We start from the raw sequence: 55,398 nt of genomic DNA, 5'->3' as shown, positions 1-55,398 counted from the left end.
CAGGCAGGATATTGCCCGGACCAGCAGCGCCATCACCTCGTTCCCCGTCAGGTTCTGAGTCTTCCGGCCTTCCGGAGAATGATCGATACGCTTGGCCATGAACGAATCGGGATTCACGACTTCCGCCGCAACGGCCAATTGTTGCCCGGGTCCGAACACGCGGCGCTGCGCGCAGGGTTGCCACTCCATCGCGGCCCGCACCGTGCCTATAACGAGCTGGTAATCGAGCGAATCGGTCAGATCGAAGCGGATTGGTCTCTTGCACGACGCAAGGGTTCGGCAACGGCCGATTTCACCGCCCTGATGCGCTTTGACTTGCTGCAGCGCGCGTTGCGCAGGCGCTTCCTCGATCCACGCAATTGGTCGCGCATGCCATTGAACACGCGCGACCCGTCGCTCGATTTCAGCCATCTCGACGACATGGCCCAGCTGTTCTGGACAGATACGGCCGTCGTGGCGCGAGCGAACTAGACCTGAATCAACGCAGGAACGCGGCAGAATTCTCCGTCAGTCTTGCTGCTGCCTCGCGATATTCCCGGTCGAGCCGGTCCACGCGGCTTGCGACCGGTTCGACAGCGGTGACGGCACCGATGCCCTGGCCGGAACCCCAGATATCCTTCCAGGCCTTGGCGTCGGTATTGCCGCCCGATCCGAAATTCATCTTGCTCGGGTCACTCTCGGGTAGGTTATCGGGATCGAGCCCTGCGTTGACGATCGAGGAGCGCAGATAGTTGCCGTGAACGCCGGTGAAGAGGTTCGAGTAGACAATATCGTCGGCCCGGCTGTCCACGATGGCCTGCTTGTAGGCCGCATTGGCATTGGCTTCCACGGTCGCGATCCAGGCAGAGCCGATATAGGCAAAGTCAGCACCAAGCGCCTGTGCGGCAAGCACCGAACGCCCATGGGCAATCGCGCCCGAAAGTGCGACGAGTCCATCGAACCATTCGCGGATTTCCTGCATCAGTGCAAAAGGCGATTGCGCCCCCGCATGGCCACCAGCGCCTGCGGCAACCGGGATGAGGCCATCGGCACCTTTCTCGATTGCCTTGCGGGCGAAGCGATCATTGATGACGTCGTGCAGGACAATGCCGCCCCAGCCATGGGCAGCGTTGTAGACATCCTCGCGCGCGCCCAGCGAGGTGATGAGCATCGGCACCTGCCACTTTGCACAGAGCGCCATGTCTTCGTCGAGGCGGTTGTTGGTCTTGTGGACAATCTGGTTCACGGCAAACGGGGCAGCCGGGCGGTCAGGGTTGGCGCGGTTATGGGCGGCCAGTTCTTCGGTAATCTGATGCAGCCATTCGTCGAGCTGGCTGATCGGACGCGCGTTGAGCGACGGGAACGATCCGACAATACCTGCCTTGCACTGGGCGATGACCAGTTCCGGGCAGGAGATGATGAACAGGGGCGACGCGATAACCGGCAGACGCAGGTTTGCGAACAGCGGGGGCAGGGGCATTCAGCGCGTGTCCTTCACAAGGTTCTTAATCGAGCAGTTAAAGTGCTAGGTGATGACACGTCGCCTGTCTAGGGGAGCATGTCCTCAATGCCGTAGAAGCGGGCGGCAGTGCCGGCAAAAAGCGCGCGTTTGTCACTCTCGGACGCGCCATGGGCCAGTCGCTTCAAGGCATTCCACAGCACGGTGTAGCTGGCGCCCCACTTGTCGACGGGGTAATTGCTTTCGAACATCGCGCGCTCCGGCCCGAAGGCTTCGATGCAGGTTTCGATATAGGGGCGCCACATGGCTGCCAGTGTCTCCGAGGACAGCCCCGCCATCGGGCCTTGCTCGGGAAGTCCGCAGAACGACATGGCAAGACCGCCAAGCTTGATCGTGACATTAGGGCATTCGGCAATCTGCCGGATCATGCTCCGCCAGCCATCGAAGCGCTCGTGCAGCCTGCCGTGATAGCTTGCGGTGCCGAGCGGGGTGCCGCAGTGATCGAGGCAGATCGGCTGGTCCGGAAACGCGCGGGCAAGGCTGAGCACATCACCCAGTTGCGGCTCCAGCAGCCAGGCATCGAATGTGAGGCCAAGCTCGCCGAGGTGGCGGAAGCCTTCACGGAACCTCTCCGATAGATAAAGCTCAGGCAGCGCATGGAACGGCGGCCCGAGTACGTCAGGATTGGCATCCCAGGCGCCCTGGTGGCGAATGCCGCGAAATCGCCCGTTACCTGCCTGCGCGAGCGCTTCGAGGACAGGACGTGCTGCATCGCCCAATTGCAAGTCGGCATGGCCGATGATCGCGGCACAAGGGCGGAAGTTTCCGTAAAGGCCGCTCGCACCTTGTGCGGCGATGCCGTTCACAAACTCGACTTCGCCCACCGGCTTCATCGCGGGTTCCGCATTGGCGCGGTAGAAGGCGCCGCATTCCATGTAGACCGTGGCTACCACGTTATGGCCACCACGCGCATCGGCCAGCAGCTGGTCGAACGTGTAATAGGCCGAGTGCGTCAGCGTCTCGATGAAAGGATGGCGGGGCTGCGGGAAAGCCGCGATCAGCGGGCGCAAGTCCCACAGATGGTGATGCGGATCAATGATCGGCAGGTCGGGTTCGAGAATCGCTTCGTCGGCCATAAAGTCCTGTCCCGTTGCGCGCCTCTTGCGGGCACGGGCAGACTATGGCGCAAGGATCTGCGCGGGCAAGCGGGTATTTAAGCGATCGGTTGAACGGGCGGCCGCGGAGGCCGCCCATTTAGCGCTCATGCAGCAGCGTTTGCTGCGCTGAGAACCGCGCGAACCGAAGCGGTCGCCACGTCCTCATCGATACCGACGCCCCAGATCGTGCGGCCATCGGCGGTCTTGCATTCGACGTAGGCTGCGGCGCGGGCATTGCTGCCGGCACCCATCGCATGCTCGGAATAGTCGGTGATGTCGATCTCGACTCCGAAGCCGTCCTTGAGCGTGGCGACGACCGAGGAGATCAGGCCGTTGCCGCGTCCGGATACCGACTGGACCTTGCCATCGACTTCGATCTTGCCGGCGAAGATGCGTGTGCCATCAGGGCCCCGCGCCTCCTCATAGTCGACCAGCTGGAAGTGCTGCGGCGCATCGAGTCGATAGGCCTTGCGGAACACGCCCCAGATGTCTGCCGCCTGCAGTTCGCGGCCCAGTTCGTCGGCCAGCTCCTGGACATGGCGCGAGAAGTGCGCCTGCATTTTCTTGGGCAGCTTGAGGCCTTGGTCCTGTTCGAGCACCCAGGCAAAGCCGCCCTTGCCGGACTGCGAATTCACGCGGATCACCGCTTCATAGCTGCGGCCGAGATCCGCCGGATCGATTGGCAGGTAGGGGATTGCCCAAAGCTCGTCGTTGCGCTGCTCCTGCGCTGCGAAGCCCTTCTTGATCGCGTCCTGGTGGCTGCCGGAAAACGCGGTGAAGACCAATTCGCCGCCATAGGGATGGCGGGGATGGACAGGCAGCTGGTTGCAGTATTCGACCGTCTGGATCACCTCGTCGATGTCCGAGAAGTCCAGTTCAGGGTCGATCCCCTGCGTGTACATGTTGAGGCCGACGGTGACGAGGCAGCAGTTGCCGGTGCGCTCGCCATTGCCGAAAAGACACCCCTCGACGCGATCGGCCCCAGCCATGAGACCGAGCTCGGCCGCAGCGACACCAGTGCCCCGATCGTTGTGGGTGTGCAGACTGATCACTGCACGATCGCGGTTCGGCAGGTTGCGGCAAAAGTACTCGATCTGATCGGCGTAGATGTTGGGCGTCGCCGCCTCGACCGTCGCCGGCAGGTTCAGGATGATCGGCTTGTCCGTCGTCGGCTGGAGAATCTCCATCACGGCCTCGCAGCACTCGATGCTGAAATCGAGTTCGGCGGTGGAGAAAGTCTCCGGGCTGTACTCGAAGTGCCAGTCGGTCTGCGGGAAACGAGCGGCCTGATCACGCAAGTGCTTGGCCCCGGCAATGGCGATCTCGCGCACGTCCTTTTGGTCCATGCCGAACACCACGTTCCGCCACAGCGGCGAAACCGCGTTGTAGACGTGGACGATCGCCTGCTTGGCTCCGGCCAGGCTTTCGAACGAGGTCTTGATCAGGTCTTCGCGCGACTGGGTGAGGACCTGCACGAAGACGTCATCGGGGATGCGGCCGGAATCGACCAGGCCCCGGATGAAATCATACTCGGTGGCCCCGGCCGACGGGAAGCCGACTTCGATTTCCTTCAGCCCAACCTTGAGCAGAAGGTCAAAGAACCGGCTCTTCTTTTCCGCGTCCATGGGATCGATCAGCGACTGGTTGCCGTCGCGCATGTCGGTTGAAAGCCAACGCGGCGCCTTGGTGATCGTACGGCCGGGCCATTGGCGGTTGGGCAGGTCGATCTGCGGGAACGGACGGTACTTGGCCGAAGGGTTCTTGAGCATGGTCATGAGAGTGCACTCGAATTTTCTGGATTTTGGCGGTTGAGCTTCTGATCCCCTGGGCGCCGTGCGCGCCGGGAGTCCCCGCGCGTCAGCTCACGCCCAAGGGCGGATAAGTCGCAGGGTAAGGTCCAGTCGAGCGGTCATGCCACAAGCCTATGGTGAATCGCAGGCCACTTGTCCAGAATGAATGCAAGCAGACCGGGAGAGAAGAGCCATGAATATTGCGCCGTTCACCGTCGAGATACCGCAAGCCGCGATCGAAGACCTGAACCGGCGCATCGACATGACGCGGTGGCCGGAGAGGGAAACGGTTGACGATTGGTCGCAAGGCGTGCCGCTCGCCGCACTGCAGGATTTTGTCGCCTACTGGCGTCATGAATATGATTGGTACGCTTGCCAGCAGAAGCTCAACGACTGGGGCATGTTCGAAACCGAGATCGATGGCGTAATCATCCGGTTCCTGCACGTACGCTCGCCCCACGCAGGCGCGCGGCCTTTGCTCCTGACCCACGGCTGGCCTGGCTCGATCCTCGAGTTTCGCCGTTGCATCGCCCCGTTGTCCCAGCCGGAGGAGCATGGCGGCGCGGCGCGGGATGCCTTTCATCTCGTGATCCCGTGCCTGCCAGGCTACGGGTTCTCTGGCAAACCCACGGTCAAGGGCTGGAGCGTTCAGAAAATCGCGCAAAGCTGGGGCGAATTGATGCGGCGGCTCGGCTATGACAGGTGGCTGGCGCAAGGTGGCGATTGGGGCTCGGCAGTGACGACTGCGCTCGGCGCGCTGAAGGTCGAAGGATGCGCCGGCATCCATCTCAACATGCCGATCGCAAGACCGCTGCCCGAGGATATGGCCGCGCCCGGCCCCGACGAGATGAAGGCGCTCGAGCGTTTGCAACATTATCAGGAGTGGGATTCAGGCTACTCCAAGCAGCAATCCACCCGCCCTCAGACAGTCGGCTACGGATTGGTGGATTCGCCTGTGGGCCTCGCGGGCTGGATTTACGAGAAGATGTGGGCCTGGACCGACAATGCTGGGCGTGCCGAGGATGCTCTGAGCCGCGACGACATTCTCGATAATCTCATGTTGTACTGGTTGACTGCTACGGGCGCATCGTCGGCCCGTCTATATTGGGAGAGTTTCGGCAGTTTCAGCCCTGTGCAGATCGACATCCCTGTTGCCGTCAGCGCGTTCCCCAAGGAGATCATCCCGGCCCCGCGCAAGTGGTTCGAGAGGACATGCTCTAAGCTGGTTTATTGGGGCGAACAGGAGAAGGGTGGGCACTTCGCCGCGTGGGAGCAGCCCGAAGCTTTCGTGAAAGAGCTTCGGGCCGCGTTTTCGCTGATGCCTTGAACGCTTACTTCTTTTCGAAGGCGACAGTGATGTCGAGCTTCACTTCGTCGGATACGAAGGGAACGCCGTACTTCACGTTGAAGTCCGAACGCTTGAGCGTGGCCTTCCCGTGGAAGCCGAGCGTGGCAGCCTTGTTGAAGGGGTTGGTGCCGGCACCGGCAAAGGTCGCGTCAATGGTCACCGGCTTGGTCACGCCATTCAGGGTAAGGTCGCCAGTGATCTTCGCGCTCATGCCATCGGCGCCTGGCGCCACGCTGGTCGAAACGAACGTCGCGTCGGCCGGAGCCGCACCGAAAAAGTCGGCGGGCTTGCCGTCAGCTGCCGGCTTGAGGAGGTGGGCAGTGAGTCCGCTGCTGGCCGTCATGACCTTGCTGACCGGAATCTTGACCGAAACCTTGGCAGCGGCGGGATTGGCCGGGTCGATGTCGAGCGTTCCCGAAACGTCTCCGAACAGGCCGAAGTAATCGTTGAAGCCGAAATGGTTCACGCGCCACCCGACCAGTGAGTGGCCGGTATCGGCAGTGTAGGAGCCCGCCACGACACGCGCCTTGTCGGCCTTGCCAGGGGCCTCCGGCATCTGCGCTACCATCGGCGCGGCCGCAGCGGCGAGAGCGAGGGGAAGGGCGAGCAAAAGGGGGCGTGGCATACGCGAGAGCTTCGGCATCGGGATCTCCTTGGGGAGGATAAGGAGCGCCTTGGTTGCCAAAGTGCTGTGATCGACGCAAGTAAAAGTCCCGGCGTCGTAGCGTAAGCCCGCGCGGCTATCCGCAGCGCGCCGCCATCAGGCGTCCGGCATCATCAACGATCAGGTTGAGGCGATTTTCGCGGCGATCCTGCGTGATAATTGCTCCCGGCCGGATCACGCGGATGCGGTCGTGTCCGATGGTCTTGATCAGGGCTGCCTGTGACTGGGGCGAAAACATCGCGCCAACCAGCTTTTGCGCAGAACGCTGGCCGCAAGTGTCGACCAATCCGGCCTCGGTCCTGACAACGGGGGGTATCGGCCGCTGCGCCATATCCTTGGCCGCGGCAAGAACTGGCGCGGCATCAAGGCAAAACGCGGCGGCACAAAGCGTCAGCCGGGGTACAAGGCGGAATCGTGTGATCATTTTCTCCAGATCGGAGTGATATAGATCACATTTCTGTCGTCCACTGCATTCGTCGATGCCTGTCGTTCGCTAAAAGAAAGGGCGACCGAAGCCGCCCTTTCCAAAAGTTCCGAATTGATTGGGAAGATCAGTTCTTCGACTGATCGACCAGCTTGTTCGCTCCGATCCACGGCATCATCGCACGCAGCTTTGCACCGGTTTCCTCGATCTGGTGGCGCTTGGCGAGACCGCGGGCGGCCTTCAGCTCGGGCTGGCCGGCGCGGTTGTCGAGCACGAAGTCCTTCACGAAGCGGCCCGACTGAATGTCGGCGAGAACCCGCTTCATTTCCTTCTTGGTCTCTTCAGTGATGATGCGCGGACCGGTCTTGATGTCGCCGTATTCGGCGGTGTTCGAGATCGAGTAGCGCATGTTCGCGATGCCGCCTTCATAAAGCAGGTCGACGATCAGCTTCAGTTCGTGGAGGCATTCGAAGTAGGCCATTTCCGGTGCATAGCCGGCTTCGACCAGTGTTTCGAAACCGGCCTGGATCAGCGCGGTGGTGCCACCGCACAGGACGGCCTGCTCGCCGAAGAGGTCGGTCTCGCATTCTTCGCGGAAGTTGGTTTCGATGATGCCGCTGCGGCCACCGCCGACGCCCGAGGCATAGGCGAGTGCAACGTCATGGGCGTTGCCGGTCACGTTCTGATGCACCGCGATCAGGCAGGGCACGCCGCCGCCACGCTGGTATTCGCTGCGCACGGTGTGGCCAGGGCCCTTCGGCGCAATCATGATCACATCGATGTCGGCGCGCGCTTCGATCAGGCCGAAGTGGATGTTGAGGCCGTGCGCAAATGCCAGTGCCGCACCAGGCTTCATGTTGGCATGAAGGTCATCGGCATAGATCGCGGCCTGATGCTCGTCCGGTGCCAGGATCATCAGAATGTCGGCCCATGCAGCAGCATCGGCATTTGCCAGAACCTTGAAGCCGGCAGCTTCGGCTTTCTTGGCGCTGGCCGAACCCGGGCGCAGCGCGATCGCCACGTCCTTGACGCCCGAGTCGCGCAGGTTCTGCGCGTGGGCATGGCCCTGCGAGCCATAGCCGAGGATCGCGATCTTCTTGTCGGTGATGAGGTTCAGATCGCAGTCTGCGTCGTAATAGACCTTCATGTCGTTCCCAATCTTTGATGAATTCGTGAAAGGATAAGCGGTGAAATTCAGGCGGCGGTGGCGCCGCGGATCATGCCGACGATGCCGGTGCGTCCAACTTCGACGAGGCCGAGTTCCTTCATCAGGCTGACGAAGCTGTCGATCTTGTCGGGCGCCCCGGTGAGTTCGAAAATGAAGCTCGAGGTCGTGGTATCGACCACCTTGGCGCGGAATACGTCAGCCAGGCGCAGCGCCTCGACGCGGTTCTCGCCCTTGCCGGACACCTTGACCAGCGCCAGTTCACGCTCGACGAAGGGGCCCACTTCGGTGAGGTCGGTGACCTTGTGCACCGGTACCAGTCGTTCAAGCTGCGCGCGGATCTGGTCGATGACCGGCGGGGGGCCGTGCGTCACGATGGTGATGCGGCTGACGTCGTGGCCATCGGTGATGTCGGCCACGGTCAGGCTGTCGATATTGTAGCCGCGCGCGGTGAACAGGCCGGCGATCTTGGCGAGAATGCCCGCTTCGTTGTCGACCGTGATGGTGAGGACGTGGCGCTCCTGCGCCTCCTGAGCGATGTGCATCATTGTTTCGGTGTCCCTCAGACCAGCGCCTTGGCTTCGTCGTCCATCGTGCCGGCGACTTCGTCCCCGTAGAGGATCATGTCGGTATGTGCAGCCCCCGACGGGATCATCGGGAAGCAATTGGCCTCCTTGGCGACGAGGCAATCGACAAAGACCGGACCGTCATGGTCGATCATCGCCTGGATGCCCGCGTCCAGCTCGCTTTCGTCGGTGATGCGGATGCCCTTCCAGCCATAGGCTTCGGCAAGGCGAACGAAGTCGGGCAGGCTGTCCGAATAGGAGTTGGAGTAACGGCTCTCGTAGGTCAGCTCCTGCCACTGGCGGACCATGCCCATCCATTCATTGTTGAGCACGAAGACCTTGACCGGAAGACGATACTGCGTGGCCGTGCCCAGCTCCTGAATGTTCATCTGGATCGAGGCGTCGCCGGCGATATCGATGACCAGCGTCTCGGGGAAGCCAGCCTGCGCGCCGATGGCGGCGGGAAGGCCGTAGCCCATCGTGCCGAGACCGCCCGAGGTCAGCCACTTGTTGGGCTTCATGAAGTGGAAATATTGCGCCGCCCACATCTGGTGCTGGCCGACTTCGGTCGAGATGATCGGCTCGAGATGCTTGGTCAGCTCGTACAGACGTTCGACCGCATACTGCGGCATGATCGCCTTGGACTTGCGCGGGTAGGCAAGGCTCTTCCTGCCACGCCAGCCATCGATGCGCGCATACCATCCCGTGAGGTCCTGCGCCTTGTAGCCACGCTCCAGCCACGCTTCGATCAGCTGCCCGAGAACCTTGCCGCAATCGCCGATCACCGGCAGGTCCACGGCGACGGTTTTGTTGATCGACGCGCGGTCAATATCGATGTGGATCTTCTTCGAATTGGGCGCGAAGGCATCGAGGCGGCCCGTGACACGGTCATCGAAGCGGGCGCCGACGCAGACGATAAGGTCCGCCTGGTTCATCGTCAGGTTGGCTTCGTAGGTGCCGTGCATGCCGAGCATGCCGAGCCATGCCGGATGCTCGGCCGGAAATGCGCCCAGACCCATCAGGGTCGAAGTGACGGGCGCTCCGGTCAGCGCTTGCAGCTCGCGCAGCAGGCGCGCGGCTTCGGGACCGGAATTGATCATGCCGCCACCGGTGTAGAACACCGGTGCCTTGGCCTGGGCGATCATTTCGATCGCCTCGGCGATCTCGCTGGCGCCGCCTTCGGTCTGGGGCGAATAGCGGTTGCGCTGCTGCGGCGCCGCGCTGCTCCACGTCGCCGTCGCGATCTGCACATCCTTGGGAATGTCGATCACGACCGGGCCGGGACGACCCTCGGTGGCAATGCGGAACGCCTCGTCGATGGTCGCGGCAAGCTGCGACGGGTCCTTCACCAGATAGTTGTGCTTGGTGCAGTGGCGCGTGATGCCGACCGTATCGGCTTCCTGGAATGCGTCGGACCCGATCAGGCCGGTGGGGACCTGCCCGGTGATCACGACCATCGGGATCGAATCCATGAAGGCGTCGGCAATGCCGGTGACAGCATTGGTCGCGCCAGGACCGGAGGTGACGAGCACGACACCGGGCTTGCCGGTAGCGCGCGCATAGCCTTCGGCGGCGTGGGCCGCGCCGGCTTCATGGCGGACGAGGATGTGGCGGATGCGTTCATCGCCGAACAGCGCATCGTAGATCGGCAGTACCGCGCCGCCGGGATAGCCGAACACGAATTCGACGCCCTTGGCGACAAGGCTTTCGACCAGGATCTCGGCGCCGCTGCGCTCGCTTGTCACGTTACTTCATCCTTCTTCGCGTGACCGGGCCGATAGACCCGATGCTTCGCTGAAAAAACAAAAAACCATCAAAAATTTCGGCCCGGCTGCAGCTTGGCTGCGCCGGGCCGTCTCTCCCTCTCGGGTGCTTGATCGGCATGCAAGATGGATCAGGCAATTGACGGCCTGCTACTTGACATAAAAGGTGGTGTCAAGCGGCTAACCGCGCAATAAACTTGCTGCATAGTCGAAGTCAATGGAATTTTCGTACGTCAAGCGTGGCCAACTGCCGGGATTCTGGTTCTTCAGCCAGGTATACTGCCGCTTGGCGTAGTTCCTCGTCGCCTGCTGCCCTGCGGAAACTGCCTGATCTTGAGACATTTCACCGCGCAGGAATGCGGCGATCTCCGGCACGCCGATTGCTCGCATGACCGGACACGATTCGGGCAGGCCCCGGGCCAGCAGCGCTTCGACCTCGTTGAGTGCACCGCCCTGCCACATCAGTTCAAAGCGCAGATCGCAGCGGCGATAAAGCCACTGCCGCTCGGGCAGGAGAATGATCGGCGCGAGGTCCACCCCGTTGCCGATCCCGCCGACACGCTGCTGCTGCCAATGTGCGAGGGAATACCCGGTCGAACGCACCACCTCAAGCGCGCGGGTCACGCGTTGCACATCGGCAGGACCAAGCAGTGCAGCGCGCGCCGGGTCTTCCTCGCGCAATGCGGCATATGCGACCTCAACCGGCAGAGTTCGCACCTCCGCACGAACAGCAGGGTCTATGTCCGGTACCGGTGCAATGCCGTGGAGCAGGGTGTTTATGTACATGCCCGTCCCGCCGACGAGGATCGGCATCGCACCGCGTTCGTGGGCTGAAGCGATCTCAACCTTGGCGGCTGTTGCCCAGTCTGCCGCCGAGCAGGGCTGCGCACCATCCCACGCGCCGAACAGGACATGCGGCACGCCCTGCATTTCCTCCTCCGACGGCCTTGCACTCAACACGCGCAGATCTGCATAGACCTGCGCGCTGTCGGCATTGATAACCACCGCCTCCCGGCCTTGCTCTCGCAGCCTGAGGGCGAGCTTCACAGCGAGATCGCTCTTGCCGCTTGCCGTCGGCCCTGCGATTAGCGCCACGCGCGGCCGGTCAGCCGCGTCGTGCACTGTGCTTTCAGAAAAGGATTCCCCGTTGATCATCGCGCGCCTGATAGCAGACCCTGAGACGCTTGGTGACAATCTCTCGCTTGCGATGGAAATGATCGAGGCGCGCGATTGGGAAGTGGCAGGCGCCGGGATGCTCGACTTCTGTGAGGACGTGCTCGAACTCGAAGTCGTCGAAGGCAATCCTGCAGGCATCCGCAAGATCCTGGACCAGTGCTTCCCCGATAGCGACCTGCTGCTCTCCAACGGCCTGATCGAAGTGCCAAGCCTGTTCGTGTCCGACATGGATTCGACCATGATCGAGCAGGAATGCATCGACGAACTGGCGGATTTCGCCGGACTCAAGGACCGCATTGCGGCAATAACAGAACGCGCGATGCAGGGAGAGCTCGATTTCGAATCCGCCCTGCGCGAACGCGTCGGCTTGCTCAAGGACCTGCCTGAGACCGCAATCGCGCAGTGCCTCGAGGAGCGCATTCGCCCGATGCCAGGTGCTCGGACGCTCGTTTCGACGCTCAAGGCTCGTGGCTGCCATACCGTACTGGTCACGGGCGGCTTTCATTCCTTCGCCGATCCGGTGGCGGAACTGCTCGGGTTCGATCGCGTGGTCGGCAACCGCCTCGGCCTGCACGAAGGCATGCTGACTGGCGGGCTCGTTGGTGGAATCGTGGATAGTTCGGTGAAGAAGAAGGTCCTGCTCGAAGAGTCCGAGCGCCTTGGCAGCGAAGTGTTCAGCCTTGCGACCGGCGATGGCGCCAATGACATTCCGATGATCGAAGCTGCAAGCTACGGCATCGCCTATCGCGCCAAGCCCAAGGCCCGCTCTGCCGCCGACGGCTGGGTCGACCGCGGTGATCTGACCTCGATCCTGTCGCTCTTCGGCATTGCCCGTCAGGACTGGGTCTTCGACTGATCAGGCAAAGGCGGGCGTGCTGCGTCGTCTGTACGCCAGCACGCGAACCAGCAGCGCCATCAGGGCGAGCGTCGTCATCGTCAGGCCGATGGCGCGCGTCTCCGGCATTGGAATGCGCTTGGCGTAAGCCAGCGTGAAGATCAGCCAGATCACGTGGATGCCCGTTGTGTGCAGGCGTTTCCAGTTCCGGCCGAGTGCGCGCATTGCAGCGCTGCTTGAGGTCAACGCCATGGCGAGAATGAACAGGTAGGCCAAGCTTCCCGGGACAAGCGATGCCAACGTGCGCGGTTCCGGATCGAGGCTGACTGCGACGACCAGCGCCACGAGGTGGACGGAGTGGCTTGCCGCAAAGCCAAGGCCCCACCACCTGCGATCACGAACCAGCGCACGGCTCCACGGGGCGGGGGAAAGGCGAAAGAGCGAGGAGGCGAGGTAGGTCAGGAGGAAAATCGGAAAGCCCACTCGTGCAGTCCAACGTGCGGCGAGGTGCCAACTCTCATGTTGCGTCGTGCCGGCGGCCAGACCCGCAGCCAAGGCCAGCAACGAAAGCGCCAGTCCAAGCGCCATTGGCCACTTCCGTGCCATGTTCCGTTCTCCCGCTACGTTTTTTGCTAGTCTGCACTGCACCGTCGGCGCTGGCAAGCAGTGCTCCGGGCACGGCGATTGACGATCTATTTACAGTGCTGTTAGTATTCCGGCGGCAAGAAAACCGGGAGAATCGACGTGAACGCCATGACCGGCGCGTTGAGTGCTGACCTGCCAATCTACGATGAGCGTCGTCCGGAGATGCGGATGCAGCCGCTCAAGGCATGGCACCATTTTCAGAACCTCCTGAAAGACAAGGAAGATACCGAGGAGGTGTTCCACATTTTCGAGGCGCTGCCGTGGCGGAACCTGCGGGGGCGGGCCGAGGCTTTTCTGCGTAGCGAGCGCGGTCAGGCCCTTCGTTTGACCGAGCCCTATCTCCCAGCGATTCTCGATGATCACGCCGCGCTCCGGCAGACGCCTGAGGGTTCTCTGGCCCACGCTTATTGCGACTTCATGGAGAGCGAGGGCCTGACCGCGCAGGGATTGGTCGACGAGTTCGATCGCTTCGCCGCCAAGCGAGAACGCTTCGAGGACCAGTTCCTGTGGTACCTCAACCGCATGCGCGACGTGCACGACATGCTTCACGTGCTGACCGGTTACGGGCGCGATGCACTTGGCGAAGCCTGCGTCCTTGCGTTCACCTACAGCCAGCAACCGAGCCCGGCACATCTGTTCATCGGCTACATGGCCGGCATGAACATCAATCGCCAGACCAAGCGCAGCGCGCCGGTCCTACGCGCAGTCCGCGAAGGCCAGCGACTTGGCAAGGCATGCCCGCGGCTGTGCGAACAATCAATCAAGGAACTGCTGCCGCTGCCCATCGAAGAGGTGCGTGCCCGCCTTAACATCACTCCTGCCAGGCACTACAAGGAAGCGCACGGCATCTGGCGCGGCATGGGAATCGATCCCTATGACCTGCTCGGAAAAAATGCGGCTAAGAAGCTCGCCGCCTGACGGTCAGAGGGCTGCGATCAAAGCCCGCGCTGCGGCCGGGTTGCGCTGCTTCGCGCCCGCGATGAACAGGATGTAGGCGTCCCTGCCGTTCCGTGCCCAGTCGCGGCCGCGCTTCGCCCACTTGCCGATCGCCGCGGGTTCGTAGCCGGTCTCGCAAGCTTCATTCGACTGCTGCAGCCGCGCGTACGAGAAATTCGCCGTCTGCTCGTCGATCTGCGGAAACTCGGCGTCGTCGGAGAATGCAACGGCAAAATTGCGATCGCGGCAGAGGTCAAGGAAAGCTGGATCGCAGAACGATACGTCGCGTACCTCGAGCACGTGTTGCAGCGCCACGCCGTCCTGGCGATCCGGGATCAGGTCAAGAAAGCGCGCAAAGTCCTCGCGTTCAAACCGCTTCCCTTCGCGGAACTGCCACAGGATCGGGCCCAGCCGGTCGCCGAGTGCAGTGAACCCTTGATCAAGGAACTTGCCGACGATCTCCTTGCTGTCCGCCAGCACCTTGCGCCGCATGGTATATTGCAGCGCCTTCAGGCTAAAACGGAAGCCTTCCGGAGTGGCCGCTGCCCAGCGCGCAAAGCTCTCGGGCTTTTGCCGCCGGTAGTAGGTCGCGTTTATCTCGATGCAGCTCAGCCTTGACGCGGCGTATTCAAGTTCTCGCCGGTGCGGGAGGCCCACCGGATAGAAAGCTCCCCCGCGCCAAGGTTCGTAGGTCCACCCGCCGATACCGACGCGGATGGACCCGTGCGTCACGCTTCCATCCAGTCCCGGAAAAAGGCTTCGTTGGCCTCGCGCAGCCTTGCCAGTTCGACGCCCGCTACCTGCGTTCCGCCGACCGTGCCAAGCCTGGTTGCACCTTGGAGAACTTCGCCAGCCTTGGTCGTGACGACATAACGTGACTGATCCTCGCCGAATGCCGAAGCCGTGGTCAGCGCCACGTCGAGCGAGCAGCCCTTGTCACCGGCCAGCGCCATTTCGGTCAGCGCTACGAGCAGGCCGCCGTCCGAGATGTCGTGGACAGCGGTGAGCTTGCCGGCCGCGATCCATTCGCGCACCTGTTCGCCGTTCTTGCGCTCGACAGCAAGGTCTACCGCAGGCGCATCGCCATCTTCGCGGCCATGCACTTCACGCAGGTAAAGCGACTGGCCGAGATGCGAGCCTTCATTGCCCACCAGCCAGATAACGTCGCCTTCGTTCTTGAACGCGACGGTGGTCATCACGTCGTGATCAAGCATCAGGCCGACGCCACCGATGGCAGGCGTGGGCAGAATGGCCGAACCACCGCCGGTGGCCTTCGATTCGTTGTAGAGCGAGACGTTGCCCGAGACGATCGGGTAATCCAGCGCGCGGCAAGCATCGCCCATGCCGTTCAGCGCCTGGACGATCTGCGCCATGATTTCGGGCCGCTGCGGATTGGCGAAGTTGAGGCAGTTGGTGATTGCCAGCGGACGCGCGCCAACCGCGCAGATGTTGCGCCACGTTTCGGCCACGGCCTGCTTGCCGCCTTCAAAGGGATCGGCATAGCAATAGCGCGGCGTGCAGTCGGTGCTGATCGCCAGCGCCTTCTTCGAGCCGTGGATGCGCACCACGGCAGCATCGCCGCCCGACTTCTGCAACGTGTCGGCACCAACCTGCGAATCGTATTGCTCGAAGATCCAGCGGCGATTGGCGAGATCGGGGCAGCCGATCAGCTTGACCAGATCGGCGCCAAGGTCCGCGCTCTCCGGCACAGAACCGAGCGGCGCCACGTTAGCCCACGCCTTGTAGTCTGCCAGCGATAGGGCAGGGCGGTCATAGAGCGGGGCGTCTTCGGCGAGCGGACCCAGCGGAATGTCGCAGACCGTCTCGCCCTTGAACTTCAGCACCATGTGGCCAGTGTCGGTCACTTCGCCGATCACGGCAAAGTCCAGCTCCCACTTGCGGAAGATCGCCTCGGCCATGGCTTCCTTGCCGGGCTTGAGCACCATGAGCATGCGCTCCTGGCTTTCCGAGAGCATCATTTCGTAAGGCGTCATGCCCTCTTCGCGGCAGGGCACCTTGTCCATGTCGAGAATGATGCCAGCCTTGCCGTTGGTCGCCATTTCGACAGAGGACGACGTCAGGCCCGCCGCGCCCATGTCCTGGATCGCGACGATCGCATCGGTCGCCATGAGTTCGAGGCAGGCTTCGATCAGCAGCTTCTCGGTGAAGGGATCGCCCACCTGTACGGTCGGGCGCTTCTCGTCGGACTTCTCGTCGAAGTCGGCAGACGCCATGGTCGCACCGTGGATGCCGTCACGGCCGGTCTTGGAGCCGACATAGACGATCGGATTGCCGAGGCCCGTGGCCGCCGAATAGAAGATCTTGTCGGTATCGGCCACGCCCACGGTCATCGCGTTGACGAGGATGTTGCCGTCATAGGCCTTGTGGAAGTTGGTCTCGCCACCGACCGTCGGCACGCCAACGCAGTTGCCATAGCCGCCGATGCCCGCGACGACGCCCTGCACAAGGTGCTTCATCTTCGGGTGATCAGGACGGCCAAAGCGCAGCGCGTTCATGTTCGCCACCGGGCGCGCGCCCATGGTGAAGACGTCGCGCAGGATGCCGCCAACCCCAGTTGCCGCGCCCTGATAGGGTTCGATGTAGGAGGGGTGGTTGTGGCTCTCCATCTTGAAGATGGCGGCCTGCCCGTCACCGATGTCGATCACGCCCGCGTTCTCGCCGGGGCCGCAGATCACCCAGGGCGCCGACGTCGGTAGCTTCTTGAGGTGGATGCGGCTCGACTTGTAGGAGCAGTGCTCCGACCACATCACCGAGAAGATCCCGAGCTCGACAAGGTTCGGCTCGCGTCCGAGCGCGTTCAGGACGCGCTGGTACTCTTCCTCGGACAGCCCATGGGCGGCGACGACATCTGGCGTGATTTCGGACATGGCGCGCGCCTTAGCGATGTGGGCGCGTGTAGGCTAGTCCTGTCAGGCGAATTTGAGCGCGATCCATGTTGCTGCCGTAGCGGCCACTGTCGTCGCGAACGTCCCCCAGATCACGTCGATCACGGTCACGTGTACCGGCCAGCGCGCCAGCACGGCCTGGCTGGTCAGATCGTAGGTCATGTAGCACATCGCGCCGAGGATCGCAGCGTTCAGCGCCGTCGCTCCCAGGCCCTGCGACAGGCCTGGCCGGACGGCGAACCACATCATTCCGCCAAGGTAGAGCAGGTAGAACACGATCGCCGGCCCCGCGCGGAATTGCGGCGCCAGCAGATCGCCCAGCGCGGGGCGATAGAGCTTTGACCCGGCCCAGCCCAGCCACACGGCGTCCATTGCGCCAAACACCACGGCGGCAGCGACATAGGCGATCACGTATTGCATGGAGTGCAGGTCCCCGGCTTGTTGCGGATCGAAGCTTGACCGCGCCCCATGGCCCCGTCAATGCTGCCCCAATGGGAACCGCACCTGATATCGCACCAAGCATCGCTGGCCTCAGCTTTGAAGAGGCTCTGAAGGAACTCGAGACAGTCGTGCGGCGGCTGGAAAGCGGCGATGCCCCGCTTGATGAATCGATCGATCTCTATGCCCGCGGCGATGCACTGCGCGCGCACTGCCAGGCGCGGCTCGATGCGGCGCAGGCGCGGATCGAAGCGATCGTGGCCGATCGTGATGGCAAGCCGCAGGGCCTGCGCCCGTTTGACGAAACCCAGGGCTGATCGGAGCTTCCGTCATGGCCGAAACCGGTCTGCTCAAGCCTGCGCTCAAGGCTATCGCCGAAGACATCGACAAGAGCTTCGACCTGCTCCTGCCCGTGCCCGGCGATCCCCGCGACCGGCTTGTCGAAGCCATGCGCTATGCCACGATCGGTGGCGGCAAGCGCGTCCGTCCGCTGCTGGTCTGCGCCACCGCTGCACTGTTCGGCGTTTCTCGCGAAGCCGCGGTCCGGGTCGGCACCGCAATCGAGGCAATCCACGTCTATTCGCTGATCCATGACGATCTGCCGTGCATGGACAATGACGCCTTGCGGCACGGCAAGCCCACCGTGCATCTCGCTTTCGACGATGCTGCGGCGGTCCTTGCTGGCGACGCGCTTCACGATTTCGCGTTCGAAGTCCTGTCCGATCCTGCAACCAGTGGCGATCCGTTCACCCGCATCGAACTGATCCGCACGCTTGCCACGGCCAGCGGCATGAACGGCATGTGCGGCGGGCAGATGATGGACATCGTTGCCGAAACCTCGAGCTTCGACCTGCCTACCGTAACGCGGCTGCAGCAGCTCAAGACGGGTGCGCTGCTTTCCGCCTCGGTTGAGATGGGCGCAATTCTCGGCAAGCTTCCGCCTGAAGGCCGTACGCACTTGCGCGGCTATGCTCGCGACATCGGCCTTGCGTTCCAGATTGCCGACGATCTGCTCGACGCCGAAGGCGACGAAGCCGCGGCGGGCAAGGCCCTGCGCAAAGATGAAGCGCAGGGCAAGGAGACGTTCCTCTCGCTGCTGGGCGCAGAGAGGGCACGCGAACAGGCGCGCATTCTGGTAGAACAAGCGATCGAGTTTCTGGCGAGCTATGGCCCTGAAGCCGATCTCCTGCGCGAACTGGCGCGCTTCATTGTCGAGAGGAATCACTGATGGCGCAGCGCATCGGCGTCTATCCGGGCACGTTCGATCCGATCACGCTCGGCCACCTCGATATCATCCGGCGTGGAGCCAAGCTGGTCGACAAGCTGATCATCGGCGTCACCACCAATCCCTCGAAGAACCCGATGTTCACGCCGGAAGAACGCATGGCCATGGTCAGCCGTGAAGTGGCGGACCAGGGAATCGACAATGTCGAGGTCGTGGGCTTCAATGCGCTGCTGATGAAGTTCGCCCGCGCCCAAGGCGCTTCGGTGATCGTGCGCGGGCTGCGCGCCGTTGCGGACTTCGAGTACGAATACCAGATGGCCGGCATGAACCAGCAGCTCGACGCCGAGATTGAGACCGTGTTCCTCATGGCCGACGTCAGCCTTCAGCCCATCGCATCGAAGCTAGTGAAGGAAATTGCGCTTTTCGGGGGCGAGATAGCCGATTTCGTCACGCCAATGGTCCGTGATGAAGTGGTCGCCAGGGTCGAGAAGCTTGGTCGTCTGGGCGACTACTGAAACAGAACGGCAATCGTTCATTGCAGCGACAGCGCGAGAAGCCTATCGGCGCTGCAGGTTATCCGGAGTTCGACTGTTCCATGGTTTCGCGCTTTCTCACCGCACTTGCGCTTGGCGCTGCCCTGATTGCCTCGCCTGCCATGGCGAAGGACGAGGCTCCGGCACCAGCGCCCAAGCCGCTCACCTATACGGTCAATGCCGATCAGTCCGTGGATCGCGAGAATATCCTCTACCTCGATCTTTCGAACGGTGGCCGTGTGGCCATTCGCCTGATGCCGGAGTGGGCGCCCAACCACGTTGAGCGGATCAAGACTCTTGTCCGCCAGGGTTTCTACAACGGCATCATCTTTCACCGCGTGATCGACGGCTTCATGGCCCAGACTGGCGACCCAACGGGAACTGGGCAGGGCGGTTCGCCGCTGCCTGACCTCAAGGCCGAGTTCAACGCCATTCCGCACGTGCGCGGATCGGTTTCGATGGCGCGCACGAACGAACCTGACACGGCCAACAGCCAGTTCTTCATCGTCTTCTATCCGCGCTTTGCCCTCGATCACAAGTACACCAACTTCGGCCGTGTGATCGCCGGCATGGACTTTGTGGACGCGATCGTGCGCGGTGAACCGCCGCAGAACCCGACGAAGATCGTGCAGGCCTCGATTGCGGCTGACAACAAGGCGGCCCCGGCGCCGGTCGCGCCAGCGGCACCGGCTGCCATCACGGCGGACATGCTCAGCAATTCTACGTCAAACTAAGGGCTCTCGAATCCTTGCCCAATTGCGGCTAGGGCGCGCCCATGCGCGTAGATCTCTTCGACTTCAAATTGCCTCAGGAAAATATTGCCCTGCGTCCCGCCCGGCCGCGTGATTCGGCGCGCCTACTTGGCGTTGGCATGGACGGGCCGTTCCGTGACCTCACAGTGCTTGATCTGCCCTCGCTGTTGAATCCCGGCGATGTTTTGGTGTTCAACGACACGCGTGTCATTCCGGCCCAGCTTGAAGGCCAGCGTCCAAGCTTGAACGGTGAGGGGGCGCGCCTCGGCGCCACGCTCCACAAGCGGATCGACCTGCGCCGTTGGCAGGCCTTCGTTCGCAACGGCAAACGCCTGCGGGAGGGAGACGAGATCAGGTTCGGCGCTGGCGTGTCTGCCTTTGCAGAAAGCCGCTTTCCCGATGGCAGCTGGACGTTGTTCTTTCCCGGCGAAGAGCCCGTCGAGGTCCTGCTGGAACGGGCAGGGCAAATGCCGCTGCCGCCCTATATTGCCGGCAAGCGCCCCACCGACGAGCGAGACCGCGAAGACTACCAGACGATGTTTGCGGCCAAGGATGGCGCCGTCGCCGCCCCCACCGCCGCGCTGCACTTCACGCCGCGCCTCATGGAAGCGATTGCCGAGCGCGGCATCCGCACTGAAACGCTCACCCTGCATGTTGGCGCGGGCACGTTCCTGCCGGTCAAGGCCGACGACACCAAGGACCACCAGATGCACGCGGAGTGGGGCACGATCGACTCCGCCACTGCAGACCGTCTCAACGCCGCCCGCGCGGACGGCAACCGCGTTATCGCCGTCGGCACCACCTCGCTCCGCCTGCTTGAGAGCGCGGCGGGCGAAGACAGGGTCATTCGCCCGTTCGAAGGCGATACCGCGATCTTCATCACGCCGGGCTACAGCTTCCGCGCAATCGACGGGCTGATGACCAACTTCCACCTGCCCAAGTCCACATTGTTCATGCTCGTTTCGGCGCTGATGGGGCTCGACCGGATGCAGGCGGCCTATGCCCATGCCATTGCCAGCGGCTACCGCTTCTACTCCTACGGCGATTCCAGCCTGCTCCTGCCATAAAGCGCAGTTTCGGCCGACGGTGTGCCGACTAGCCTGCCCCCCAACAGATATGGGAGAAGGGCATGATACCGGCACACGTTCCGGCAGACCGGATGGTGGATTTCGACATCTTCAATCCGCCAGGGGTGGAGAGCGATTACTTCGCCGCGTGGAAGACGCTGCTTGATGGCCCCGGTCTTGTGTGGACTACGGTCAATGGCGGTCATTGGATCGCAGCGCGCGGTGACGTTGTGCGCCAACTGTGGGGAGATGCAGAAAGGCTCTCCAATCAGTGCCTTGCCGTGACTCCGGGCCTTGGCGAAGTCATGCAGTTCATTCCGCTGCAGGAGGACGGAGCAGCGCACAAAGCGTATCGCACGCCCGTGATGAAGGGCCTTGCCTCCCGTTTTGTCGTCGCCTTGGAACCCAAGGTGCGTGAAGTCGCGCGCGAACTGATCGAGGGGCTGCGCCCGCGTGGCGAGTGCGATTTCGTCAGCGACTTCGCCGAAATCCTGCCGCTGAACATCTTCCTCACCCTGATCGACGTACCGCTCGAAGACCGTCCTCGACTTCGCCAGCTCGGTGTCCAACTCACGCGCCCTGACGGTTCGATGACGGTCGAACAACTCCGGCAGGCGGCTGACGATTACTTGTGGCCCTTTATTGAAAGGCGCATGGCGCAGCCCGGCGACGACCTCTTCAGCCGCATCCTGTCGGAACCGGTCGACGGCAGGCCGTGGACGGTGGACGAGGCGCGGCGGATGTGCCGCAATCTTCTGTTCGGTGGACTCGATACGGTTGCTGCGATGATCGGGATGGTCGCGCTCCACTTGGCGAGGCACCCCGAGCACCAGAAGTGGATGCGCCACAACCCGCGAGAGTTGCCCGCAGTTGCCGATGAGTTGATGCGTCGCTACCCGACAGTTGCCGTGAGTCGCAATGCAGTTGGAGATATCCAAATCGACGGCGTCACGATCCGTGCCGGTGACCTTGTCTACTTGCCCAGCGTACTCCATAACCTTGATCCGAGAAGCTTTTCTGCGCCGGAAGAGGTGCGTTTCGACCGCGGCCTGACCCCGATCCGACACACCACGATGGGCGTGGGCGCCCACCGCTGCGTCGGCGCAGGCCTTGCGCGCATGGAAGTGATTGTTTTTCTTGAGGAGTGGCTTGCTGGCATGCCCGCGGTTCGCCTTGATCCGGAGCGTCCCGTCACCATGAAGGGCGGCAACGTCGGTGCCTGCACTTCGCTGCCATTGGTCTGGAATCCCTAGGAAAACCAGCCCCATACCAGTCGCACGGTCAGCCCGATGCTCACCACCACGAGCAGCGGGCGGATCACCTTGGCGCCGAACTTGGTGGCATAGTGCGAGCCGATCCACGCGCCGGTCATGGCACCGACGCCCATGCAAGCCCCGAGAATCCACATCGCCTGGCCACCGATGCTGAACACGATCACACTGGCTATGTTGCTGGTGACGTTGAGAAATTTCGTCAGGCCAGTGGCACGGGTAAGCCCCATGCCCCGCAAGCCAACCAGCGTTGTTGCAAAGAACTGTCCGGCGCCCGGCCCGAAAAAGCCATCGTAAAACGCAACCCCGCCCCCTACCGGCATGTAGCCGCGCTCGGACAGGCGGCCCTTGCGGTCTTCGTCGGTCATGCCCGGCGACAGGACAGTGTAGAGCGCCACAGCAATCAGCAGCACTGGCACGACGAGTTTGAGGACGTCCGCGCTAAGGTGCTGAATTGCCAGCGATCCTGCCATTGCGCCGACAAAAACGATGGCGGCTGTCGCGGCGTTCTTGCGGAAACTGAACAGACCTGCCTTGTGATAGCGCCACGTGGCCATCGATGTGCCGCACATTGACTGGATCTTGTTGGTCCCCAGCACCACATGCGGGGGCAGGGGGGTGGAGAGCAGCACCGGCATCATCACCAGCCCGCCGCCGCCCGCCACGGCGTCGATGAACCCCGAAAGCACCGCAACGCAGGTCAACGCCGGGTAGAACCAGAGATCGAGATGGGCGGGTTCTATCAGCAGCAGGTCTGGCATTTGCGCGCTTTGGCGATTGCGCCTAAGGGCCGCAACACTCTTTTTGCCGAGATCTCCGCACGATGACCCGTTTTGCCTTCGATATCCACGCCACCGACGGAAAGGCGCGCACCGGCACGATCCGGATGATGCGCGGTGATATCCGCACCCCGGCGTTCATGCCGGTAGGTACCGCCGCAACGGTAAAGGCGATGAAGATGGAAGACGTGCGCGCCAGCGGTGCGGACATCATCCTCGGCAACACGTATCACCTTATGCTCCGCCCCGGAGCAGAGCGTGTCGCGCGTCTGGGTGGCCTGCACAAGTTTGGCGGTTGGGACCGCCCGATCCTGACTGACAGTGGCGGCTACCAGGTGATGAGCCTTTCGGACTTGCGCAAGATCACCGAGGAAGGCGTGACCTTCGCCAGCCACCTCGACGGTTCGCGTCATTTGTTGAGCCCGGAGCGTTCGATGGAAATCCAGCGTCTGCTGGGGTCCGACATCGTCATGTGCTTCGACGAATGCCCGCGCGCCGACCAGCCGCGCGATGTGATCGCAAAATCTATGGAAATGTCGATGCGCTGGGCAAGGCGCAGTCGCGAAGCTTTCAACGCCGGGGCCGAACATGCCGAACGCGCGGCGCTGTTCGGAATTCAGCAGGGCGCGCTTGACGAAGGCTTGCGCAAGGCCAGTGCCGACGCCCTGACCGACATCGGGTTCGACGGCTATGCCATTGGTGGCCTTGCCGTGGGGGAAGGGCAGGAGGCGATGTTCGCTACGCTCGACTTCGCGCCGCAGCAATTGCCTGCGGATCGTCCGCGCTATCTGATGGGGGTCGGCAAGCCTGATGACCTGGTCGGCGCGGTCGAGCGCGGGGTCGACATGTTCGATTGCGTCCTGCCGACCCGGTCCGGGCGCAATGGGCAGGGCTTTACCTGGAACGGCCCGGTGAACATGCGCAACGCCCGGCATGCGGAAGATACCGGCCCTCTCGACGAACGCTGTCCGTGCCCGACCTGCACCAAGTACAGCCGCGCCTACCTGCACCACCTGCACAAGTCGGGCGAGATGCTTGGGGCCATGCTGCTGACCGAGCATAACCTGTGGTTTTACCAGCAACTCATGGCAGGCATGCGCGCGGCAATCGCAGAAGGGCGCTTTGCGGCCTTCGCAGCCGATTTCAGACGGGACTACTTCGCGCGTTAGGCGGCAATGCCCTCTGCGCCGTCCTGCATCATCGGGTCCTGCGTCTCCAGCCTCGTGTCCTTGTAGGCATAGAATTCGCCGGTACGCTCATCGAGAAAGCCGGCGCCGATGGCGAAAGCCTGGCGCTGCGCGGTGAGCAAGTCCGGATACCATTTGCCGATGCGATGCGGGGTGACGAAGCGATAGAGACACATGCCATCCCAATGGTCGCGCGCCCCGAGAGTTCCCCGAATTGCTGTAAATTTCACCTGCGAAACGACACGTAACAGCTTGTTTGCACATACGAAAAAGGCGGAGCTTGCGCCCCGCCTCTTCCATGTGTCGCAGTGGTTGGAATACCGATCAGCGCGAATAGAATTCGACGACCAGGTTCGGTTCCATCTTCACCGGATAGGGTACTTCGTCCAGCGTCGGAACGCGGGTGAAGGTGGCCTTGTCGCCTTCGGCGGCGACGTAGTCGGGAACTTCACGCTCGGGCAGCGACTGCGCTTCAGCGATGAGGGCCATTTCCTTGGCCTTCTTGCCGAGGCTGATAACGTCGCCGGGGCGAACGCGACGCGAGGCGATGTTGCACTTCACGCCGTTGACGTAGATGTGACCGTGAGAAACGACCTGGCGAGCCGAGAAGATGGTCGGCGCGAACTTGGCGCGGTACACGACCATGTCAAGGCGCTGTTCGAGCAGGCCGATCAGGTTCTGACCGGTGTCGCCCTTCATTTTCGACGCTTCCTGATACGTGCGCTTGAACTGCTTCTCGGTCACGTCGCCGTAGTAGCCCTTGAGCTTCTGCTTGGCGCGGAGCTGGATGCCGAAGTCCGAGACCTTGCTCTTGCGGCGCTGGCCGTGCTGGCCCGGGCCATACGAGCGGCGGTTCACCGACGACTTGGGACGACCCCAGATGTTTTCGCCGAGACGGCGATCAATTTTGTACTTGGATGCCTTGCGCTTGGACATGCGCTGCCTTTCAATCTGCCTGCACCGGCAACGCGCCGATGCTTCAAGTCCCGGACACGCACCACTTTGCCAATTGCGAAGTGCGGCCACCGCTTCACCGGGAGTGCAGGGCCAATTGCGAAGCGCGGCCAAGAACAGACAATTAGCCCTTTGTCAAGGGCAGCGGCCATAGACAGGGTAGCGAAATTGGGGTGCTATCGAAAATGATGCACGAAGGGCCGCCTCGTTCTGACCAGTCGCAGCCGTTGGAATCCCTTTCCGGCGGGTTGGAGGCGATCGACCTTCAAATACTTTCGCTTTTGTCTCAACGATTTGGGTTGGCTGCGAGCACTACGGTTCAACGAGGGCTTTCTGACGACGAGCGCAATGCCCAGATGGCGGTGATTCGTCGTCGCGCTTTCGAGCTCGGTATTCCCGTCGGGCTTGTAACCGATTTCTGGGATCGGCTGATGGACGCCGCAGATGCGGTACAAGCCCAGCGAAACCATCGCGTGATCAACGACTGAAGTTCAACTGCGCGGCTCGTCCCCCGGCTTCGAGCCTTCCTTGCGGCGCAGGGCGCTCAGCACCCCGCGCATGGTGCGCACTTCGAGATGGTTCCAGCCTGGTTTGGTCAGCATGGTGCGCAATGTGCGTCGCGTGGCGGCCGCGCGTGCCTCGGGCTCGAAGTAGCCGCGCGGTTCAAGCATCGTGCAAAGCTGTTCGAACATGCCTTCGAACTCTTCCTGCGGGGCAGGGGGAAGCATGTCCTCTACGGTAGGCTGAACCAGATCGACGTGCTTCGACCACTCGTACGCGCAAAGGATGACGGCCTGCGCGAGGTTGAGAGAACCGAATTCCGGGTTGATCGGTACGGTGATGATGGCGCGGGCCAGCGCCACGTCGTCGGTCTCAAGGCCTGACCGTTCCGGTCCGAAGATGATCGCGCTGCGGCCCTGCGCGGCGATAATGTCCTTCGCTGCCTGTTCCGGCGTCAGCACGGGCTTGGTCACGCCACGCTTGCGCACGGTGGTGGCGTAGACATGCGAGCAATCGCTGACGGCATCGGCGAGGGTATCGAAGACCTGTGCCTTCTCCAGAACCCTGTCGGCACCAGCAGCGGCGGGACCGGCGGATGGATTGGGCCAGCCATCACGGGGAGATACAAGTCGCATCTCGGTCAGGCCGAAATTCAGCATGGCACGTGCGGCCTTGCCGATGTTCTCGCCAAGCTGGGGGCGGACCAGGACGATGACCGGCTGGCGCTGTTCAGTATCGCTCATGTTCAGGCGCGGCCGCTCATTTCCTGGACGCTTGAAGCGAATTCTTCAAAGTCACGCGCTTCGGTGAAATCGCGATAGACGCTGGCAAAGCGGATGTAGGCCACGCTATCAAGCTGGCGCAGACCTTCCATGACCATCTCTCCGATGACCTTGGATGGGACTTCTGAATCGCCCATGGTTTCGATCTGGCGCTGTATGCCCGACACGAGCTGGTCGAGGCGCTCTTGGGCGACGGGGCGTTTGCGGCAGGCGAGCGAAACCGATTGTTCGATCTTGAACCGGTCGAACGGTTCACGTCGTTCCCCGCTCTTGACTACGACGACCTCACGCAACTGCACCCGCTCGAACGTCGTGAACCGCGCCCCGCAGCCTTCGCACTGACGGCGCCGGCGGATCGAGGTGTTGTCCTCGCTCGGCCGGCTGTCCTTCACCTGGCTGTTGTCATGGGCGCAGAACGGGCAACGCACGGCTTAGCGCTTGATCCTCTGCCAGAAGGCAATGCCAGCACCCACGGCAAGGCCAAGCGGGAGCGAGACGACAGGAAGGAGCACACCGGCCACCGCCCCGATGGCCGCGCCGGTCAGGACCGGCTTGGTCGATGGGTGGGCCATGCCCTGCTTGGCCATGCCGGAGATTTCCTGCTTGGCGCGAGCGGCGAGATCGTCGTGGTCGTTCATAAGCTTACAGCTCCGGATAGATCGGGAACTGCGCGCAAAGCTCCGCGACGCGATCGCGCACGCGCTGTTCGACCTGACCATCGCCCTCATCGCCGTTGCGCGCAAGGCCATCGACCACTTCCACGATCAGCTTGCCGATGGTGCGGAACTCTTCCTCGCGGAAACCGCGGGTGGTGCCAGCCGGCGTGCCGAGGCGGATGCCCGAAGTGACGAAGGGGGAGCGCTTGTCGAACGGGACGCCGTTCTTGTTGCAGGTGAGCCAGGCGCGATCGAGACCCTTCTCGGCGGCCTTGCCGGTCACGTCCTTGGCAGTCAGATCAACCAGCATAAGATGGTTGTCAGTGCCGCCGGAAACGATGCCGAGGCCGGCGTCCTTGATGCTTTCGGCAAGCGCCTTGGCATTGGCGACGATCTGATGGGCATAGGCCTTGAATTCGGGGCGCAGCGCTTCACCAAAGGCAACCGCCTTGCCCGCGATGACGTGGACCAGCGGACCGCCCTGGAGGCCGGGGAATACGGCGGTGTTGAACTTCTTGGCCAGATCCTCGTCATTGGTGAGGATCACGCCCGAACGCGGGCCGCGCAGGCTCTTGTGGGTCGTCGTGGTGACGACGTGGGCATGCGGGAACGGCGAGGGGTGGGCGCCGCCTGCAACGAGGCCCGAAATGTGCGACATGTCGACCAGCAGCCACGCGCCGATTTCATCGGCAATGGCGCGGAAGGCGGCCCAGTCCCAGGTGCGTGAATAGGCGGTGCCACCGGCGATGATCAGCTTGGGCTTGTGCTCTCGGGCAAGACGGGCGACCTCGTCCATGTCGATCATGTGATCGTCAGGGCGCACGCCGTAAGGGATCACGTTGAACCACTTGCCGCTCATGTTCACGGGGCTGCCGTGGGTAAGATGGCCACCCGAATTCAGGTCGAGGCCCATGAAGCTGTCACCCGGCTGCAGCAGCGCGAGAAACACGGCCTGGTTCATCTGGCTGCCCGAGTTGGGCTGAACGTTGGCGAAGTTGCATCCGAACAGCTGCTTGGCGCGCTCGATCGCCAGGTTCTCGACGATATCGGCGTATTCGCACCCACCGTAGTAGCGCTTGCCCGGGTAGCCTTCGGCGTACTTGTTGGTGAAAACCGATCCGGTGGCTTCGAGCACGGCACGGCTGGTGATGTTTTCCGAAGCGATCAGCTCGATCTTGGTCTGCTGGCGGTGCAGCTCACCCTTGATGGCGGCGAACACTTCGGCATCGGCCGTTTCCAGATGCTCGGTGAAGAAGCCGGCTTTGCGGATTTCCGGCGCTGCTGTGGCGGTGGTCATCTCTGGGGGCTCCTTCAGATTGCGGGGTTGGAAAGCTTTTCGACGCGGCCGGCATGGCGGCCACCGCCGAATTCGGTGGAAAGAAATGCGTCAAGACAGGCCTTGGCCATGTCCTCGCCAGTCAGGCGTGCGCCCATCGCAATGACATTTGCATCGTTGTGTTCGCGCGCGAGTGCTGCGGAGAGCGGTTCCGAAACCAGTGCGCAGCGGCAGGCCGGTTCGCGGTTTACTGCGATCGAGATGCCGATACCTGATCCGCACAGGGCGACGCCCCGCTCGGCAATGCCTTCGGCTACCACCGAGGCCAGTTTGTAGCCATAGTCGGGATAGTCGACGCGATCGGCGGTCTCTGGCCCCAGGTCGGCAACTTCATGGCCAAGGCCGATGAGATACTCACGCAGTGCGGCCTTCAGGTCGACAGCGGCGTGATCGGAAGCGATGGCGATACGCATGGGGATCGTTACTCGACAGCGGTATTAGGGGATTCGTTGGCGCGCCCATAGGCTCTTGCAGCGCAACAAGCCACCGCAAATCGCTGGAGGAAATCTGCCCGATGGGGCTCATCCTAACAGGTGGGAGCGTCATGGCGGTTGCGACCGGATCGCGCGATGCGTAAAGGCCCGGCATTCAGGATCGGACGGGACGAACAGGAATGCCGCAGGAACACGTGCTCATCGCCGGGGGCGGCATTGGCGGGCTCACGCTCGCACTGACGCTCCACCAGATCGGGGTCTCCTGCACGGTCTTCGAATCCGTTCGTGAATTGAAGCCGCTGGGTGTCGGCATAAATCTCCAGCCCAACGCCGTTCGCGAACTCGAAGACCTCGGCATCGGTGAGGCCGAGATGGATGCCGTGGGCATTCCGGCGCGCGAGTGGGCCTTGGTCGGGCTGAATGGACGCGAGATCTACTCCGAACCGCGTGGCAAGCTGGCCGGGTATAACTGGCACCAGTATGCCGTGCACCGCGGCGAATTCCACATGCTGCTCTACCGCAAGGTGATCGAGCGCATCGGGCCGCAAGCGGTGAGACTGGGCAGCAAGGTTACGGGCTATCGCAAGGAAGCGAATGGATCGGTCACCGCCCTGGTCGAGGACCGCTCGGGCAAAGTCGAAGAGGTGGCAGGAACGCTGCTGTTCGGGGCAGACGGCATACATTCGGCAATCCGCGCGCAGATGCACCCCGATCAGCCTCCGATCCATTGGGGCGGCACGATCATGTGGCGCGGCACTGCCAAGGGCGTACCGATCCGTTCGGGATCATCGTTCGTCGGCCTTGGCACGAGCCGGCATCGCGTGGTGATCTACCCGATTTCGCACCCGGATGCGGACGGCTTGTCCGATATCAACTGGATCGCCGAGCAGACGTACGACACCAGTCACGACTGGACCAAGTCGGGATGGTTCAGGCCTGTCGAAATGGCGGAGTTTGCGCACGAGTTCGACGGGTTCGTCTATGACTGGCTTGATCTGCCGGCTCTGCTGGCAAAGTCGGACATGGCTTACGAGAACCCGATGATAGATCGCGATCCCTTGCCGACCTGGGTCGATGGGCCGGTCGGGCTGATTGGGGACGCGGCACATCCGATGTATCCCACGGGGTCCAACGGCGCCTCGCAGGCAATTGTCGACGCACGCCAGATCGGACGCATCATGGTGGAGCGCGGCGTCACGCCCGAGGCGCTTGCCCAGTTCGACGCCGAATTCTGTGGCCCGATCGGCCAGGTCGCGATGCGCAACCGCGGGGCGGGCCCGTTCGGCCTGCTCAATATGGTGGACGAACGTTGCGGCGGTCAGTTCGAGAATATCGACGATGTCATCCCGGCTGCGGAGCGAAGTGCCTTCATGCTGGCCTACCAGCAGGCTGCGGGCTTTGCCAAGGACCGCCTGAACGGCGCGCCGAGGACCATTCCTGAAGGTGCGCAAGTCGCCAGGGTGCCCGCGTGACCATTGCGCTGACCCCTGTGACCGATCTGGTTGTCGAACTGTCGAGGCCCCACGAGATGGGCGAATGCCCAATAGGTGTCCGGCGGATCATCCCGATTGTCGGAGGTAGCGCCGATGGACCGCTGCTCGGCGGCCGCATTCTGCCAATCGGGGCCGACTGGCAGACCGTCTCACGCGGAGGGATCGCCGAACTGGATGCGCGCTATGCGATCGAGACCAGCGACGGCGCGGTGATCGAAGTCATCAGCCAAGGCATTCGCCACGCAACGGCAGAGGTGCATGCGCGCATTGCTTGGGGCGAGGAAGTCGACCCGGCCGAGTACTACATGCGCACGGCAATCCGGCTCGAGACCGGACATGCCGGATACGATTGGGTCAACCGCGCCCTGTTCATCGCGAAGGGCGGGAAGGTTGGGAATACGGTCCGTCTGGCGGTCTACAGGATCGACTAGCAGCTTCGACTGCCGGTCCGGAAGTCAGTCCAGCAATGCGCGGTGTCGGCTGGAGAGAAAGATCGCATTCTTTCGGGTGAGATCGCCCGGCACGAGGCGTTTTCCGTTCCAGCCGTAAGGCGACAGACCGAGTTTGCCGAGGACAGCAACGGCAGACGCGTCGGGCCGTTCGATCAAGATCACCGGCTGATGCGAGGCGATCGTTTTGATGCCACCGCCGATGACTTGCGATTCGAAGCCTTGCACGTCAATCTTGATGATGTCCGGGGCGAGTTCCAGCGCGTCGAGCTTCTCGATCCTTACCTTATAGCTGTCGATTACAAGCCGATCTGGCGTGAAACGCGCCATGCGCCGCTCATCAAGCCACTGGACCGCAGCTTCGCGGTCAAGAGAGGCAATGCCGTCATAGACGAAGTTGCGATAGCGCGGCACGTGGATGTGCTGTTCGCCAGTTGCAGCGCCGAGTGCAATCTCACGCACATCCACGTCGCTGTCCCCTGAGAATCGCTGGCGAAGTTCTTCCGCCAGCGAGGGGATCGGTTCGATGGTGATGATCTTTCGCGGCCGTGCATAGCGCTGCAAGGCCACAACGCTTTGCCCCCAATTGCCGCCTATGTCGATCGCGAGGTCCAGCGGGGCGAGCTTTCGCAGCAGTCGTATCTCGGGGTCGACAAACAGGCCAAGATGGCGCGTGGCAAGGTTGTAGGCCGAAAACTTTGCGCGACGCACCGCGGGAAAATGCGTCTGCAGATCTCGCAACTGCCTCCGCAGTTCGCGCAATGGCCAACTTTCGGGACGATACCCCCATTCCAGAACTGGTCCGGGGGCAGCGCCTTCCATCAGCGGATTGCTTACTGGTCGAGGAACGAGCGCATCTTGCGCGACCGCGACGGATGCTTGAGCTTGCGCAGCGCCTTGGCCTCGATCTGACGAATACGTTCGCGGGTGACCGAGAACTGCTGGCCGACTTCTTCCAGCGTGTGGTCGGTGTTCATGCCGATACCGAAGCGCATGCGCAGCACGCGCTCTTCACGCGGGGTGAGGCTGGCAAGCACGCGGGTGACCGTTTCCTTCAGGTTGGCCTGGATCGCCGCATCGACCGGAATGATCGCGTTCTTGTCCTCGATGAAATCGCCGAGGTGGGAATCTTCCTCGTCGCCGATGGGCGTTTCGAGGGAGATCGGCTCCTTGGCGATCTTCATCACCTTGCGAACCTTTTCGAGCGGCATCGACAGACGCTCGGCCATTTCTTCAGGCGTCGGTTCGCGGCCCTGCTCGTGCAGGAACTGGCGGCTGGTGCGAACCAGCTTGTTGATCGTCTCGATCATGTGGACCGGGATACGGATCGTTCGGGCCTGATCTGCGATCGAGCGGGTGATGGCCTGCCTGATCCACCAGGTGGCGTAGGTCGAGAACTTGTAGCCGCGGCGGTATTCGAACTTGTCGACCGCCTTCATCAGGCCGATGTTGCCTTCCTGAATGAGGTCAAGGAACTGCAGGCCGCGGTTCGTGTACTTCTTGGCGATGGAGATCACGAGGCGCAGGTTGGCCTCGACCATTTCCTTCTTTGCGATGCGTGCTTCACGCTCGCCTTTCTGGACCATGTTCACGATGCGGCGGAATTCGCCCAGCGACATGCCGGTGGCAGCCGCGATGTCGGCAATCTCGGCCCGAATACGCTCAACCGGAGCTGCCTCGTTCGCAGCAAACGCCGCCCACTTCTTGTCGCGGCCGGCCAAGGCCTGCAGCCAACCGTCGTCAAGCTCATGCCCGACATACATGTCGAGGAAGTCCTTGCGCGACACCTTGTGGCGCTCGGCAAGGCGCAGCATCTGGCCGCCCAGCGTCGTCAGGCGACGATTGAAGGCGTAGAGATTGTCGACGAGGTATTCGATCTTCGAAGCGTGGAACTGCACGGATTCGACCTGCGCCGTCAGGTCCTCGCGCAGCTTCTGGTACTGCGCTTCCTTGGCGGCGGGGAAATCGTTGCCCATGCCAAGCGCGTCGAGACGCTCTGCCTGGATTTTCTCGAAGGCCCGGAACAGCGAGGTGATTTCGGCAAAGCGCTCAAGCGCTGCCGGCTTCAACTGCGCTTCCATCTGGGCGAGGCTGAGGGTGTTGTCCTCTTCTTCTTCCTCGGCCGGACGGGCGCGGCGCTCGCGCAGTTCGTCGTCCTCGTCATCGGAGGATTCTTCCTCCTCGACGTCCTCTTCTTCCTTGAAGGTGGGGCCGGCGGTGGCTTCGCTGATTTCGGGCTCGGCCTCTTCACCGTCTTCCGACAGGTTTTCGGGCTGCGGTTCCTTCGAAAGCATGGCGTCGAGATCGAGAATCTCGCGCAGCTGCATCTCGCCGGCGTTCAGCGCGTCGGACCACTGGATGATGGCGTGGAATGTGATCGGGCTCTCGCACAGGCCCATGATCATGGTGTCGCGACCGGCCTCGATGCGCTTGGCGATGGCGATTTCGCCCTCGCGGCTGAGCAGTTCAACGGCGCCCATTTCACGCAGATACATGCGCACCGGGTCGTCGGTCCGCTCGACCGTTTCCTTGCGCTTGATAACGTCCGGGCGGTCCTCGACGGTCTCGGCTTCGTCGAGTTCGTCGTCCTGCGCCTTTTCCTCGGGATCAACCGCGTCCTCGTCGCTCTCGACGATGTTGACGCCCATCTCGGAGATCGCGGCCATGATGTCCTCGATCTGCTCGGAAGACATCTGGTCCTGGGGAAGGGCCTCGTTCAGCTCGTCATACGTGATGATCCCGCGGCGCTTGGCGCGCGCGATCAACTTCTTGATCGATGCATCGTTGAGGTCGATCAGCGGAGCGTCGCCGCTATCGGTCTTGTCGTTCGAAGCCATTTAACCCAGGTACCACCATCTGAGAACCGGGCCGAAGGCGACCCGGTTTGCGCCATTGCTATAATTATAACGCAGCACGAGCACGGCCCATTTGCCCCAAACGGGCACGCAAAGCCATACTCCGCGCTATCAATCTTTGCTGTTCGGCGAAGTTTTCTTCCGAAAGCTCGGTTTCAACGCGCTTGTTTGCCTCGACAAGCGCCTCTTCAACCGCTGGCCATTCAACCAGAATGGCAATTGCCTCGGCAAGTTCGTCTCCTGCCGAATCACCACCGCTGGCCAAAAAACCGAATCGCATCCCGGCATAGTCCTGCGCCGACGGGAGCCTGAGCCCACGTTCCAGCAATATGGTGCGCAAGGTCGCGCTTTCAAGCGGTTGTGCCCCGTCCGACGTGACAAGCAGTGCATCGATCAGTGCGCAAGTGTCTGGATTCTCGGGCTGAAGGCGGGCGAGGGCGTCAGCATGGCGCGCAATGTGCTGCGGATGGCAGATCAGACCGTCGAGCACGGCTGCCAGCAGGCTGTTGCTCGGCCCCGCGCCGATGCGCAGCATTTTCGCCTTGTCCTGCTCGGCAAGTGGTGGCGGTGCCGGTTTCCAGGGCTGGCCTTTCGCGCGGGAACCCGATGGTCGTGGCTGAAAAGGCGCCCGTTCCTTTCGGGCGAACGCCAGTTCGCCAAATCGCTCGGTCAGTTCGCGCCTGTAGAGCGACTTGATGTCTGGGTGCTGTATGGTCTCGCAATGGGCAAGCAGCCTGGCCTTCAATCCTGCCTTGTCTTCTGGCGTCGCCAGCGGGGCAGCATCGCGTTCCGCTTCCCAGAGAACGTCGACGAGGCTTCGGGCACCGTCCAGCAATTCCTCCATCGCCGCCGCGCCCTGTTTTTTCACGACGTCGTCCGGGTCCATGCCTGCTGGCAGCGTGACGATGCGCAGCGAATGTCCGGGGCGGAGCAGGGGCAGGGCGCGCGTGATCGCCCGCATCGCTGCGCGCTGGCCTGCGCTGTCGCCATCGAAGCAAAGCGTTGGCGTTTCGACCAGTCGCCAGAGGCGTTCGATCTGATGCTCCGTCAGTGCCGTGCCAAGCGGGGCGACCGCTTCGCCGATGCCTGCGGCCGCGAGCGCCACCACGTCCATATATCCTTCGACGACCACTACGCGTCCGCTCTGGCGCGAAGCAGGCCCGGCGCGATGCAGGTTGTAGACCGTGCGGCCCTTGTCGAACAGCGGCGTATCGGGAGAGTTCAGGTACTTCGGCGCGTCGGTCTTTTCCGCAGTGAGGATGCGTCCGCCGAAGGCAATCACGCGACCGCGCGGGTCAAGGATCGGCAGCATCAGGCGGCCACGGAAACGGTCGTAGGGTTCCTTTCCTTCGACCACGATTCGCAAGCCAGCCTCGATGAGCATCTCATCGGGGAAGGCCGACAGCGCCTCTTTCAGCGCAGTGCGGCTATCCGGAGCGAAGCCGAAGCCGAAATCCCGCACGATCTGCGCCGGGAACCCGCGAGAGGCGAGATAGCGTCGCGCCTCCGCACCACGCTCATCGCCAAGGCAGCGCACGAAAAAGTCCTGCGCCGCCTGCATAACGTCATGCAACGACTTCTGCTGCTCGGCCTTCCTTGCTGCGCGCGGATCGGGGGCAGGAACTTCCATTCCAGCCTGCAGCGCCAGTTCCTTCACCGCGTCCATGAAGGGCAGGCCCTGATGGTCGGTCATCCAGCGGATGACGTCGCCATGCGCGCCGCAGCCGAAGCAGTGGTAGAAGCCCTTCTCGTCGTTGATGGTGAAGCTGGGCGTCTTCTCGTTATGGAACGGGCAGCAGGCCTTGAATTCGCGCCCCGCCTTTGTGACGCGAACGCTCCGCCCGATCACGCCCGAAAGCGAGATGCGGGAGCGGAGTTCGTCCAGCCATTGCGGAGAGAGGCTCATGGCGCGGTCAGGCCGAAAGCGACGCCTTCACCAGCCCGCTGGCCTTGCCCATGTCGAGCTGTGTGCCGTGCTTGGCCTTCAATGCAGCAACCACCTTGCCCATATCTTTCATGCCCGCAGCGCCGGTTTCGGCGATGATCGCAGCGATGGCGGCCTTGGTGTCGTCCTCGCTCATCTGCTGGGGCAGGAATTCCTCGATCACCGCAAGCTCGGCCTTCTCGACGTCTGCGAGTTCCTGGCGGCCGCCCTGTTCATAAAGCGAGATCGATTCGCGGCGCTGCTTCGCCATCTTCTGCAAAACGTCGGTGACGAGCACGTCATCCTCCGGCACAGCCGAGGCGGTGCGCAGTTCGATGTCCTTGTCCTTGAGCTTGGCAAGGATCAGGCGGACGGCGGCGAGGCGGGGCTTGTCGCCCGCTTTCATGGCGGAAACCTGCGCGGCCTTGATGGTATCGCGGATCATGTAAACGTATTTCCCGTGGAGTTCTCCGCCGTCATGGCGGGAAACCTTCCATGTAGGCCAAACTTTCGGGAATCGCTAGGTTGACGCTGCGTCGAGTCAGGTCTAGCAGCCGCCCCTTAGCAACATCGCCAGAACACCTGCCAACGGAGCGCCCCATATCATGGCCGACCCCGCACTTTCGCACGCGCCTCAACCAGATGGCGCGACGGGAGTCCTCGTACTTGCCGATGGGTCTGTTGCCTGGGGACGTGGTTTCGGCGCTGCCGGCGCAGCCGTCGGCGAGGTGTGCTTCAACACCGCGATGACCGGCTATCAGGAAGTGATGACCGATCCGTCCTACGCGGCGCAGATTGTGACGTTCACCTTCCCGCATGTCGGCAACGTCGGCACCAACCCCGAAGACATGGAAAGCCATGACACGCCCGGCGCCGTCGGCTGCGTGGTGCGCGAGGATGTGACTGCGCCTGCCAACTTCCGCAGCGCCGGCACCTTCCAGCAGTGGATGGAAAAGCAGGGTAAGATCGGCATTTCCGGCCTCGACACCCGCGCCCTGACCCGCCGCATTCGCATGAGCGGCGCGCCCAACGCGGTGATCGCACACGATCCCAAGGGAGAGTTCGACATCCCCGCATTGGTCGAGCGTGCGCGCAACTGGCCCGGTCTTGAAGGGATGGACTTGGCCCGCGTCGTCACGCGCGACGGGCAGGAGGCCTGGGAAGGCTCTGTCTGGCATCTCGGCAAGGGCTATGGCCGCTCACCGCATGACAAGCGCCCCCACGTCGTCGCCATGGACTTCGGCGCCAAGGACAACATCTTCCGCAATCTCGTGAAGGCGGGCGCGGCGGTGACGGTGGTTCCGGCCGAGACTTCGCTGGAAACGATCCTCGAATTGAAGCCCGATGGCGTCTTCCTGTCGAACGGCCCGGGCGATCCGGCGGCGACGGGGGCCTATGCCGTGCCGGTGATCCAGAAGCTGCTCGAGATGGACATGCCAGTCTTCGGCATCTGCCTCGGCCACCAGATGCTGGCGCTGGCCGCCGGCGCCCGCACCACCAAGATGCACCAGGGCCACCGCGGTGCGAACCACCCGGTCAAGCGCATGGAAGACGGCGTGGTCGAGATCACCTCAATGAACCACGGCTTCGCGGTCGACAACGCCCCCGGCGCGCTGGGCGACAACGTGATCGAAACCCACGTCTCGCTGTTCGACGGCTCGAACTGCGGCATCGCGGTGAAGGGCAAGAAGGCGTTCGGGGTGCAGTATCACCCCGAGGCGTCGCCGGGGCCGCAGGACAGTTTCTACCTGTTCGAGAAGTTTGTGGGGATGTTGGGGTGAAGGTCCGTTTCATCCTTGGAGCACTGGTAATTGCGGCAACTGTCCCGACTGTGGGAGTTGCGAAGCCGGGCGTTCCGGTTCGCTCGGCTGCTGGCGAGGCATCGCGCCTCTTAGGATATGCCGTCTTTGGCGATGCTGATGACGTTGCAGCCCTCGAAAAAGATCTCGCTCCACTTGCCTCTGTCGGGGTGAAGACAGCTCGACCGAAGACTTCGGATGGGCGAACTGAACTTTTGATCCTTTTTACTGAGGGTGTTGGGCCGATTTCCGCTGAACTAGTCCGACAGAAAGTCTCTGACGGAAAGCTCGGGAAATTCGAGCTCGAAAGCATCCTCGCTCCTGAATCGGCGGTAAAGTAATGCCCAAACGCACTGACATCTCCTCGATCCTGATCATCGGCGCCGGGCCGATCATCATCGGCCAGGCTTGCGAGTTCGATTATTCGGGCACGCAGGCGGTGAAGGCGCTCAAGGAAGAGGGCTATCGCATCATCCTGGTCAACTCGAACCCCGCGACGATCATGACCGATCCGGACATGGCGCACGCGACTTATGTCGAACCGATCACGCCCGAAGTCGTCGCCAAGATCATCGAGAAGGAGCGCCCCGATGCGCTGCTTCCCACGATGGGCGGGCAGACCGCGCTCAACACCGCGCTGGCGCTGTTTAACGATGGCACGTTGGAAAAGTACGGCGTGCAGATGATCGGCGCCAATGCCGATGCGATCGACAAGGCCGAAGACCGCCAGCGCTTCCGCGAGGCAATGGACAAGATTGGCCTCGAATCCGCGCGCTCGGGCGTTGCGCACACCATCGACGAGGCGCTCGAAATCCTCGAGCGCACCGGCCTGCCTTCGATCATCCGCCCCAGCTTCACCATGGGCGGCACCGGCGGCGGCATTGCCTACAACAAGGAAGAGTTCGTCAAGATCGTGAAGGGCGGCCTCGAAGCCAGCCCGACGACCGAAGTCCTGATCGAGGAATCGCTCCTCGGCTGGAAGGAATACGAGATGGAGGTTGTCCGCGATAAAAAGGACAACTGCATCATCATCTGCTCGATCGAGAACGTCGATCCGATGGGCGTCCACACCGGCGATTCCATCACCGTCGCCCCGGCGCTGACGCTGACCGACAAGGAATACCAGATCATGCGCAACGCATCGATCGCGGTTCTCCGGGAAATCGGCGTCGAGACCGGCGGTTCGAACGTGCAGTTCGCGGTGAACCCCAAGGACGGCCGCCTGATCGTCATCGAGATGAACCCGCGCGTGTCGCGCTCCTCGGCACTGGCGTCCAAGGCCACCGGCTTCCCGATTGCTAAGGTCGCGGCCAAGCTCGCCGTGGGCTACACGCTCGACGAGATCATGAACGACATCACCGGGGCCACCCCGGCGGCGTTCGAACCGACCATCGACTACGTCGTCACCAAAATCCCGCGCTTCGCCTTCGAAAAGTTCAAGGGCGCAGAGCCTCTGCTCGGCACGGCGATGAAGTCGGTCGGCGAGGTCATGGCGATTGGCCGCAACATCAAGGAATCGATGCAGAAGGCCCTGCGCGGGTTGGAAACCGGCCTCGATGGCTTCAACCGCGTCGTCGGCCTCGAAGGCGCCAGCCGCGATGAGATCACCGCCGCGCTCGCCCGCGCCACGCCCGATCGCCTGCTGGTGATCGCGCAGGCTTTCCGCGAGGGCCTGTCGGTCGACGAAGTCCACGCCGTCACCAAATACGAGCCGTGGTTCCTGCGTCATATCCACGAGATCGTCGAAGCCGAGAACGTCATCCAGCGCGATGGCTTGCCCAACGACGCGGCGGGCCTGCGCCGCCTGAAGGCGATGGGCTTCTCCGACAAGCGCCTCGCCACACTGGCCGTGCGCGGGATTGGCGTTGCCGGTGGCATGGCAGAGACCCAGGCCAAGCGCTCGGGCCTGCTACATGACGCGCTGCGCGCCATGGCCGGTGCCACCAGCGAAGCTGAAGTGCGGTCCTTGCGCCACAAGCTTGGCGTGCGCCCGGTGTTCAAGCGCATCGACAGCTGCGCCGCCGAGTTTGAGGCGGTCACGCCCTACATGTACTCGACGTATGAAGGCGCGCTGTTCGGCGAGCCGGAGAACGAGGCTGCTCCGACTGACGCCAAGAAGATTGTCATCCTCGGCGGTGGTCCGAACCGCATCGGGCAGGGCATCGAGTTCGACTACTGCTGCTGCCACGCCTGCTTCGCGCTGGGTGACGCCGGGTTCGAGACCATCATGGTCAACTGCAACCCGGAGACCGTGTCGACCGACTACGACACCTCGGATCGCCTCTACTTCGAGCCGTTGACTGCCGAAGACGTGCTGGAGATCCTCGCGGTCGAACAGTCAAAGGGCGAACTCGTCGGCGTTATCGTGCAGTTTGGCGGGCAGACCCCGCTGAAGCTGGCGCAGGCGCTGCAGGATGCAGGCATCCCGATCCTCGGCACATCGCCGGACTCGATCGACCTTGCCGAAGACCGAGAGCGCTTCGCAGCATTGGTCGCCAAGCTCGGCCTCAAGCAGCCTGCCAACGGCATTGCCCGCAGCCGCGATGAGGCCGTCGCGGTGGCGAGCCGCATCGGCTACCCGGTGCTGATCCGTCCGAGCTACGTGCTTGGTGGCCGCGCGATGGAGATTGTCGACAGCCAGGCGCAGCTGGACGACTACATCGCCACTGCCGTTCAGGTCTCGGGCGACAGCCCGGTGCTGATCGACCAATACCTTCGCGATGCGATTGAGTGCGACGTCGATGCTCTGGCCGATGGCACGGACGTAACCGTCGCCGGTGTCATGCAGCATATCGAGGAAGCGGGCATTCACTCGGGCGACAGCGCCTGCACCCTTCCGCCCTACAGCCTGTCAGCCGAAATCATCGCAGAGATGGAGCGTCAGGCGGTTCTGCTGGCACGCGGCCTCAACGTGCGCGGTCTGATGAACATCCAGTTCGCGATCAAGGACGGCGAGGTCTATCTGATCGAGGTGAACCCGCGTGCAAGCCGCACGGTGCCATTCGTGGCCAAGGCCGTGGGCACGCCCATTGCCAAGATCGCGGCGCGCGTCATGGCGGGCGAGAAACTGGCCGATCTCCCCGCGATCAAGCGCGAGATCGACTACATGGCAGTCAAGGAAGCCGTGTTCCCGTTCGCCCGTTTCCCCGGCATCGACCCCGTGCTCTCGCCGGAAATGAAGTCAACCGGCGAAGTCATGGGCGTCGACAAGACCTTCGCGGTCGCTTTCGCCAAGTCGCAGCTTGGTGCAGGCACCAAGCTGCCGCAGAGCGGAACGATCTTCGTTTCGGTCAAGGATAGCGACAAGGCGGTGATCCTGCCCGCCGTGCGCAAGGCGATCAGCCTGGGCTTCAAGATCGTGGCCACCGGTGGTACGGCTCGCTATCTGACCGATGCGGGCCTGATCATCGAACGAGTGAACAAGGTGGCCGAAGGCCGTCCGCACATCGTCGACCGGATCATCGATGGCGACATCGCGCTGATCTTCAACACGACCGAGGGCTGGCAGAGCCACAAGGACTCGCAATCGATCCGCGCTTCGGCGTTGAACTCGCGCGTTCCCTACTTCACGACGGCTGCTGCTTCCGTCGCTGCGGTCGAGGCAATCGAGGCACTTCGCTCTGCCGAACTTGAAGTGCGTTCGTTGCAGGACTATTATGCTTGAACCTTATTAGTCCCCCGGCATTGTCATGAGACTGGTCCGGCTCGGCGCATTCGGCGTCGGTCGGCGGGGGCAGGTTTTCCCTCGGTTGCCGTAGCGGTAGCCGGGGCGTGACAGGAAAGAGAGTTACGGATGGCGAGTGTGGAAAAGCTGCCGATGCTTGCGGAAGGCTATGAAAAGCTGACTGCCGAGCTGAAAGCGCTGCGCGAGGAGCGGCCCAAGATCGTCGACGCGATCGAGGAAGCGCGCGCCCATGGCGACCTTTCGGAAAACGCGGAATATCATGCGGCCAAGGAACGTCAGGGCCAGGTCGAAGCGACTATCGCCGATCTCGAGGATCGCGTCAGCCGCGCGCAGATCATCGATCCGGCGACTCTCTCGGGTGACAAGATCATCTTCGGTGCCACCGTGACCTTGCTCGACGATGACGAAAAGCCGGTGAAGTACCAGATCGTCGGTCCATACGAGGCCGATGCCAAGAAGGGCATGATCAGCTACAACTCGCCGCTCGGCAAGGCACTGATCGGCCGCAAGGTCGATGAGGAGATCGAGGTGACTGTCCCCTCGGGCGACAAGTTCTACCTTGTCCAGAAGATCGAGTTCATTTGAGCGATCGGCATCACTAACGAAAAAAGGCCCCGGAGCGATCCGGGGCCTTTTTTTATAAGCTTGCTCAATCCTTCGGCAGGGCCGGTTCAAGCAGGCGATGGAGGTGCACGATCACGTAGCGCATCTCGGCGTCGTCCACGGTCCTCTGTGCGGCACCGCGCCAGGCTTCTTCAGCGCTGGCATAGTCGGGGAACACGCCGACAACGTCGATTGCCTTGAGGTCTTGAAATTCGAGGCCCTGGGGGTCTTTGACCCGCCCGCCCATAACGAGGTGCAGCTTTTGCATTGGCGACTTTCCTTTGGGGAGGATTCGTGTGCGCCACTGACAAAAAGACGAGCCGCGCGCAAGTCATGCGAACGGCTCGCCTGAGCCCTTTTTAAGGCTTAACGCGCGCAGTGAGTTCGTTCACCTTGCGCAGCGCCGCTTCGCTCGCCTCTATGGCGGCTGAGCGAACGATCTCGGAAAGATCGAAAGCCTTGCGGCGGGCCTCTTCGCTGCCGTCGGCAATCTTTTCGCCAACCGTGCCACTGAGCTCCTCAACCTTGTTAAGGCCGTCACGACCAACGTCCCGCGCACGGGTTGCATAGTCGATTGCGAGCTTTCCGGCGACTGCCGCCAGACCCGACGCGCTCTTGCGCAACGAACTGGCCGCGTCTTCAGCGGTGCCCCTGGCCTTGGTGCTGCGCCGGCCGACAGAGGGCAAGGCCTTCGCAACGAGCGCGCCCAGAAGTATACCGGCGGCGACCGACGCCACCGGGTGCTCCTCGATCAGCCCCTTGACGGTCTGGACCGACTTCGAGCTGGCAGTGCGTTCCGCCAGGCGCGACTTGGCCGCGTCAACCTTTTCGCGCAGGGTCTCTGCGCCGTTTACTTGCAGTTCTTCGCTCATCTCAATCTCCGGATCGGACTTTGTCGATCACGCGCTCGGCCAATTCCTGGATCGGTTCCCGGAGGAACCAGCCAAACAGTGCAGCGACGGTTACGCCGATCACCACCTTGTTCTCGTCGGCAACTGCACGAGCGCTATCGAGCATTTCAACGGCTTCCCCCACCGCACGTTCCTTGACGCGCCCCGGAGAAAGCTCCAGCTTGGCTATTTCCAGATCGCCCTTGACCACGGCCAGCGCTTCATCCCGAAGTGCCCTTGCGGCAGCCAACTCTGGTGGGGCGGTCATGGCTTCCCTCCTGCGCTGAGCGCCGCCTTGGCAGCGCGGATGCGCTTGGTCGCTCGCGCCAGGCATATGACAGCCAAGAGAGCCAGTGCACCGCCGACAATGGCAAGAGCTCCCCAAACGCCCACGTAGTGGGCAAGAGCAAGCAACAGCCCGACGACGATTGCCAGCAGGGTGAAGAAGCCGAATGCCAACCCAAGCAGCAGAAAGACGATGATCGCCTTTGCTTCGCCCAGGCCATATGACGCCTGAGCCTTCCTGTACGCGATTTCGGCTTCAAGGAGGGTTTGCCCGTCATCGATCAGGGCTTTGATGGCCGCACCGATCCCTGCCTCAGACGGGGAGGGATCAGGCGTCCAGGTTGAATTGTGCTCGCTCATCGGATCAATGCCGCCGCGTTCAGCGCGGTCAGTCGTCCGATCCCCCCGACAGCAATCGCGCGATGGCAAAGCCGGCCACCGCGGCAACACCGATTGCCACGCCCGGGCTCTTGCGCACGAATTCCTTCACGTCTTCGCCAAGCTCGCCAAGGTCCTTGGCTTCGAGCTTTGCCGCGGTCTCCTGGATCGAACGCGCTGCGCTGCGAGCATAGTCGCCGTACTGCACACCCAGCTTTTCGTCGATCGTGGTCGCAGTGTCGGAGATGGTCTTGCCCAACGCGCCGAGTGCGTCGCTGGCCCGGGCCTTGCCTTCTACGGCAAGGGCAGCGCCCTTTTCCTTTGCCTGCCCCGCGTAAACCTTGGCTTCGTCGACCCAGTCTGCGGTCGTGCCGCTGACCTTGGCCTTGTAGGCAGCACCCTTTTCCATCGCCTCACCCTTGAGAGCTTCGGCGCCAGCCTTTGCCTCCTCGATAGCCTTGGAAAAGCGGCCCTTTGCAGTATCTGCGGCGCTTTCGTTGGTGTCAGCTACAGTGGCGACCACATTCTCTGCCGCCTTCGAAGCGCGCTTCTTGGGGGCGTCAGCGGGGGTCATTGTGGTGTCGGCCATGTTTGTTTCCCTTCGGCAGTTCGCACGGGTGCTAGACCCTCGATATGGGCGGTCTTGTCCATCTTGCTAGACCCTTGCAGCGGAATGCAAGAGCCTTGGCGCACAAGACCGGCCCGGATAGGCATGTTGCACTGCAAACGCGGCTTGCTTGCCACGGTTCCAGCCGATAGGAGCCGCGGCAACCTTGGCGCTCAATTCTCGCCGAACTGCAGGGAGCAGATAATGACCGCGATCATCGACATCCATGCGCGTGAAATTCTCGACAGCCGTGGCAATCCCACCGTTGAAGTCGACGTCCTTCTCGAAGACGGAAGCTTTGGCCGCGCTGCTGTTCCCTCAGGTGCATCAACAGGCGCCCACGAAGCAGTCGAACTGCGCGATGGCGACAAGGCCCGCTATCTGGGCAAGGGTGTGACCAAGGCCGTCACTGCGGTCAACTCCGACATCGCGGAATGCATCCTCGGCATGGACGCTGAAGATCAGCGGGACATCGATCTCGCCATGATCGAGCTCGATGGGACTGAAAACAAGGGCCGCCTGGGCGCGAACGCGATCCTTGGCACCAGCCTCGCAGTTGCCAAGGCAGCGGCGGACGCCCGCGGACTGCCGCTTTACAGCTATGTCGGGGGCGTGGCTGCTCATGTTCTCCCGGTACCGATGATGAACATCATCAACGGCGGTGAGCACGCCGACAACCCTATCGATTTCCAGGAATTCATGATCATGCCCGTCGGCGCGCCGTCGCTGGCCGAAGCCGTGCGTTGGGGGGCGGAAGTGTTCCACACCCTCAAGAAGGGTCTTCACGAAAAGGGCCTCGCAACGGCGGTCGGAGACGAGGGCGGGTTCGCTCCGAACCTTGCCAGCACGCGCGACGCACTCGACTTCGTGATGGCGTCCATCGAGAAGGCGGGCTTCAAGCCCGGTGAAGACATGATGCTCGCGCTCGATTGCGCCGCAACGGAATTCTTCAAGAACGGCAAGTACGAAATCAGCGGAGAAGGCCTTTCGCTCTCGCCCGATGCCATGGCTGACTATCTCGCCGCGCTCTGCGACGCCTATCCGATCATCTCGATCGAAGACGGTATGAGCGAAGACGATTTCGAAGGCTGGGCAGCGCTGACTGCGAAGGTTGGCAAGCGCGTGCAGCTTGTGGGAGACGATCTCTTCGTGACCAATCCCAAACGTCTCGAGATGGGCATCGGAAAGGGCTTGGCAAACTCGCTGCTGGTCAAGGTGAATCAGATCGGCTCGCTTACCGAGACGCTCGAGGCCGTGTCGATCGCGCAGCGCAATGGCTACACCGCAGTCATGTCGCACCGTTCGGGCGAAACCGAAGATGCGACCATCGCTGACCTGGCGGTTGCCACCAATTGCGGCCAGATCAAGACCGGCTCTCTCGCCCGCTCCGATCGTCTCGCCAAGTACAACCAGCTCATCCGCATTGAAGAAGAGCTGGGTGTATCGGCGCGTTACGCCGGCAAGGCTGCCTTCGGTCGGCTTGGTGCCTGATCTTCGTAATACCTGAATTTGCGTTCGGAGGGGCAGCCTCAATCTGAAGGCGGTCCCTCTCACACAGTTTAATGCGCTATTCTCAGTGAGCGCTTCACGATTTCCTCTTCGCTCTGCAGATCACCGGCGATATTCGAAAAGTAGGCCACCATTTTTTCGTAGCCATCGCTCGACAGCCGGACGAACACGCGGCGGGCGTCGGTCGCATCGGCTTCACGGACGATCAGGCCCTTGTCTTCAAGCACCGTCAACCAGCGCAATGCGGTGGTGGCTGGCACTGCCGCCCCGATGCATGCGCTGGTGACCGGCAGTCGCTTGCGTTCTTTCGCGGCGATAAAAAGGTCCAGCAGGATGTCCCAGGCTGGCTCTCCAAATAGGGTCGCGTCTGCGAAAATGTCCAACCGCCGGCGCCTGTCGCGATAGGCGGTTCTGGCGACTTCGGCCCAGACGTGGCTATCCTTCGGGATGGTGATGGCTTCCCGGTCGATCTGCAGTTCACCTTCGTTCAATTCCATTTCATGGGCCATCGCGAGCAATTCATTGGCGACGGAAATGAGTCGCCTGGCCCGTGACCTCACCTGTTCCCTGCCCATCCCATCACCCCTACTGTGCGCCCGCAAAGCGCTTCACGGGACCAGTCCGCCATCAGCCTTGTTAGCTTTGCGAAATTGGCAGGAGTGCGTGACGCAGCCATTCGGCGTTCCACTTAGGGCTGGCTCGTAGTCCTTGGGGTATGGCCAAAAGAAATCCGCAAATTTCAATTATATGATGCAATGATGACGTGTTGTATTCATCCGTAGTTGAACCAGAATGGAGCAGGTTCAATGCTCACCGGACGACAGTCTACGTTTTGGTGAGATCAGGTAGCACCAAACTCCCCAGGCATTTATGAGCAGCAATGCGCCGTTCTGTATTACGAGCGAACCTGAATTGCTCCTCAACCCCGCCACGATCCACGTGATTGCCACCGCCATGAACAGGACGAATCCCCACCCCGTCCAACGACGCCCCAGGTCTGCCGCTACGAGACTCGCCGCGACAATTGTACCCAGGGCTGCAAACCATTCGAGTGGGCCATCCACATCGCTGTCCTTTCTCCATGTGTCGTTCTGCCAAAACTGCGGACGATGGAGCGTTCCCTCGCACTGATTTAATCGGTCATTTGAATCGCCCTTCCAAAGTATGGCAGTCTCTGTCAGCCTGCATTCGGGAGAACGAGATGGCTGATTTTCCGACGCGCGCCGACGAGGTCGACGTTGCATGGCTTGAAGTGCAACTTGCCAAGGCCGGTGTGCTGGGTGACGCGCGGATTGCTGATATCGAATGGCAGGCAATCGGTACGGGGCAGGTGGGCGATACCGCACGGTTCACTTTGCGATACACCAACAATGCACCTCAGGCTCCAGCAACTGTCGCTGCAAAGTTCCCCTCAAGCGATGCTACCAGTCGCCAGACCGCGGCCCTGTTCTCGCTCTATTCACGTGAAGTCATGTTCTACCGGGAAGTGGCATCTCTGACACAGATGCGGGTACCGCAGGTCTATGCTGCCATGCTCGACGACAACGGTTGCGATTTCGTGCTGCTGTTCGAAGATCTTGGTCCCTGTAGTGCCGGAAACCAGCTGGCGGGATGTACCTTGCCTCAGGCGCAAGCAGCCATGCGCCAAGCTGCAGCCCTGCATGCGCCCACGATGGACCATCCCGTGCTCGACGCTGCATGGCTGCAGCCCGACCCGCAAGCGAGCCAGACGTTGCGGGACCTGTACCCGCAAGCCCAGGCAATCTTTCGGGATCGCTATGCCGATGCCCTGGAGCCCGATCTCATGGGGGTCTGCGAGGCGTTGAACGAGAATCTCGACCTGTGGTTCGATCGGAAACATTCACGCCGGTCCTTCCTCCACGGAGATTTTCGGCTCGACAACATGCTATTCGGGATCATGGGAGGTCAGCAGCCCATTGCCTTGGTGGATTGGCAGACGGCGGCGGCAGGATGCGGCTTGACCGACGTCGGGTACTTCCTTGGCTGCGGCATCGGCTCGGAATTGCGCCGCCCGAACGAACGGGCGTTGCTCGACATCTACTGCGCTGAAATGACCCGTCTGGGCGCGCCACATACTCTAGACGATGTCTGGGACGACTATCGCATTGGAGCGCTCCACGGTGTTTCTACCGCCGTTTTCAGTGCCGCTTTCGTGGTGCGCACGGACCGTGGTGATGCCAATTTCCTGTCGATGGCTCGCGGTGCCTGCGAACTTGCGCTTGAACATGACAGTCTCGGGGCGCTGAAGCGCCGGATGGAGCTTGCCTGATGTTGACCAAGGGAGACGACTATCCGCTGCACCAGACCCCGGAACCGATTGCCTATGCCGGTACGGACCGTAACTTCTACGATCGATACTTCTTTAATGGCTATGCACCCGACGGCTCCGGGTTCTTTGCGGTTGCACTCGGCATCTACCCGCATCTGAACGTCGCTGATGCCCATTTCTCCTGCATTCGAGAGGGAGTTCAGTACAACCTCCATGCCTCGCGCGAACTGAACATGGAGCGGTTCGATCTGGTGGTCGGGCCCATCAGCATTGAGATTATCGAACCCCTGAACGTCCTTCGGGTACGAGTGCGCGGGGAAGGGCTGGCGGCGGACCTCACTTTCACCGGCCGCGCTTTTCCGATTGAAGAGCCACGGTTCATCCATCGTATCGGCCCGCGGACGTTCATGGACTACACCCGCCTGACGCAGAACGGCCGCTACACGGGGTGGATCGAAGTCGATGGCGAAAGAATTGATCTGGCCACCGGAACTTGCGGCACCCGTGACCGCAGTTGGGGTGTGCGTCCCGTCGGCGCGTCCGACGCTCAGCCTCACGGGCATGGCGTGGTCTCATCCTTCTTCTGGCAATGGACGCCGGTTAATCTGCCAAATCGCAGCCTGTTTTTCCACATCAACGCTGATCGCCATGGTGCGCCGTGGAACACTCGCGCCGTGATCGCACCGGACGGTGGCGAAACGGAATCGTTCTTCGAAACCCCCGCCGCAGCCATGGTCTCCCCGATGCAGCCGGGCACACGGTGGCCCGCTGGCGGGACGCTGACCATCCAGCGGCCCGAAGGTTCGTTGGCGTTGACGTTTGAACCGCTCGTGAGATTTCAGATGAGGGGGCTTGGCTACACCAGTCCCAAGTGGGGGCATGGCCTTTATCATGGGCCGCTCGCCGTCGAGCGCGAGGACTTTGTCCTGGCTGACCTCGACCCGATGGCTCCAACGCTCGACAATCTCCACGTCCAGATCATCTCTCGCGTGTCCACCAGCGATGACGAGACCGGCATCGGTGGTTTCGAGCAGCTTGTTATCGGCCCATATGGCCCGTGGGGCCTCGCTGAATACTTCGATGCCGGTGTGTAGCCCCGCAAAGGCTGTCGGCGTGCTTGCTATGGTCGCGATCGGCCTCGTTGTCGGTGCTGCATCGGCGATCATTGCGCTGAAGCACGTCGGCATGGGAAGCGAGGAGTACAGCGGCTGGAGTGGCAGCCGCGTAACCGGATCGGCCGAGGCGGGGCCCTTGCTGCGTGCCAGAGTGGCGCTGACAGGACTGCTGGCGCTCAACCGCAGCCAGGCAATCTATTTCACCCGCAAGGTCGATGATCTTGGCGAACCCCTGCGAGAGGACTGCCATTACCGGCTGGTCGGCGGGCCGTTGCCGGGGAAGTGGTGGTCAATCACCGCATATGCCTCTGACGACTACCTTCCGCAGAACAAGGACGACGCGCTTTCTGTCGACGCCTCGGAAGTCACGCCGGACCAGCGTGGCATCTGGGAGGCGGAAGTCGGCCCGTCGGCCAATCCGGCCATGCCGTGGCTGTCAACCAGGCAAGCGGGCGAGTTCGACCTGACGCTGCGAATCTACAATCCTGCTTCGCAAGCACAGCGGGATTTTGCTTCGATCGCATTCCCGAAGGTCGAGCGCATTTCGTGCGGAGAAAGCCGGTGAGGGGCCGGGTGCTATATGGCGTTGCCTTCATCGCGGCAGTGGCTGTCGGTCACATGGCAACGATATTGGCAGCGCCTCAAGTCATAATGCACATCGCGATGCGGAGGCTCTCCGGCGACGGAGAAAGCGTAAACGTCTTCCGCTTCGCAGATCGCACGACCGCAGCTTCCCGGCAGATCGTTCGTCCGTCGCCAGACCTTGCCTACGCCAGTTGCGTCTATGACTTGTCTGCCGGCCCGATACTTGTCGATGTCCCGCCCAGCCCAAACAAGGGCTACGTTTCGGTATCGGTCTTCGCGGCGAATACCGACAACGTAGCGGTGATGGATTCACTGCGCAGCCCGGACGGTATCCGCTTTATCCTTCAGAAGAAAGGTAGGCTGGTTCAGTCTCGCGATCTGCCGGTCATCTACACGCCAACGGAGCGAGGCATCATTCTCGATCGTAGGCTGGCGCCTACGCAGAAGGAATTTGATCAGGCCGACAAGGCGCGCCGCGATGATCGCTGCGCGCCGGTTGGCTGATAGGTCAGGCCCAGCGTTCGCGAAGTGCAAGCAGGGCGAGTGCAGCCTTCGCTGCTTCGCCACCCTTGTCCTTCTGCGCAGGATCGGCGCGCACGATGGCCTGCGCTTCGTTCTCGACGGTAAGGATACCGTTGCCGATAGCGACGCCATCCATTGTCAGCGCCATGATGCCGCGTGCGCTTTCCCCGGCTACGATCTCGAAGTGATAGGTTTCGCCCCGAATGACCACACCGATGGCGACGTAGCCGTCGAAATCGCCTGACTCATCTGCGAGGGCAATGGCGCCGGGAATCTCGAGGGCGCCGGGTACAGTGAGCACTTCCACCTTGTGGCCTGCTTCCATTAAAGCGGCCGTGGCACCGGCGATCAGCATGTCGTTGAGGTGGTCGTAAAACCTGGCTTCGACGATCAGAAACTTGGCCATTGGAACTTGATCCTTCAGTGATTGCACATCCGCAGGGCGCGTTTGCGCCCGCCATAGTGCGAGCTTGGCCGGTAGGCCATGGGCGAGATTGTTCGGCCGCTGATTCTTGCAACCGATTCGCTTGGTGAGGGGAAATAGCGATCTAATTCAGCATATGCACACTATAATGTCGCATCATGCATAGATTTCCCCATTACGATGTCATGCATTTTCATGCAAACCTTGCCAGAATGGTCTCTTCTGCAACGGCATTCCCCTACGGAAACCCGCACTTTTAATTATCCGGTTGACAAAGAATTGCTGAAGTTATGTCCTGTCTCCAGGTCACCCGCGGTTAATGACGGGGGCCGCTGGAGAGAGAGGTCTGACTATGAGGGGCAAGCTTTCCCTGCTTGCGGGCGTGTGCGCCGCAGCCGTCGCTACACCGGTTTTCGCCCAGAGTGCGCCGCAATCCGCCGATGAAGGCATTGGTTTGCAGGAAATCATCGTTACTGCGCAGCGCCAGGCCCAGTCACTGCAGGACGTGCCGATCGCGGTCTCTGCATTCTCGGCAGAAAACCTGACTAAACAGCAGATCCAGAACTCGACTGACCTGCAGCTTTCGCTGCCAAACGTGACATTCACGAAGACGAACTTCACGTCCTCCAGCTTTACCATCCGCGGTATCGGTGACTTGTGCGTTGGCGTCTCCTGCGACGCCGCGACTGGCATCCATCTCAATGACATGCCGATGGTTTCCAGCCGACTTTTCGAAACCGAATTCTTCGATCTCGAGCGTATCGAGGTGCTTCGCGGGCCCCAGGGGACGCTGTTCGGGCGAAATGCGACATCGGGCGTGGTCAACATCATTACAGCGAAGCCCGACCTGTCAGGCTTCGGTGCTGCAGGCGAGGCTGACTACGGAAAATATAACTCTGTCCGGCTGAAAGGTATGGTTAACGTCCCACTGGGCGAGACGCTGGGCGTCCGCGTGGCGGGCATGTATAATCGTCGTGACGGCTATACCTACAACATCGGCACAAACAGCCGTATCGACGGTCGCGACATGTACGCATTCCGTGGTTCGCTCCGCTGGGAGCCAAGCCCCGATACAACCATCGATCTTTCGGCATACTATTTCCGCGAAAACGACAATCGCAGCCGCATCCAGAAGCAGCTTTGTCATCGTGATCCGACCGGGGTTCTGGGGTGCTTGCCCGACAAACTTGCAAACGAGACGACAAACGCAGACTCGACCCTCGCCTCGCTGCTCTCTTCGCGGGAATTCCTTGGCATTGCCGTTTCACCAGCGTTTGCTGCGCTTGGCCTCGGCAGCATCTACAGCAACGACGGTGACGCCAATACCGGTGTGGTTAACCCGGCAGACGTCCGTACTGTCGACATCGATTACCTGCCGACCTATTTCGCGCAGGAAGAAGTCTACCAGGGCAAGCTGCAGCAAAGCCTTGGCACCGGCCTGACGCTGAACGTCACGGCAGGGTTCTCGCGAAATACGGTCCGCAGCCGTTCTGACTACAACCTCGCCACGCAGCGCAGCCTGGTCGGTAACCCAGGTCTGGCCGCTCTAGCTGCATTCGCACAAAGCCCGACGCTGGGCTTTGCCTTCGCCCCGATTGCGGCAAGGCTTATCCCCAACGGTCCCACCGGAAAGATCTGTCAGTCCGACATCGATCCGAACAACGTCGGCGTCTATGGTGCTGGCAACAAGGCAGTCTGCGCCAACACGTCGCTTGATTTCGACGAGTCCGGACAGGAATACAAGCAGTACGCTGCCGAGGCGCACATTGACTCCGATTTTGACGGGATGTTCAACTTCCTGATCGGCGCAAATTACCTGCGTGGCATCACGACGAACAACAATTACTACGTCAATTCATTCGGTCTCGATTATGCGGCGGGCCTTCTCGGCGCGGCGGCAGCAGCAACTGGTGCATTCGGTCCCCAAGCTGTATTCCGTCCTTCGCCCTTCTTCCGCAATAACACGGCGCGGGGTACGCTCGACAGCTACGGCATCTTCGGTGAGACCTACTTCAAGTTCAATGACCAGGTTAAGCTGACGCTTGGCCTGCGTTATAATCACGACAAGAAGTTCACCCGGGCACGCACCACCTTGCTCAGCAATGGCCTGTCGAGTGAGTTCGCTGGCGGTGGTGCAATCTACGCTCCCGTGGGGGCACAAGCGCTCGAAAATGCCTTGAACTATGCAACGGCTGGCGACTTCGACAAGGGTACTGCTGGCGTGCAGGCATTCCAGGAACGCTCGGTCAGCTTTGGCAGATTCACCGGCCGTGCGGTGCTCGATTACCAGATCAGCCCGGACAACCTGATTTACCTGTCATACTCGCGCGGTTACAAGTCAGGCGGTATCAACCCGCCGCTTTCGGTCGGCTCGGTCAATGACTCGTTCAAGCCGGAATCGGTCGATTCCTTTGAAATCGGGTCGAAGAACCGCTTTGGCGCCCTGCAACTGAACCTCTCGGCGTTCTACTATCGCTACAAGGATCTGCAGCTCAGCCGCATCACCGCGCGTACTTCGGTCAACGACAACATTGACGCGAATATCTATGGCGTTGAAGCAGAAGCAATCATGGCTCCGACGCGGAACCTGCTGGTCAACCTGTCGGCCAGCTATCTCAAGACCAAGGTGGTAGGCGATCAATTCTTCGTCGATACCCGTGACGTGTCGGCGGGGCGCTCGGACACCGTGATCATCAAGGACATCACGCTTGGTTCGAACTGCGCCGTAACCGGCGTCAGCGCTGCGGCGGCAAATGGCTTCGTAAACGCCATCAACGCCGGTGTCGGCCTGCGTCCGACCACCCCGATTCCCGGCACGAACACCACTGGCGCGTTCTCTATCTGCGGTGCGCTTGCAGCGCAGGCGGCTGGCGCCGCTGGTGCCGCCTTCGGTGGCATCCGGGTCAGTTCGGGCATCGAAAAGAACGTCCGGGGCAACGAACTGCCGCAGGCGCCGGAGTTCAAGTGGTCGGCTGGTATCCAGTACACCATCGAGATGGGCGACATGTCGATCGTACCGCGTTTCGACATCAACTACACCGGTGAAAGCTACGGCACGATCTTCAATGGCAACATCAACCGGATCAAGGGCTACGAGGTCATGAACGCCCAGATCCAGCTGAACGGCCGCGATGATCGCTGGTACCTGCGTGGCTACATCCAGAATATCACCAATAACAACGCAACGACCGGTCTGTACGTGACGGACCAGTCTTCGGGGCTGTTCACCAACATCTTCACGCTGGAGCCGCGCCGCTACGGTGTGGCTGCCGGCTTCAAGTTCTGACCTTCGACGTCGAACCAGACGCGAAAACCTTGCGCCGGAGCCTTCGGGTTCCGGCGCTTTTTATGGCAAGTCAGTCGAACGCCGCCTGAGGGACCCCGCTGCCGTCGTACACCGGTTGCTTCTGGACCACGCGATACTTGTCGACCTCTGCACCGGTCATGCCGGCCTCTGCAAGGTAGCCGGCCATGGCGCGGTAAAGTGGCCCTTCGAGATGTTCGGCCAGCGCCTCGATGCTGTCCCATTCCTCAAACACCCAGATACGGTCAGGCTTGAGCGGATCGGCATTCCAGACATAGTGGATGCATCCGCGCTCCTCGTACGTCGGCAGTATGAATTGCGCGCCACCGCGAACAATCGCTGCCGCATCCTTGCCTTCAAAGTCGATCCATCCCCACAGTGTCACCCTCTCCACGCCTGCTCTCCTTGTTCGTGATGACAAGAAGCTAGGCGCGCATACGCCAAGGCGGAATTGGCGTTTCCATCAGGTCTGGCTGATTGGGAGGTGGTGGACGCACTAGGGCTCGAACCTAGGACCCGCTGATTAAGAGCCATGATCAGAGGGTCCTAGCATGTCCGCATGTGTCCGAAAATGGCGGAAATCTGCGATTCATAGTCCGTATTGTTCTTGAAATGTTCGCCAGTATCCACTACAAAAAGCTACCTAAGGTAGCAGGTACATATGGCGAACAAAGTAGGTTTGACGGACGCTAAGATCGCAGGACTGAAGGCGCCGGCTGCGGGTCAGATTGAGCTCGCCGATGGTATCGTCCCCGGCCTTAGGCTCCGCATGGGTGCCAGTGGTATCAAGACGTACATTCTGCGCAAGCGGGTTCAGGGCAAGTGGTTGAATGTGACGATCGGACGCCATGGTCCGAGTTTCACCCTGGCGCACGCCCGCAAGAAGGCGCGCGATCTGCTTGTCGATGTCGAGCAGGGCAAGAGCATCGCCAGAAAAGCGGGCGCAAAAAGGAAGGGATCAAAAGGCGTCGGGACAGTCGCGGAGCTCTACGAGACGTACCTTGCTCAGCAGATCGAGGGCAAAAAACGGAGCGCGAGGGAGTTCGATCGGGTCTTCCGAAAGTATATTGAGCCCGAGATTGGAGACCGGCTCGCGGACTCCATTACCCGAAGTGACGTGAGCCGCTTCGTTGAGAAGATTGCGTTCGAGCGGGGCAAGGAAACCCTGACGATGGCGCGCATCGTGTATCGCCATCTTTCGACCTTCTACACGTGGGCGCTCACCAGACTTGAGCACATGCCAGCCAACCCCTGCCGGGATGCGTGGCGCCCGAAGCGGAATGAACCTCGAGATCGTGTACTGAGCGACCGCGAGCTAGCGGCACTATGGCAGTCTGCCGTCGAGGATGGCTATCCATTCGGTCATCTTGTGCAGATGCTTGTCCTTACGGCTCAGCGCCGGGGCGAGGTGCTCGATGCAGCGTGCGACGAGTTCGATTTCAAGGCGAAAGTCTGGACAGTTCCGGGCGACCGAGCGAAAAACGGCAAGGCGAATGTGGTGCCGCTATCTGCGCAGGCCCTGGCAGTCATCACCGAGATATTCATGGCGGCTGGCATCGACCCCGACGAGGCCCACAAGCAATCCCAGATCCTGTTGGCATCGAAGGTCACCAATACGAACAGCGTCAGCGGACTATCGAAGGCGTGGAAGCGGATCAGGGCAAGCGTGGACGAGAAGCTCGGTTATGAGGCCGGTCACTTCACAATGCATGATATTCGACGGACGGTGGCAACCGGTCTCCAGCGTCTTGGCATACCCTTGGTGGTTTCTGAGGCGGTCCTCAATCACCAGTCAGGATCAGCTATGGCTGGCGTCGCTGGGGTCTATCACCGTCACCAGTATACCAACGAGAAACGCGAGGCGCTGGCGTTGTGGTGCACAGCGACATCGCAGTTGAAGGGTCAGCGACATCGTAGATGACGTGTGGGGGGAAGCGGAGGCCGGGCGTAGCC

At 61.9% G+C, this 55,398-nt stretch carries 58 protein-coding genes (1 of these 58 only partly in view); 25 read left to right on the top strand and 33 right to left on the bottom strand.

Annotated elements, in window-relative coordinates:
• Positions 1-471, top strand: partial view of an AHH domain-containing protein gene (locus AC1Q5P_RS09420; RefSeq protein ID WP_330217034.1) — the 3' portion only. The gene continues 72 nt to the left of window position 1, outside the view; only the last 471 of its 543 coding nucleotides appear in the window; its start codon lies off the left edge, out of view; it ends in the stop codon at positions 469-471.
• 7 nt (positions 472-478) lie between these two features.
• Here the strand turns inward: AC1Q5P_RS09420 and AC1Q5P_RS09415 are convergent, their stop codons facing one another.
• The 3 genes from AC1Q5P_RS09415 to leuA form a co-directional block, all read right to left on the bottom strand.
• Complete coding sequence (locus AC1Q5P_RS09415) at positions 479-1,459, bottom strand: NAD(P)H-dependent flavin oxidoreductase (RefSeq protein ID WP_492518785.1); 981 nt, start codon at positions 1,457-1,459, stop codon at positions 479-481.
• Between the two features lie 68 nt (positions 1,460-1,527).
• The gene (locus AC1Q5P_RS09410; RefSeq protein ID WP_492518784.1) at positions 1,528-2,574 is read right to left on the bottom strand and encodes an amidohydrolase family protein; all 1,047 of its coding nucleotides are present in this window, start codon (positions 2,572-2,574) and stop codon (positions 1,528-1,530) included.
• Between the two features lie 125 nt (positions 2,575-2,699).
• A complete protein-coding gene (gene leuA / locus AC1Q5P_RS09405) occupies positions 2,700-4,370 on the bottom strand; it encodes a 2-isopropylmalate synthase (RefSeq protein ID WP_039331306.1) in 1,671 nt (556 codons plus the stop codon).
• 208 nt (positions 4,371-4,578) lie between these two features.
• On the opposite strand from leuA, the gene AC1Q5P_RS09400 reads away from it, so the two are divergent.
• Positions 4,579-5,712 carry an epoxide hydrolase family protein gene (locus tag AC1Q5P_RS09400; RefSeq protein WP_492518783.1) on the top strand — a complete coding sequence of 378 codons (1,134 nt, stop codon included), beginning with the start codon at positions 4,579-4,581 and terminating at the stop codon, positions 5,710-5,712.
• Between the two features lie 4 nt (positions 5,713-5,716).
• On the opposite strand, the gene AC1Q5P_RS09395 is transcribed toward AC1Q5P_RS09400, so the two are convergent.
• From AC1Q5P_RS09395 to miaA, 6 genes are all read right to left on the bottom strand, one after another.
• Positions 5,717-6,376, bottom strand: a complete 660-nt coding sequence (locus tag AC1Q5P_RS09395) for a YceI family protein (protein ID WP_039331496.1) — start codon at positions 6,374-6,376, stop codon at positions 5,717-5,719.
• 97 nt (positions 6,377-6,473) lie between these two features.
• Positions 6,474-6,821: an I78 family peptidase inhibitor gene (locus AC1Q5P_RS09390; RefSeq protein WP_492518782.1), complete on the bottom strand. Its 348-nt coding sequence runs from the start codon at positions 6,819-6,821 to the stop codon at positions 6,474-6,476.
• 127 nt (positions 6,822-6,948) lie between these two features.
• The gene (gene ilvC / locus AC1Q5P_RS09385; RefSeq protein WP_039331297.1) at positions 6,949-7,968 is read right to left on the bottom strand and encodes a ketol-acid reductoisomerase; all 1,020 of its coding nucleotides are present in this window, start codon (positions 7,966-7,968) and stop codon (positions 6,949-6,951) included.
• Between the two features lie 47 nt (positions 7,969-8,015).
• Positions 8,016-8,531: an acetolactate synthase small subunit gene (gene ilvN, locus AC1Q5P_RS09380; protein WP_039331295.1), complete on the bottom strand. Its 516-nt coding sequence runs from the start codon at positions 8,529-8,531 to the stop codon at positions 8,016-8,018.
• A 17-nt stretch (positions 8,532-8,548) separates the two neighbouring features.
• A complete protein-coding gene (gene ilvB, locus AC1Q5P_RS09375) occupies positions 8,549-10,297 on the bottom strand; it encodes a biosynthetic-type acetolactate synthase large subunit (protein WP_492518781.1) in 1,749 nt (582 codons plus the stop codon).
• Between the two features lie 198 nt (positions 10,298-10,495).
• Positions 10,496-11,470: a tRNA (adenosine(37)-N6)-dimethylallyltransferase MiaA gene (gene miaA, locus AC1Q5P_RS09370; protein ID WP_492518780.1), complete on the bottom strand. Its 975-nt coding sequence runs from the start codon at positions 11,468-11,470 to the stop codon at positions 10,496-10,498.
• Between miaA and serB the strand changes: the two genes are divergently transcribed.
• On the top strand, positions 11,463-12,347 hold the full coding sequence (gene serB, locus AC1Q5P_RS09365; protein WP_427465076.1) for a phosphoserine phosphatase SerB: 885 nt from the start codon (positions 11,463-11,465) through the stop codon (positions 12,345-12,347). The genes miaA and serB overlap by 8 nt on opposite strands.
• Here the strand turns inward: serB and AC1Q5P_RS09360 are convergent, their stop codons facing one another.
• The gene (locus AC1Q5P_RS09360; RefSeq protein WP_492518779.1) at positions 12,348-12,932 is read right to left on the bottom strand and encodes a hypothetical protein; all 585 of its coding nucleotides are present in this window, start codon (positions 12,930-12,932) and stop codon (positions 12,348-12,350) included.
• A gap of 147 nt (positions 12,933-13,079) precedes the next feature.
• On the opposite strand from AC1Q5P_RS09360, the gene AC1Q5P_RS09355 reads away from it, so the two are divergent.
• Complete coding sequence (locus tag AC1Q5P_RS09355) at positions 13,080-13,889, top strand: Coq4 family protein (protein ID WP_492518841.1); 810 nt, start codon at positions 13,080-13,082, stop codon at positions 13,887-13,889.
• A 3-nt stretch (positions 13,890-13,892) separates the two neighbouring features.
• Here the strand turns inward: AC1Q5P_RS09355 and AC1Q5P_RS09350 are convergent, their stop codons facing one another.
• The 3 genes from AC1Q5P_RS09350 to AC1Q5P_RS09340 are packed head-to-tail and all read right to left on the bottom strand — an operon-like array spanning position 13,893 to position 17,233.
• A complete protein-coding gene (locus tag AC1Q5P_RS09350) occupies positions 13,893-14,639 on the bottom strand; it encodes a DUF72 domain-containing protein (RefSeq protein WP_062342157.1) in 747 nt (248 codons plus the stop codon).
• Entirely contained in the window at positions 14,636-16,795 is a 2,160-nt protein-coding gene (purL, locus tag AC1Q5P_RS09345) for a phosphoribosylformylglycinamidine synthase subunit PurL (RefSeq protein ID WP_492518778.1), read from the bottom strand. The genes AC1Q5P_RS09350 and purL overlap by 4 nt, the downstream gene beginning before the upstream one ends.
• A 42-nt stretch (positions 16,796-16,837) precedes the next feature.
• On the bottom strand, positions 16,838-17,233 hold the full coding sequence (locus AC1Q5P_RS09340; protein WP_492476447.1) for a DUF2177 family protein: 396 nt from the start codon (positions 17,231-17,233) through the stop codon (positions 16,838-16,840).
• Between the two features lie 71 nt (positions 17,234-17,304).
• On the opposite strand from AC1Q5P_RS09340, the gene AC1Q5P_RS09335 reads away from it, so the two are divergent.
• The 6 genes from AC1Q5P_RS09335 (at position 17,305) to AC1Q5P_RS09310 (ending at position 22,081) form a co-directional block, all read left to right on the top strand.
• Entirely contained in the window at positions 17,305-17,568 is a 264-nt protein-coding gene (locus AC1Q5P_RS09335; RefSeq protein ID WP_039331283.1) for an exodeoxyribonuclease VII small subunit, read from the top strand.
• Between the two features lie 14 nt (positions 17,569-17,582).
• A complete protein-coding gene (locus AC1Q5P_RS09330; protein WP_039331281.1) occupies positions 17,583-18,479 on the top strand; it encodes a polyprenyl synthetase family protein in 897 nt (298 codons plus the stop codon).
• A complete protein-coding gene (coaD, locus tag AC1Q5P_RS09325) occupies positions 18,479-18,991 on the top strand; it encodes a pantetheine-phosphate adenylyltransferase (protein ID WP_039331280.1) in 513 nt (170 codons plus the stop codon). Before AC1Q5P_RS09330 ends, coaD begins: the two co-directional genes overlap by 1 nt.
• An 80-nt stretch (positions 18,992-19,071) precedes the next feature.
• Positions 19,072-19,743, top strand: a complete 672-nt coding sequence (locus tag AC1Q5P_RS09320; RefSeq protein ID WP_039331493.1) for a peptidylprolyl isomerase — start codon at positions 19,072-19,074, stop codon at positions 19,741-19,743.
• Positions 19,744-19,784: 41 nt separating this feature from the next.
• The gene (queA, locus tag AC1Q5P_RS09315) at positions 19,785-20,828 is read left to right on the top strand and encodes a tRNA preQ1(34) S-adenosylmethionine ribosyltransferase-isomerase QueA (RefSeq protein ID WP_492518777.1); all 1,044 of its coding nucleotides are present in this window, start codon (positions 19,785-19,787) and stop codon (positions 20,826-20,828) included.
• Positions 20,829-20,890: 62 nt separating this feature from the next.
• Complete coding sequence (locus tag AC1Q5P_RS09310; RefSeq protein WP_492518776.1) at positions 20,891-22,081, top strand: cytochrome P450; 1,191 nt, start codon at positions 20,891-20,893, stop codon at positions 22,079-22,081.
• On the opposite strand, the gene AC1Q5P_RS09305 is transcribed toward AC1Q5P_RS09310, so the two are convergent.
• Positions 22,078-22,860 carry a TSUP family transporter gene (locus tag AC1Q5P_RS09305; protein ID WP_230487822.1) on the bottom strand — a complete coding sequence of 261 codons (783 nt, stop codon included), beginning with the start codon at positions 22,858-22,860 and terminating at the stop codon, positions 22,078-22,080. The genes AC1Q5P_RS09310 and AC1Q5P_RS09305 overlap by 4 nt on opposite strands.
• 62 nt (positions 22,861-22,922) lie before the next feature.
• On the opposite strand from AC1Q5P_RS09305, the gene tgt reads away from it, so the two are divergent.
• Positions 22,923-24,047, top strand: a complete 1,125-nt coding sequence (tgt, locus tag AC1Q5P_RS09300) for a tRNA guanosine(34) transglycosylase Tgt (protein ID WP_492518775.1) — start codon at positions 22,923-22,925, stop codon at positions 24,045-24,047.
• Here tgt and AC1Q5P_RS09295 read toward each other — a convergent pair.
• Together AC1Q5P_RS09295 and rpsD are read right to left on the bottom strand one after the other, a co-directional pair.
• Positions 24,044-24,241 carry a hypothetical protein gene (locus AC1Q5P_RS09295; protein WP_039331271.1) on the bottom strand — a complete coding sequence of 66 codons (198 nt, stop codon included), beginning with the start codon at positions 24,239-24,241 and terminating at the stop codon, positions 24,044-24,046. The genes tgt and AC1Q5P_RS09295 overlap by 4 nt on opposite strands.
• Before the next feature lie 148 nt (positions 24,242-24,389).
• On the bottom strand, positions 24,390-25,001 hold the full coding sequence (rpsD, locus tag AC1Q5P_RS09290) for a 30S ribosomal protein S4 (RefSeq protein ID WP_039331270.1): 612 nt from the start codon (positions 24,999-25,001) through the stop codon (positions 24,390-24,392).
• A 203-nt stretch (positions 25,002-25,204) separates the two neighbouring features.
• Here rpsD and AC1Q5P_RS09285 point away from each other — a divergent pair, with 203 nt between their 5' ends.
• Positions 25,205-25,507, top strand: a complete 303-nt coding sequence (locus tag AC1Q5P_RS09285) for a chorismate mutase (protein ID WP_492476441.1) — start codon at positions 25,205-25,207, stop codon at positions 25,505-25,507.
• 3 nt (positions 25,508-25,510) lie between these two features.
• Here AC1Q5P_RS09285 and AC1Q5P_RS09280 read toward each other — a convergent pair whose 3' ends face one another.
• The 5 genes from AC1Q5P_RS09280 to rpiB are packed head-to-tail and all read right to left on the bottom strand — an operon-like array spanning position 25,511 to position 28,707.
• Complete coding sequence (locus AC1Q5P_RS09280; protein WP_492476440.1) at positions 25,511-26,263, bottom strand: RNA methyltransferase; 753 nt, start codon at positions 26,261-26,263, stop codon at positions 25,511-25,513.
• 2 nt (positions 26,264-26,265) lie between these two features.
• Positions 26,266-26,730, bottom strand: a complete 465-nt coding sequence (gene nrdR / locus AC1Q5P_RS09275; RefSeq protein WP_039331266.1) for a transcriptional regulator NrdR — start codon at positions 26,728-26,730, stop codon at positions 26,266-26,268.
• A 3-nt stretch (positions 26,731-26,733) separates the two neighbouring features.
• Entirely contained in the window at positions 26,734-26,940 is a 207-nt protein-coding gene (locus AC1Q5P_RS09270) for a hypothetical protein (protein ID WP_062342172.1), read from the bottom strand.
• A gap of 4 nt (positions 26,941-26,944) precedes the next feature.
• Positions 26,945-28,255, bottom strand: coding sequence for a serine hydroxymethyltransferase (glyA, locus tag AC1Q5P_RS09265; RefSeq protein ID WP_039331262.1), 1,311 nt, complete (start codon positions 28,253-28,255; stop codon positions 26,945-26,947).
• Between the two features lie 14 nt (positions 28,256-28,269).
• The gene (gene rpiB / locus AC1Q5P_RS09260; protein WP_039331261.1) at positions 28,270-28,707 is read right to left on the bottom strand and encodes a ribose 5-phosphate isomerase B; all 438 of its coding nucleotides are present in this window, start codon (positions 28,705-28,707) and stop codon (positions 28,270-28,272) included.
• A 200-nt stretch (positions 28,708-28,907) separates the two neighbouring features.
• Here rpiB and AC1Q5P_RS09255 point away from each other — a divergent pair, with 200 nt between their 5' ends.
• Together AC1Q5P_RS09255 and AC1Q5P_RS09250 are read left to right on the top strand one after the other, a co-directional pair.
• On the top strand, positions 28,908-30,200 hold the full coding sequence (locus tag AC1Q5P_RS09255) for a flavin-dependent oxidoreductase (protein WP_492518774.1): 1,293 nt from the start codon (positions 28,908-28,910) through the stop codon (positions 30,198-30,200).
• Positions 30,197-30,652: a DUF3237 domain-containing protein gene (locus AC1Q5P_RS09250; protein WP_492518773.1), complete on the top strand. Its 456-nt coding sequence runs from the start codon at positions 30,197-30,199 to the stop codon at positions 30,650-30,652. Before AC1Q5P_RS09255 ends, AC1Q5P_RS09250 begins: the two co-directional genes overlap by 4 nt.
• Before the next feature lie 24 nt (positions 30,653-30,676).
• On the opposite strand, the gene AC1Q5P_RS09245 is transcribed toward AC1Q5P_RS09250, so the two are convergent.
• From AC1Q5P_RS09245 to AC1Q5P_RS09230, 4 genes are all read right to left on the bottom strand, one after another.
• Positions 30,677-31,381 (bottom strand): FkbM family methyltransferase, encoded by a 705-nt coding sequence (locus AC1Q5P_RS09245; RefSeq protein ID WP_236727042.1) that lies wholly within the window; start codon positions 31,379-31,381, stop codon positions 30,677-30,679.
• A 122-nt stretch (positions 31,382-31,503) separates the two neighbouring features.
• Positions 31,504-33,507, bottom strand: a complete 2,004-nt coding sequence (rpoD, locus tag AC1Q5P_RS09240) for an RNA polymerase sigma factor RpoD (protein ID WP_193828118.1) — start codon at positions 33,505-33,507, stop codon at positions 31,504-31,506.
• A 64-nt stretch (positions 33,508-33,571) separates the two neighbouring features.
• Positions 33,572-35,431 (bottom strand): DNA primase, encoded by a 1,860-nt coding sequence (gene dnaG, locus AC1Q5P_RS09235; protein ID WP_492518772.1) that lies wholly within the window; start codon positions 35,429-35,431, stop codon positions 33,572-33,574.
• 7 nt (positions 35,432-35,438) lie between these two features.
• Positions 35,439-35,894, bottom strand: coding sequence for a GatB/YqeY domain-containing protein (locus AC1Q5P_RS09230; protein WP_062342185.1), 456 nt, complete (start codon positions 35,892-35,894; stop codon positions 35,439-35,441).
• A gap of 160 nt (positions 35,895-36,054) precedes the next feature.
• Between AC1Q5P_RS09230 and carA the strand changes: the two genes are divergently transcribed.
• From carA to greA, 4 genes are all read left to right on the top strand, one after another.
• Positions 36,055-37,230, top strand: a complete 1,176-nt coding sequence (gene carA / locus AC1Q5P_RS09225; RefSeq protein WP_492518771.1) for a glutamine-hydrolyzing carbamoyl-phosphate synthase small subunit — start codon at positions 36,055-36,057, stop codon at positions 37,228-37,230.
• The gene (locus tag AC1Q5P_RS09220; protein ID WP_492518770.1) at positions 37,227-37,589 is read left to right on the top strand and encodes a hypothetical protein; all 363 of its coding nucleotides are present in this window, start codon (positions 37,227-37,229) and stop codon (positions 37,587-37,589) included. The genes carA and AC1Q5P_RS09220 overlap by 4 nt, the downstream gene beginning before the upstream one ends.
• Entirely contained in the window at positions 37,589-40,912 is a 3,324-nt protein-coding gene (carB, locus tag AC1Q5P_RS09215) for a carbamoyl-phosphate synthase large subunit (protein WP_039331243.1), read from the top strand. The genes AC1Q5P_RS09220 and carB overlap by 1 nt, the downstream gene beginning before the upstream one ends.
• A 129-nt stretch (positions 40,913-41,041) precedes the next feature.
• The gene (gene greA / locus AC1Q5P_RS09210) at positions 41,042-41,518 is read left to right on the top strand and encodes a transcription elongation factor GreA (RefSeq protein WP_039331241.1); all 477 of its coding nucleotides are present in this window, start codon (positions 41,042-41,044) and stop codon (positions 41,516-41,518) included.
• 64 nt (positions 41,519-41,582) lie between these two features.
• On the opposite strand, the gene AC1Q5P_RS09205 is transcribed toward greA, so the two are convergent.
• The 5 genes from AC1Q5P_RS09205 to AC1Q5P_RS09185 all read right to left on the bottom strand — a co-directional run bounded on the left by AC1Q5P_RS09205 (position 41,583) and on the right by AC1Q5P_RS09185 (position 43,678).
• Complete coding sequence (locus tag AC1Q5P_RS09205) at positions 41,583-41,804, bottom strand: DUF4170 domain-containing protein (RefSeq protein WP_062342193.1); 222 nt, start codon at positions 41,802-41,804, stop codon at positions 41,583-41,585.
• A 91-nt stretch (positions 41,805-41,895) separates the two neighbouring features.
• Complete coding sequence (locus AC1Q5P_RS09200) at positions 41,896-42,408, bottom strand: hypothetical protein (RefSeq protein WP_492518769.1); 513 nt, start codon at positions 42,406-42,408, stop codon at positions 41,896-41,898.
• 1 nt (position 42,409) lies between these two features.
• Entirely contained in the window at positions 42,410-42,694 is a 285-nt protein-coding gene (locus AC1Q5P_RS09195; protein ID WP_039331235.1) for a hypothetical protein, read from the bottom strand.
• Complete coding sequence (locus AC1Q5P_RS09190; RefSeq protein ID WP_052241879.1) at positions 42,691-43,071, bottom strand: phage holin family protein; 381 nt, start codon at positions 43,069-43,071, stop codon at positions 42,691-42,693. Before AC1Q5P_RS09190 ends, AC1Q5P_RS09195 begins: the two co-directional genes overlap by 4 nt.
• 28 nt (positions 43,072-43,099) lie before the next feature.
• Positions 43,100-43,678, bottom strand: a complete 579-nt coding sequence (locus AC1Q5P_RS09185) for a hypothetical protein (RefSeq protein ID WP_492518768.1) — start codon at positions 43,676-43,678, stop codon at positions 43,100-43,102.
• Between the two features lie 222 nt (positions 43,679-43,900).
• On the opposite strand from AC1Q5P_RS09185, the gene eno reads away from it, so the two are divergent.
• Positions 43,901-45,187, top strand: coding sequence for a phosphopyruvate hydratase (gene eno, locus AC1Q5P_RS09180; protein WP_193828124.1), 1,287 nt, complete (start codon positions 43,901-43,903; stop codon positions 45,185-45,187).
• Between the two features lie 68 nt (positions 45,188-45,255).
• Here the strand turns inward: eno and AC1Q5P_RS09175 are convergent, their stop codons facing one another.
• Positions 45,256-45,780, bottom strand: a complete 525-nt coding sequence (locus AC1Q5P_RS09175; RefSeq protein ID WP_492518767.1) for a MarR family transcriptional regulator — start codon at positions 45,778-45,780, stop codon at positions 45,256-45,258.
• Between the two features lie 626 nt (positions 45,781-46,406).
• Between AC1Q5P_RS09175 and AC1Q5P_RS09170 the strand changes: the two genes are divergently transcribed.
• From AC1Q5P_RS09170 to AC1Q5P_RS09155, 4 genes are read left to right on the top strand one after another with little or no spacing between them, the layout of a single operon-like run.
• Positions 46,407-47,495, top strand: a complete 1,089-nt coding sequence (locus AC1Q5P_RS09170; protein WP_492518766.1) for a phosphotransferase family protein — start codon at positions 46,407-46,409, stop codon at positions 47,493-47,495.
• The gene (locus AC1Q5P_RS09165; protein WP_492518765.1) at positions 47,495-48,589 is read left to right on the top strand and encodes an Rv3169 family protein; all 1,095 of its coding nucleotides are present in this window, start codon (positions 47,495-47,497) and stop codon (positions 48,587-48,589) included. Before AC1Q5P_RS09170 ends, AC1Q5P_RS09165 begins: the two co-directional genes overlap by 1 nt.
• On the top strand, positions 48,582-49,175 hold the full coding sequence (locus AC1Q5P_RS09160) for a DUF1214 domain-containing protein (RefSeq protein WP_492518764.1): 594 nt from the start codon (positions 48,582-48,584) through the stop codon (positions 49,173-49,175). Before AC1Q5P_RS09165 ends, AC1Q5P_RS09160 begins: the two co-directional genes overlap by 8 nt.
• Before the next feature lie 53 nt (positions 49,176-49,228).
• Positions 49,229-49,699, top strand: a complete 471-nt coding sequence (locus AC1Q5P_RS09155; protein WP_492518763.1) for a DUF1254 domain-containing protein — start codon at positions 49,229-49,231, stop codon at positions 49,697-49,699.
• Between the two features lie 4 nt (positions 49,700-49,703).
• Here the strand turns inward: AC1Q5P_RS09155 and ribH are convergent, their stop codons facing one another.
• Entirely contained in the window at positions 49,704-50,123 is a 420-nt protein-coding gene (gene ribH / locus AC1Q5P_RS09150) for a 6,7-dimethyl-8-ribityllumazine synthase (protein ID WP_492518762.1), read from the bottom strand.
• Between the two features lie 370 nt (positions 50,124-50,493).
• On the opposite strand from ribH, the gene AC1Q5P_RS09145 reads away from it, so the two are divergent.
• Entirely contained in the window at positions 50,494-53,427 is a 2,934-nt protein-coding gene (locus AC1Q5P_RS09145) for a TonB-dependent receptor (RefSeq protein ID WP_492476427.1), read from the top strand.
• Positions 53,428-53,497: 70 nt separating this feature from the next.
• Here AC1Q5P_RS09145 and AC1Q5P_RS09140 read toward each other — a convergent pair whose 3' ends face one another.
• Complete coding sequence (locus tag AC1Q5P_RS09140) at positions 53,498-53,839, bottom strand: putative quinol monooxygenase (RefSeq protein ID WP_193828128.1); 342 nt, start codon at positions 53,837-53,839, stop codon at positions 53,498-53,500.
• A 267-nt stretch (positions 53,840-54,106) separates the two neighbouring features.
• On the opposite strand from AC1Q5P_RS09140, the gene AC1Q5P_RS09135 reads away from it, so the two are divergent.
• Positions 54,107-55,366, top strand: coding sequence for a tyrosine-type recombinase/integrase (locus AC1Q5P_RS09135; protein WP_492518761.1), 1,260 nt, complete (start codon positions 54,107-54,109; stop codon positions 55,364-55,366).
• The last annotated feature ends 32 nt before the right edge of the window (positions 55,367-55,398 follow it).

It is taken from the genome of Novosphingobium sp. GW835-FHT14H07 (assembly GCF_058793515.1).
The sequence above is the reverse complement of the archived record's forward strand: the minus strand, read 5'-3'. Positions and strand labels throughout refer to the sequence as shown.

Bases quoted from the DNA above. Each gene is read 5' to 3' on its own strand.
- AC1Q5P_RS09340 (WP_492476447.1), bottom strand. From the start codon at position 17,233: ATGCAATACGTGATCGCCTATGTCGCTGCCGCCGTGGTGTTTGGCGCA.
- purL (WP_492518778.1), bottom strand. From the start codon at position 16,795: ATGTCCGAAATCACGCCAGATGTCGTCGCCGCCCATGGGCTGTCCGAG.
- ilvN (WP_039331295.1), bottom strand. From the start codon at position 8,531: ATGCACATCGCTCAGGAGGCGCAGGAGCGCCACGTCCTCACCATCACG.
- rpsD (WP_039331270.1), bottom strand. From the start codon at position 25,001: ATGTCCAAGCGCAAGGCATCCAAGTACAAAATTGATCGCCGTCTCGGC.
- AC1Q5P_RS09285 (WP_492476441.1), top strand. From the start codon at position 25,205: ATGATGCACGAAGGGCCGCCTCGTTCTGACCAGTCGCAGCCGTTGGAA.
- ribH (WP_492518762.1), bottom strand. From the start codon at position 50,123: ATGGCCAAGTTTCTGATCGTCGAAGCCAGGTTTTACGACCACCTCAAC.
- leuA (WP_039331306.1), bottom strand. From the start codon at position 4,370: ATGACCATGCTCAAGAACCCTTCGGCCAAGTACCGTCCGTTCCCGCAG.
- AC1Q5P_RS09355 (WP_492518841.1), top strand. From the start codon at position 13,080: ATGACCGGCGCGTTGAGTGCTGACCTGCCAATCTACGATGAGCGTCGT.
- AC1Q5P_RS09205 (WP_062342193.1), bottom strand. From the start codon at position 41,804: ATGCAAAAGCTGCACCTCGTTATGGGCGGGCGGGTCAAAGACCCCCAG.
- AC1Q5P_RS09305 (WP_230487822.1), bottom strand. From the start codon at position 22,860: ATGCCAGACCTGCTGCTGATAGAACCCGCCCATCTCGATCTCTGGTTC.
- AC1Q5P_RS09410 (WP_492518784.1), bottom strand. From the start codon at position 2,574: ATGGCCGACGAAGCGATTCTCGAACCCGACCTGCCGATCATTGATCCG.
- rpiB (WP_039331261.1), bottom strand. From the start codon at position 28,707: ATGCGTATCGCCATCGCTTCCGATCACGCCGCTGTCGACCTGAAGGCC.
- AC1Q5P_RS09400 (WP_492518783.1), top strand. From the start codon at position 4,579: ATGAATATTGCGCCGTTCACCGTCGAGATACCGCAAGCCGCGATCGAA.
- AC1Q5P_RS09200 (WP_492518769.1), bottom strand. From the start codon at position 42,408: ATGAGCGAAGAACTGCAAGTAAACGGCGCAGAGACCCTGCGCGAAAAG.
- rpoD (WP_193828118.1), bottom strand. From the start codon at position 33,507: ATGGCTTCGAACGACAAGACCGATAGCGGCGACGCTCCGCTGATCGAC.
- AC1Q5P_RS09310 (WP_492518776.1), top strand. From the start codon at position 20,891: ATGATACCGGCACACGTTCCGGCAGACCGGATGGTGGATTTCGACATC.
- greA (WP_039331241.1), top strand. From the start codon at position 41,042: ATGGCGAGTGTGGAAAAGCTGCCGATGCTTGCGGAAGGCTATGAAAAG.
- tgt (WP_492518775.1), top strand. From the start codon at position 22,923: ATGACCCGTTTTGCCTTCGATATCCACGCCACCGACGGAAAGGCGCGC.
- AC1Q5P_RS09335 (WP_039331283.1), top strand. From the start codon at position 17,305: ATGGGAACCGCACCTGATATCGCACCAAGCATCGCTGGCCTCAGCTTT.
- AC1Q5P_RS09195 (WP_039331235.1), bottom strand. From the start codon at position 42,694: ATGACCGCCCCACCAGAGTTGGCTGCCGCAAGGGCACTTCGGGATGAA.
- AC1Q5P_RS09155 (WP_492518763.1), top strand. From the start codon at position 49,229: ATGGCAACGATATTGGCAGCGCCTCAAGTCATAATGCACATCGCGATG.
- AC1Q5P_RS09145 (WP_492476427.1), top strand. From the start codon at position 50,494: ATGAGGGGCAAGCTTTCCCTGCTTGCGGGCGTGTGCGCCGCAGCCGTC.
- queA (WP_492518777.1), top strand. From the start codon at position 19,785: ATGCGCGTAGATCTCTTCGACTTCAAATTGCCTCAGGAAAATATTGCC.
- AC1Q5P_RS09390 (WP_492518782.1), bottom strand. From the start codon at position 6,821: ATGATCACACGATTCCGCCTTGTACCCCGGCTGACGCTTTGTGCCGCC.
- AC1Q5P_RS09270 (WP_062342172.1), bottom strand. From the start codon at position 26,940: ATGAACGACCACGACGATCTCGCCGCTCGCGCCAAGCAGGAAATCTCC.
- AC1Q5P_RS09320 (WP_039331493.1), top strand. From the start codon at position 19,072: ATGGTTTCGCGCTTTCTCACCGCACTTGCGCTTGGCGCTGCCCTGATT.
- carB (WP_039331243.1), top strand. From the start codon at position 37,589: ATGCCCAAACGCACTGACATCTCCTCGATCCTGATCATCGGCGCCGGG.
- miaA (WP_492518780.1), bottom strand. From the start codon at position 11,470: ATGATCAACGGGGAATCCTTTTCTGAAAGCACAGTGCACGACGCGGCT.
- AC1Q5P_RS09280 (WP_492476440.1), bottom strand. From the start codon at position 26,263: ATGAGCGATACTGAACAGCGCCAGCCGGTCATCGTCCTGGTCCGCCCC.
- AC1Q5P_RS09395 (WP_039331496.1), bottom strand. From the start codon at position 6,376: ATGCCGAAGCTCTCGCGTATGCCACGCCCCCTTTTGCTCGCCCTTCCC.
- AC1Q5P_RS09255 (WP_492518774.1), top strand. From the start codon at position 28,908: ATGCCGCAGGAACACGTGCTCATCGCCGGGGGCGGCATTGGCGGGCTC.
- AC1Q5P_RS09230 (WP_062342185.1), bottom strand. From the start codon at position 35,894: ATGATCCGCGATACCATCAAGGCCGCGCAGGTTTCCGCCATGAAAGCG.
- AC1Q5P_RS09415 (WP_492518785.1), bottom strand. From the start codon at position 1,459: ATGCCCCTGCCCCCGCTGTTCGCAAACCTGCGTCTGCCGGTTATCGCG.
- AC1Q5P_RS09185 (WP_492518768.1), bottom strand. From the start codon at position 43,678: ATGGCCGACACCACAATGACCCCCGCTGACGCCCCCAAGAAGCGCGCT.
- AC1Q5P_RS09330 (WP_039331281.1), top strand. From the start codon at position 17,583: ATGGCCGAAACCGGTCTGCTCAAGCCTGCGCTCAAGGCTATCGCCGAA.
- AC1Q5P_RS09170 (WP_492518766.1), top strand. From the start codon at position 46,407: ATGGCTGATTTTCCGACGCGCGCCGACGAGGTCGACGTTGCATGGCTT.
- AC1Q5P_RS09295 (WP_039331271.1), bottom strand. From the start codon at position 24,241: ATGTGTCTCTATCGCTTCGTCACCCCGCATCGCATCGGCAAATGGTAT.
- carA (WP_492518771.1), top strand. From the start codon at position 36,055: ATGGCCGACCCCGCACTTTCGCACGCGCCTCAACCAGATGGCGCGACG.
- AC1Q5P_RS09175 (WP_492518767.1), bottom strand. From the start codon at position 45,780: ATGGGCAGGGAACAGGTGAGGTCACGGGCCAGGCGACTCATTTCCGTC.
- AC1Q5P_RS09360 (WP_492518779.1), bottom strand. From the start codon at position 12,932: ATGGCACGGAAGTGGCCAATGGCGCTTGGACTGGCGCTTTCGTTGCTG.
- AC1Q5P_RS09135 (WP_492518761.1), top strand. From the start codon at position 54,107: ATGGCGAACAAAGTAGGTTTGACGGACGCTAAGATCGCAGGACTGAAG.
- AC1Q5P_RS09190 (WP_052241879.1), bottom strand. From the start codon at position 43,071: ATGAGCGAGCACAATTCAACCTGGACGCCTGATCCCTCCCCGTCTGAG.
- glyA (WP_039331262.1), bottom strand. From the start codon at position 28,255: ATGACCACCGCCACAGCAGCGCCGGAAATCCGCAAAGCCGGCTTCTTC.
- coaD (WP_039331280.1), top strand. From the start codon at position 18,479: ATGGCGCAGCGCATCGGCGTCTATCCGGGCACGTTCGATCCGATCACG.
- dnaG (WP_492518772.1), bottom strand. From the start codon at position 35,431: ATGAGCCTCTCTCCGCAATGGCTGGACGAACTCCGCTCCCGCATCTCG.
- AC1Q5P_RS09165 (WP_492518765.1), top strand. From the start codon at position 47,495: ATGTTGACCAAGGGAGACGACTATCCGCTGCACCAGACCCCGGAACCG.
- ilvC (WP_039331297.1), bottom strand. From the start codon at position 7,968: ATGAAGGTCTATTACGACGCAGACTGCGATCTGAACCTCATCACCGAC.
- eno (WP_193828124.1), top strand. From the start codon at position 43,901: ATGACCGCGATCATCGACATCCATGCGCGTGAAATTCTCGACAGCCGT.